General features: G+C 55.8%; 33 protein-coding genes and 1 riboswitch (1 of these 34 running past the window's edge). Of the genes, 19 read left to right on the top strand and 14 right to left on the bottom strand.

Translation table 11 applies throughout. The annotated features are described in order from the left end of the window. Positions 1 to 115: 115 nt before the first annotated feature. Both murI and btuB read right to left on the bottom strand, forming a co-directional pair. The gene (gene murI / locus PGR09_RS22885; protein WP_015703959.1) at positions 116 to 967 is read right to left on the bottom strand and encodes a glutamate racemase; all 852 of its coding nucleotides are present in this window, start codon (positions 965 to 967) and stop codon (positions 116 to 118) included. Further along, positions 912 to 2,759 carry a TonB-dependent vitamin B12 receptor BtuB gene (gene btuB / locus PGR09_RS22880; protein WP_063414030.1) on the bottom strand — a complete coding sequence of 616 codons (1,848 nt, stop codon included), beginning with the start codon at positions 2,757 to 2,759 and terminating at the stop codon, positions 912 to 914. Before btuB ends, murI begins: the two co-directional genes overlap by 56 nt. A 65-nt stretch (positions 2,760 to 2,824) precedes the next feature. Further along, a riboswitch (cobalamin riboswitch) is annotated at positions 2,825 to 3,012 on the bottom strand. 115 nt (positions 3,013 to 3,127) lie between these two features. On the opposite strand from btuB, the gene trmA reads away from it, so the two are divergent. Further along, the gene (trmA, locus tag PGR09_RS22875) at positions 3,128 to 4,228 is read left to right on the top strand and encodes a tRNA (uridine(54)-C5)-methyltransferase TrmA (protein ID WP_020077583.1); all 1,101 of its coding nucleotides are present in this window, start codon (positions 3,128 to 3,130) and stop codon (positions 4,226 to 4,228) included. Between the two features lie 52 nt (positions 4,229 to 4,280). On the opposite strand, the gene PGR09_RS22870 is transcribed toward trmA, so the two are convergent. Together PGR09_RS22870 and fabR are read right to left on the bottom strand one after the other, a co-directional pair. Further along, the gene (locus tag PGR09_RS22870; RefSeq protein WP_430916545.1) at positions 4,281 to 4,640 is read right to left on the bottom strand and encodes a YijD family membrane protein; all 360 of its coding nucleotides are present in this window, start codon (positions 4,638 to 4,640) and stop codon (positions 4,281 to 4,283) included. Positions 4,641 to 4,655: 15 nt separating this feature from the next. Beyond that, complete coding sequence (gene fabR / locus PGR09_RS22865) at positions 4,656 to 5,291, bottom strand: HTH-type transcriptional repressor FabR (RefSeq protein WP_015368907.1); 636 nt, start codon at positions 5,289 to 5,291, stop codon at positions 4,656 to 4,658. Between the two features lie 196 nt (positions 5,292 to 5,487). Here fabR and sthA point away from each other — a divergent pair, with 196 nt between their 5' ends. Further along, entirely contained in the window at positions 5,488 to 6,888 is a 1,401-nt protein-coding gene (gene sthA, locus PGR09_RS22860) for a Si-specific NAD(P)(+) transhydrogenase (RefSeq protein WP_015368908.1), read from the top strand. On the opposite strand, the gene oxyR is transcribed toward sthA, so the two are convergent. The 4 genes from oxyR to argC all read right to left on the bottom strand — a co-directional run bounded on the left by oxyR (position 6,871) and on the right by argC (position 11,305). Then, positions 6,871 to 7,788: a DNA-binding transcriptional regulator OxyR gene (oxyR, locus tag PGR09_RS22855; protein ID WP_047047259.1), complete on the bottom strand. Its 918-nt coding sequence runs from the start codon at positions 7,786 to 7,788 to the stop codon at positions 6,871 to 6,873. The two genes, sthA and oxyR, sit on opposite strands and share 18 nt — an antisense overlap. A 251-nt stretch (positions 7,789 to 8,039) precedes the next feature. Beyond that, complete coding sequence (gene argH / locus PGR09_RS22850) at positions 8,040 to 9,413, bottom strand: argininosuccinate lyase (protein ID WP_047066278.1); 1,374 nt, start codon at positions 9,411 to 9,413, stop codon at positions 8,040 to 8,042. A 101-nt stretch (positions 9,414 to 9,514) separates the two neighbouring features. Further along, positions 9,515 to 10,291, bottom strand: a complete 777-nt coding sequence (argB, locus tag PGR09_RS22845; protein ID WP_015368912.1) for an acetylglutamate kinase — start codon at positions 10,289 to 10,291, stop codon at positions 9,515 to 9,517. Positions 10,292 to 10,300: 9 nt separating this feature from the next. Continuing rightward, positions 10,301 to 11,305, bottom strand: a complete 1,005-nt coding sequence (argC, locus tag PGR09_RS22840) for an N-acetyl-gamma-glutamyl-phosphate reductase (RefSeq protein WP_430916544.1) — start codon at positions 11,303 to 11,305, stop codon at positions 10,301 to 10,303. Between the two features lie 113 nt (positions 11,306 to 11,418). Between argC and argE the strand changes: the two genes are divergently transcribed. After that, positions 11,419 to 12,570, top strand: a complete 1,152-nt coding sequence (argE, locus tag PGR09_RS22835; protein WP_015368914.1) for an acetylornithine deacetylase — start codon at positions 11,419 to 11,421, stop codon at positions 12,568 to 12,570. A 257-nt stretch (positions 12,571 to 12,827) separates the two neighbouring features. Continuing rightward, positions 12,828 to 15,479 carry a phosphoenolpyruvate carboxylase gene (gene ppc / locus PGR09_RS22830; protein WP_047047252.1) on the top strand — a complete coding sequence of 884 codons (2,652 nt, stop codon included), beginning with the start codon at positions 12,828 to 12,830 and terminating at the stop codon, positions 15,477 to 15,479. Between the two features lie 46 nt (positions 15,480 to 15,525). Here ppc and zinT read toward each other — a convergent pair whose 3' ends face one another. Continuing rightward, complete coding sequence (gene zinT, locus PGR09_RS22825; RefSeq protein ID WP_063414034.1) at positions 15,526 to 16,176, bottom strand: metal-binding protein ZinT; 651 nt, start codon at positions 16,174 to 16,176, stop codon at positions 15,526 to 15,528. A 24-nt stretch (positions 16,177 to 16,200) separates the two neighbouring features. Between zinT and PGR09_RS22820 the strand changes: the two genes are divergently transcribed. The 9 genes from PGR09_RS22820 to nagE all read left to right on the top strand — a co-directional run bounded on the left by PGR09_RS22820 (position 16,201) and on the right by nagE (position 27,776). After that, on the top strand, positions 16,201 to 17,181 hold the full coding sequence (locus tag PGR09_RS22820) for a helix-turn-helix domain-containing protein (protein WP_196796529.1): 981 nt from the start codon (positions 16,201 to 16,203) through the stop codon (positions 17,179 to 17,181). Between the two features lie 205 nt (positions 17,182 to 17,386). Beyond that, positions 17,387 to 18,049 (top strand): fructose-6-phosphate aldolase, encoded by a 663-nt coding sequence (fsa, locus tag PGR09_RS22815; protein ID WP_004203684.1) that lies wholly within the window; start codon positions 17,387 to 17,389, stop codon positions 18,047 to 18,049. Between the two features lie 54 nt (positions 18,050 to 18,103). After that, a complete protein-coding gene (gene gldA / locus PGR09_RS22810; protein ID WP_047047243.1) occupies positions 18,104 to 19,207 on the top strand; it encodes a bifunctional L-1,2-propanediol dehydrogenase/glycerol dehydrogenase in 1,104 nt (367 codons plus the stop codon). A gap of 138 nt (positions 19,208 to 19,345) precedes the next feature. Continuing rightward, on the top strand, positions 19,346 to 20,095 hold the full coding sequence (locus PGR09_RS22805; protein ID WP_430916543.1) for a DeoR/GlpR family DNA-binding transcription regulator: 750 nt from the start codon (positions 19,346 to 19,348) through the stop codon (positions 20,093 to 20,095). 158 nt (positions 20,096 to 20,253) lie between these two features. Beyond that, entirely contained in the window at positions 20,254 to 22,677 is a 2,424-nt protein-coding gene (locus PGR09_RS22800) for a glycyl radical protein (protein ID WP_430916541.1), read from the top strand. Positions 22,678 to 22,689: 12 nt separating this feature from the next. After that, positions 22,690 to 23,604, top strand: a complete 915-nt coding sequence (locus PGR09_RS22795; RefSeq protein ID WP_430916540.1) for a glycyl-radical enzyme activating protein — start codon at positions 22,690 to 22,692, stop codon at positions 23,602 to 23,604. A gap of 8 nt (positions 23,605 to 23,612) precedes the next feature. Beyond that, positions 23,613 to 24,350, top strand: coding sequence for a glucosamine-6-phosphate deaminase (gene nagB / locus PGR09_RS22790; protein WP_289578454.1), 738 nt, complete (start codon positions 23,613 to 23,615; stop codon positions 24,348 to 24,350). A 10-nt stretch (positions 24,351 to 24,360) separates the two neighbouring features. Next, positions 24,361 to 25,503 (top strand): N-acetylglucosamine-6-phosphate deacetylase, encoded by a 1,143-nt coding sequence (gene nagA / locus PGR09_RS22785; RefSeq protein ID WP_430916539.1) that lies wholly within the window; start codon positions 24,361 to 24,363, stop codon positions 25,501 to 25,503. Between the two features lie 260 nt (positions 25,504 to 25,763). Continuing rightward, the gene (gene nagE / locus PGR09_RS22780; RefSeq protein ID WP_430916538.1) at positions 25,764 to 27,776 is read left to right on the top strand and encodes an N-acetylglucosamine-specific PTS transporter subunit IIBC; all 2,013 of its coding nucleotides are present in this window, start codon (positions 25,764 to 25,766) and stop codon (positions 27,774 to 27,776) included. Positions 27,777 to 27,820: 44 nt separating this feature from the next. Here nagE and PGR09_RS22775 read toward each other — a convergent pair whose 3' ends face one another. Together PGR09_RS22775 and metF are read right to left on the bottom strand one after the other, a co-directional pair. Beyond that, positions 27,821 to 28,747 (bottom strand): DMT family transporter, encoded by a 927-nt coding sequence (locus PGR09_RS22775; protein ID WP_047047225.1) that lies wholly within the window; start codon positions 28,745 to 28,747, stop codon positions 27,821 to 27,823. A gap of 151 nt (positions 28,748 to 28,898) precedes the next feature. Next, entirely contained in the window at positions 28,899 to 29,786 is an 888-nt protein-coding gene (gene metF, locus PGR09_RS22770; RefSeq protein WP_015368922.1) for a methylenetetrahydrofolate reductase, read from the bottom strand. Between the two features lie 366 nt (positions 29,787 to 30,152). Here metF and PGR09_RS22765 point away from each other — a divergent pair, with 366 nt between their 5' ends. Together PGR09_RS22765 and malI are read left to right on the top strand one after the other, a co-directional pair. Then, positions 30,153 to 31,652 (top strand): PTS transporter subunit EIIC, encoded by a 1,500-nt coding sequence (locus PGR09_RS22765; protein ID WP_430916537.1) that lies wholly within the window; start codon positions 30,153 to 30,155, stop codon positions 31,650 to 31,652. A 91-nt stretch (positions 31,653 to 31,743) separates the two neighbouring features. Next, positions 31,744 to 32,760, top strand: a complete 1,017-nt coding sequence (gene malI / locus PGR09_RS22760; protein WP_213317843.1) for a Mal regulon transcriptional regulator MalI — start codon at positions 31,744 to 31,746, stop codon at positions 32,758 to 32,760. Between the two features lie 32 nt (positions 32,761 to 32,792). Here malI and PGR09_RS22755 read toward each other — a convergent pair whose 3' ends face one another. Beyond that, complete coding sequence (locus PGR09_RS22755) at positions 32,793 to 35,225, bottom strand: bifunctional aspartate kinase/homoserine dehydrogenase II (protein ID WP_045395300.1); 2,433 nt, start codon at positions 35,223 to 35,225, stop codon at positions 32,793 to 32,795. 2 nt (positions 35,226 to 35,227) lie between these two features. Beyond that, the gene (gene metB, locus PGR09_RS22750) at positions 35,228 to 36,388 is read right to left on the bottom strand and encodes a cystathionine gamma-synthase (protein WP_015368924.1); all 1,161 of its coding nucleotides are present in this window, start codon (positions 36,386 to 36,388) and stop codon (positions 35,228 to 35,230) included. A gap of 265 nt (positions 36,389 to 36,653) precedes the next feature. Here metB and metJ point away from each other — a divergent pair, with 265 nt between their 5' ends. Next, positions 36,654 to 36,971 carry a met regulon transcriptional regulator MetJ gene (gene metJ, locus PGR09_RS22745; RefSeq protein WP_004107547.1) on the top strand — a complete coding sequence of 106 codons (318 nt, stop codon included), beginning with the start codon at positions 36,654 to 36,656 and terminating at the stop codon, positions 36,969 to 36,971. A 99-nt stretch (positions 36,972 to 37,070) separates the two neighbouring features. Here the strand turns inward: metJ and rpmE are convergent, their stop codons facing one another. Further along, positions 37,071 to 37,283, bottom strand: a complete 213-nt coding sequence (rpmE, locus tag PGR09_RS22740; protein WP_015368925.1) for a 50S ribosomal protein L31 — start codon at positions 37,281 to 37,283, stop codon at positions 37,071 to 37,073. A 259-nt stretch (positions 37,284 to 37,542) separates the two neighbouring features. Here rpmE and priA point away from each other — a divergent pair, with 259 nt between their 5' ends. The 3 genes from priA to ftsN form a co-directional block, all read left to right on the top strand. Next, a complete protein-coding gene (gene priA / locus PGR09_RS22735; protein ID WP_063414048.1) occupies positions 37,543 to 39,738 on the top strand; it encodes a primosomal protein N' in 2,196 nt (731 codons plus the stop codon). 149 nt (positions 39,739 to 39,887) lie between these two features. Continuing rightward, entirely contained in the window at positions 39,888 to 40,916 is a 1,029-nt protein-coding gene (cytR, locus tag PGR09_RS22730) for a DNA-binding transcriptional regulator CytR (protein ID WP_430916536.1), read from the top strand. Positions 40,917 to 41,009: 93 nt separating this feature from the next. After that, positions 41,010 to 41,432, top strand: the beginning of a protein-coding gene (gene ftsN, locus PGR09_RS22725) for a cell division protein FtsN (RefSeq protein WP_072048011.1). The gene runs 546 nt beyond the window's last position; 423 of the gene's 969 nt are visible here — the first part of the coding sequence; its start codon is at positions 41,010 to 41,012; the stop codon falls past the right edge of the window.

Genomic DNA, 41,432 nt, shown 5'->3' with positions numbered 1-41,432 from the left:
GGCTTGCTTGCCGTTGTTCCGTGTCAGTGGAGGCGCATTATAGGGAGTTCTGAGACGTTGACAAGCCCTGTTTTCAAAAAACTTTTCAACCGTCTTTTTTTTGCGCAAAACGCCATTAAAGCGGTAGTTTTTCCAGCGTTTCAAAGCCGTAACGCTGTAAAACGGGTAAAAGCTGTTCAGTATCCGGGGTAATCGCCATGCAAAAAGCCTTATTGGCATCATTCGATTTGGCATCCGGCGCTTCATGCTCCAGCAGCCAGGCGGTGCGTCGAGCAATCGCCGCGCCGGAATCGATAAACCGCGTTCCTTCCGGCATAACCTGTTGCAGTTCTTCCGCCAGTAGTGGGAAGTGCGTACAACCTAATACGACCGTATCGGGCGGTTCCTGCATCCGTAACCACGGGCGCAGAATTCGACGCAGCTCTTCCAACGGTACCGCTTCGCCGTGCAGCTTCGCCTCTGCCAGTTCCACCAGTTCAGCGGAACCCAGCATTTCGATGCGGCATTCATTGGCAAAGCGGTCAATGAGTTCACGGGTATAAGGACGCTTGACGGTACCGCGCGTCGCCAGCAGGCCAACAATGCCGTTTGCCGTTAAGCGCGCGGCAGGCTTAATTGCCGGCACCACGCCGACCACCGGGAAAGCGAACTTTTCACGTAGGGCTGGCAGGGAAACGGTACTGGCGGTATTACAGGCGATGACCGCCAGCGCCAGAGGATAGCGTTGCTGAACGGCAGTCACGATCTCAACAACACGCTCAACGATAAACTCTTCGCTCTTCTCGCCATACGGGAAAGCAACGTTATCGAAAGCATAAATGTAATGTAGATCCGGCAGCAGCTGCCGAATCTCGTTATATACCGACAACCCACCGACGCCGGAATCAAACACCAGCACGGTGGGACGTGGATCAGAAGGTGTAGCTGCCAGACAAGGTGTATTCCCGTCCTGCAGTTTGGTAGCCATATACTGTCTCGTAATCTTTATCGAACAGGTTGGCTATTTTACCACGAACTGTGAGATGTGAGGTGACTGGATACGAAACTGCGAGATCCCACAAGCTTACGCCGCCCAACTTAACGCTCTCGGGCGCATAGGTTACCGGGTCGTAAGTGTTGTCATAACGGGTGCCAAGATAGTGATAGGTCACACCCCAGTCGAAATCATAAATCTGCCAGTCCAGCTGGTATTTCACCTGCTGTTTTGCCCGGCGCACCAGCAGCTCGTTGGTTTTCGCATCACGCGCATCGACATAGTCATAGCTGATGCTGTGCGCCAGCGGCCCGGTATCAAACGACGCCGTCGCTTCAATACCTTTAATACGCGCCTTGCCGACGTTGTAATATTTCATCAGCTGCGAGTCGTAGTCGATCAGATTGTCGATGTCGTTACGATATCCGGACAGGCGCCATGTCACCCCAGACGTCAGGCCTTCAAAGGCCCCTTCCCACTGCTTGCTCTCTTCCGGGTCGAGATTCTGATTACCATAGAAGCCGTAAAGCTGGCCGAGATTCGGCGCTTTGTAGGCGGTGCCATAAGAGGCGATAAAGCGGTAGCCGTCGATAAACTCCCACGCGGCGCTGCTCTGCCAGGTACCGTGCTGGCCAAACTGCGAGTTATCATCGCTACGCGCCGCCCCTTCCAGAGTGAAATCGCCCAACTTTTGCAAGCCGGTGATAAACAGGCCGGTATTACGGATTTCATAGCCATCGGTCACATAGTTCGTGCCAGGCTCGGTGGTTTGTTTCTGCCAGTCGATTCCGGCGCCCACGTTGCCGTGGCCAATATCGACCGTGTTCGCCCACTGCACGTTGTACTGTTTCACTTCATCCAGCGTCGCCGAGGTGTCATAGCGCCCCAGTCGCGGATCGTAATTGTAGTCCTTGCTGTGGCTATAGCTGGAAGTTAGCTGCGAGTGGAAGATATCCTGATTAAAACGCAGGCCGGCATCCCAGGTCTGGCTATACAGCTGGCGAGTGTCGACTAATACGCCGCCATAAGGAGAGCCATCATAGGCCGTCCGGTTGTCATAACCATATCCGCGCACAAAGCCGCTCCACTCATTGGAGAAGCTATGCTCCAGCGCCCCGTAGATCGTTTTGCTCATAAAGCCATCGCGATCCGGCTGGCGAACGCCGCCGGTATTGCCTTCAGCGACAACATCAAAGCCTTTGGTATAGGTATAGTCGCCCGCCAGGGTGACGCGGGTATGACCGCCGAAAGTCTGCTGCGTGCTGCCGCCGTAGTTCTGGTAGCCATTTGAACCCACGCCGGCATTGAGCGTGGTGCCGTCCTGGTCGCGAGTGGTAATAATGTTCACCACCCCGCCAATCGCGTCTGAGCCGTAGACCGCCGAGCGCGGGCCGCGAACGTATTCAATGCGCTGTACCAGAGCGATAGGGAACTGGCTTAAGTCGGAAGAGCCGCTGACGCCCGCCTGATTCAGACGTACGCCATCCACCAGGATTAAGACATGGCTGGAGTTGGTACCGCGTACGAAGAGAGAGCTCTGCTGCCCCATGCCGCCGTTTTGCGCGATGTCCACGCCCGGCAGGCGGCGCATCACATCGGTGAGAGAGGTTGACTGCCAGCGATCGATATCCTGCCGCGTCACCACGCTCACCGGCGCCAGCACGGTCTCGATAGGTTGCGCCACACGGTTTGCCGTCACCACTAACGTATTTGAATTGCTGTCCTGCGCCCAGCCGGAAAATGCCGTGACGGATAAAGCCGTCATCAGCGAAGCTTTTTTAATCATTGTAAAAGCATCCATAATATAGAGAGGATGCCGCCGGCTCTATCAGTAGCTCGCGATGATAGAAACCAAATGCGACGTATCCGGCAGGTCTTCGGGCTTGGAGGCGGTTTCAAGAAATAATGACTTCCCACGGCTAACCGCAGTGTCTGCACCGAGTGCGCTTATTTCTCGCCTTTCCTTACCGCTGCGCGTCAGCTCCAGATTCGCACTGGATTCCCTATTAACTCAGAGGACCGGTTGCAAGATGCTACAATTAGAAACATATAGATGTCCAGACTGCTATAACGATATTTCATCCGCAACCAGGGCTGGACATCCCCAATGCTTTCCCTACAATCCCCGCGTACTTATTTTATTCAGGATGCATCATGACCCCCGAACACCTCCCTACCGAGCAATACGAAGCGCAACTGGCAGAAAAAGTCGTCCGTTTGCAGAAAATGATGGCCCCTTTTGCCGCGCCGGTTCCGGAGGTATTTCGTTCGCCGGTCAGCCACTACCGGATGCGCGCTGAATTTCGCCTGTGGCACGACGGCGACGACCTCTATCACATCATCTTCGATCAGCAGACCAAGTCGCGTATTCGCGTCGATACCTTCCCGGCCGCCAGCGAGCTCATCAACCAGCTGATGCCGGCGATGCTCGACGGCGTGCGCCATAACCCGGTCCTGCGCCATAAGCTTTTCCAGATTGATTATCTGACGACCATGAGCAACCAGGCCATCGTCTCGCTGCTCTATCACAAGAAGCTCGACGACGAATGGCGCCAGCACGCGGAAGCGCTGCGCGATGCCCTGCGCGCGCAAAATCTCAACGTGCAGCTGATTGGCCGCGCCACTAAAACCAAAATCGAGCTCGATAGGGATTATGTCGATGAACGTCTACCGGTTGGCGGGCGCGAAATGATTTATCGTCAGGTAGAAAACAGCTTTACCCAGCCAAACGCGGCGATGAATATTCAGATGCTGGAGTGGGCGCTGGACGTCACCAAAGGCTCCACCGGCGATCTGCTGGAGCTCTACTGCGGCAATGGCAACTTCTCGCTGGCGCTGGCGCGTAACTTCGATCGCGTGCTGGCGACGGAAATCGCTAAACCGTCAGTCGCCTCCGCGCAATACAATATTGCCGCCAACCATATCGATAACGTGCAGATTATCCGCATGGCGGCAGAAGAGTTTACTCAGGCGATGAACGGCGTGCGAGAGTTTAACCGTCTACAGGGTATCGATCTGCAAAGCTATCAGTGCGAAACCATTTTTGTCGATCCGCCGCGCAGCGGGCTGGATAGCGAGACCGAAAAAATGGTTCAGGCCTATCCGCGAATTCTGTATATCTCCTGCAACCCGGAAACACTGTGCCAGAACCTGGAAACCCTCAGCCAGACGCACAATGTCACCCGCCTGGCGCTATTCGATCAGTTCCCGTATACCCACCATATGGAATGCGGCGTGCTGTTAACGAAGAAATAAACGCATAAAAAAACCCGGCGAACGCAACGTTGCCGGGTTATTGCCTGGCGGATTACTCCGCCGCGGTATCTTTGCGGTTGCGCATCTTGTAACCGATCCAGAACACTATCACGACGGACAGTACGGCCGGGAAGAAGTTAGAGCCGATATCCGGATATTCTGCGCGCACCACGGTGCTATACAGCAATACGCCGAGAATAAAACAGGCGGCGGAAAGCCCCGGCAGCCCGACCGGCATACTGCGGTTCTGATAGCGCTGGTGCAGGCAGTACACCGTCAGCAGCAGCGACAGAACCGGGAAGATGGAAAAGGGAACGATTGAGCTGAACAGCGCGGCGAAGGTGCCATTAATGGACAGACCCGCGATCAGCGCCAGCAGTAGCGTACCTTTATCTTGAACTGAGTGTTTCATTGCTCGTCCTTCACGTTATTCGGAATGATGTGACATTTTTTCTTGTTCACGGCGATACCAGTAATACGCGCCTTTTGAAATCATTCTGAGCTGCAGTACCAGCCGCTCTTCCAGCTGTCGGCGCTGTTCCGGACTGACGTCCAGCGCTTCCGCACCGGCGTTGAATACGATGGTGACCATAGCTTCAGCCTGCGCTTCGGTAAAGGCGCGCGGCATATGATTTTCGAGTTCTAAATAGTCGGCAAGTTCCGCGATGAAATGCTGGATCTCGCGCGCTACAGCGGCTCGAAACGCCGCGGATGTGCCAGAACGCTCACGCAACAGCAGGCGAAAGGCGTTCGGGTTGTTACCAATAAACTCCATAAAGGTAGAGACGGAGGTGCGGATCACGCTGCCGCCTTTGGCAATGCGCTGGCGCGCCTGGCGCATCAGCTGGCGCAGCATTAGCCCGCTTTCGTCTACCATCGTCAGGCCTAACTCATCGACATCGCGAAAATGACGATAAAAGGACGTCGGCGCGATCCCTGCTTCCCGCGCAACCTCGCGCAAGCTCAGGCTGGCAAAGCTTCGCTCAGCGCTAAGTTGGCTAAATGCCGCTTCCACCAGCGAGCGGCGGGTTTTTTCTTTTTGTTGTGCTCTTACGCCCATCACGATGTATGAATCCTTCCAATAGCCCTGTCGGCACTATACCAGAGATTAAAACTAATCGGTTTGTACTGGATTGTGAATGATTGTTTATGAGCCGTTTCTGCTTTTATGCCGCAAAAAAGCACAACGATAATTGGGTTAAAGCTCGCCAAATGTTATCATCGTGTTTATTTTGTGTATAAAACAGGTGAGTAATGCCATGTCACACTCTTGGGATTATGATGCAATAGTGATTGGTTCCGGTCCTGGCGGCGAAGGTGCCGCTATGGGACTGGTGAAACAGGGAGCTCGTGTTGCCGTTATCGAGCGCTACCATAACGTCGGCGGTGGTTGTACCCACTGGGGAACCATCCCGTCAAAAGCGCTTCGCCATGCCGTCAGCCGTATTATCGAGTTTAACCAAAACCCCCTCTACAGCGACCATTCCCGTCTTCTCCGTTCTTCCTTCGCCGACATCCTCAACCATGCCGACAGCGTCATTAACCAGCAAACCCATATGCGTCAGGGTTTCTATGAGCGCAACCACTGCGAAATTCTGCAGGGCAACGCCCACTTTGTTGATGAGCACACGCTGGCGCTGGAGTGTCACGATGGCACCGTAGAAACGGTCACCGCCGAGAAATTCGTTATCGCCTGCGGCTCGCGCCCGTATCATCCGGCCGATGTCGATTTCCACCACCCGCGTATTTACGACAGCGATTCCATTCTTAGCCTGCACCACGAACCGCGCCACGTGATCATTTACGGCGCCGGGGTGATCGGCTGCGAGTACGCGTCGATCTTCCGCGGTATGGAGGTTAAGGTCGATCTGATCAATACCCGCGATCGTCTACTGGCGTTCCTCGATCAGGAGATGTCCGATTCGCTCTCCTATCACTTCTGGAACAGCGGCGTGGTTATCCGCCATAACGAAGAGTACGAGAAAATCGAAGGCGTCGATGACGGCGTGATCATGCATCTGAAGTCTGGTAAGAAGCTGAAAGCTGACTGCCTGCTGTACGCCAACGGTCGTACCGGTAACACCGATACGCTGGCGCTGGAAAATATCGGTCTGCAAACCGACAGCCGCGGCCAGCTGAAAGTAAACAGCATGTATCAGACCGCCCTACCGCACATCTATGCCGTTGGTGACGTTATCGGTTATCCAAGCCTGGCGTCAGCGGCTTACGATCAGGGACGCATCGCCGCGCAGGCGCTGATCAAAGGCGAAGCCTCCGCGCATCTGATTGAAGATATCCCGACCGGGATCTACACCATTCCGGAAATCAGCTCAGTGGGTAAAACCGAGCAGCAGCTAACCGCGATGAAGGTGCCTTATGAGGTAGGTCGCGCACAGTTTAAACATCTGGCGCGGGCGCAAATCGTCGGTATGAGCGTAGGTACGCTGAAGATTCTGTTCCATCGCGAGACGAAAGAGATCCTCGGTATCCACTGTTTTGGCGAGCGCGCGGCCGAAATTATTCATATCGGCCAGGCGATTATGGAGCAGAAAGGTGGCGGTAACACCATTGAGTACTTCGTTAACACCACCTTTAACTACCCGACCATGGCCGAAGCCTATCGGGTAGCGGCGTTAAACGGCTTAAACCGCCTCTTTTAACGCCTTATCGAAGTGGCCATCCATAGTACTACGGATGGCCTCCGCCAGATGCTCATAGCGGCTACGCAGCGGCGAACCAGGACGATAAACCAGCCCGATGGTGCGTCTTGGTTCCGGCTTAATGCACGGAATATAGACCACGCCATCGCGTTTTCTCTCCTGCGGTACCGCCAGCGCCGGCAGCAGCGTAATACCACTTCCGGCGGCAACCATGTTGCGCAGCGTTTCAAGGCTGGTCGCCCGGAAGTGGGTATCTTCATCCGCCCCCGCTTCAAAGCAGAAGCCCATCGCCTGGTCGCGCAGACAGTGTCCGTCTTCCAACATCAGCAGCTTTTCACCGGCTAAATCCGACATCGGCACGCGATCGCGCTCCGCCCACGGATGGTCTTCGTAGATAGCCAGCATCATCGGCTCATCGAACAGCGGCACTTCGATAAAGGCTTCACTCTCTTTGACCAGCGCGAGGATCGCGCAGTCGAGCTTACCGCTATCGAGCTGCGCCAGCAGCTGATGGGTTTGCGCCTCATGCAGATACATTTCCAGCTTCGGGAAAGTCTGATGCAGCATCGGGATTATGTGCGGCAGCAAATATGGCCCCACCGTCGGGATCAGGCCGATATGCAGCGGCCCGGACATGGTTTCCCCTTGCTGGCTTGCCATCTCCTTGAGCACTTTTACTTCGCGTAGCACGGTACGCGCCTGATCCACCAGCAGCAAACCCGCCTGAGTGAACAGAACCTTACGGCTGGTGCGCTCCAGTAACATCACCCCAAGTTCATCTTCCAGCTTGCGAATTTGTCCGCTGAGCGTGGGCTGACTGACGTGGCAGGAATCTGCCGCACGTCGGAAGTGGCGATGTTCAGCCAGCGCTACCAGGTATTCAAGATCGCGAATATTCATTATTCATCCTCCATCGCCACGATAGTCCATGGCGATAGATAGAATAGCAACGAACGATTATCCCTATCAAGTTTTCTGTTCAATAATAACCACAGAAACGAGGAGAACATCTGAAAATCATTGAGTCGCCTCACAGTTTCCCTACCCGAACAACTAAAGCCAACGTGAACTTTTGCGGACCTTGTGTCCGCTTTTTTTTTGCGTAAAAAAGCCCGGGAGTTACCCAGGCTCATTCACTCACGCGCAATCTCTTACACCAGGCGCTGTCTGGCGTCGGCAATCGCCAGCGCCACCTGCTGCGGCGAGACGCCGCCTTTGGCCGCACGTTTATCAAGGCAGGACTGCAAGGACAGGATCGGGTAGACGTCATCGCCGATAACGCTGCTGAACTTTTGCAGGTCGCTTAACGGCAAATCTTCCAACGCTTTGCCCTGAGCAATCGCTTCAACCACCGCTTCACCGACGATATGGTGCGCTTCGCGGAACGGAACGCCTTTTGCCACCAGGTAATCCGCCAGCTCGGTAGCGTTGGCGTAGCCCTGCTGCGCCGCTTCCGCACAGCGCGGACGTTTCACCTGAATACCGTCCAGTACCAGCGCCGCCATGTGCAGGCAGTCGAGCCAGGTGTCCAGCGCATCGAACAGCCCTTCTTTGTCTTCCTGCATATCTTTGTTGTAGGCCAGCGGTAGCCCTTTCAGGGTCATCATCATGCCGGTCAGCGCGCCCTGCACGCGGCCGCATTTACCGCGGATCAGTTCCAGCGCATCCGGGTTTTTCTTCTGCGGCATCAGCGACGAACCGGAAGTAACGCGGTCAGACAGTTCAACAAAACCCGCTTCGCCGGTATTGAAGAAAATCAGATCTTCGGCAAAACGCGACAGGTGCACCATGCCGATTGAGGCATCGGAAAGCAGCTCCAGCACGTGATCGCGATCGGAGACGCTATCGAGGCTGTTACGGGTCGCTGATGCGAAACCCAACCAACCGGCCAGCTGCTCACGGTCGATTTCATAAGCGGTTCCCGCCAGCGCGCCGCAGCCCAGCGGGCTGACATCAAGGCGCTTGAGCGCATCCTGCAGGCGGCTTTCATCACGGGCCAGCATTTCAACGTAGGCCAGACACCAGTGCGCAAAAGTCACTGGTTGCGCGCGTTGCAAATGGGTATAACCCGGCATCACCGCATCCTGATTGTTGCCTGCAGTTTCCACCAGCGCGCTTTGCAGTTGGCGGGTCGCGGACAGCAGTTCGGTGACGGTCTCTTTGCACCACAGCTTGAGATCGGTGGCGACCTGGTCATTACGACTACGTCCGGTATGCAGTTTTTTGCCCAACTGGCCGACTTTATCGATCAGTTTTCCTTCGACCCAGCTATGGATATCTTCGGCATCGCTTTCAAGGATTTGCTGCGGGTTGGCGCGTACCTCTTCCAGCAGAACGTTCAGCGCCTCTTCCAGCTGCAGCTGCTCATCGGCGGTCAGTACGCCTACGGTTACCAGCGCTTTGGACCAGGCGACGGATCCCACGATATCCTGTTCCGCCAGACGATAGTCAAAGCGTAAAGAGTCGTTGAATTGTTTGAACCGCTGGTCTGCTGCCTGTGTAAAACGCCCGCCCCAAAGTGCCATAACATGCTTCCTTTATTCGTGAGTTCTGCCGGGCCGCGCTGCGCTTACCCGGCCTACGGTCTTGTTGCCCCGGCAAGCAACGCGCCGCCGGGCATTCAATCTTAAGCCAAAATACGCGTACCGATCGGCGTACCGTTAAATAATGCCGGCAGCTGCTCGGCATGACGCCAGGAGGCGATATCCACCGGGCGACCCAGCTCGCGCGCCGCGTCCAGCGCCGCGTTTACTTTCACAATCATACCGTCGGTAATGATGCCCTGTTCAATCAGTTGCTCGGCCCTGGAGGCGGTCATTTCCGCAATCCGCTGACCTTTGCCGTCGAGAATGCCGCTCACATCGGACAGCAGGATAAGATCCGCGCCCAGCGTCGCCGCCAGCGCCGTCGCCGCCTGATCGGCGTTGACGTTCATCAGCTGTCCTTCGTCGGTGACGCCAATCGAGCTCACGACAGGCAGGTAGCCGCCCGCCAGCAGCGTATTGATAAGCGTCGGCGAGCCTGCCTGCGCTTTACCAACGTGGCCCAGTTCTTCATCCAACTGAGTCACCTTCACGCTATCGCCATCGCCAAGGAACAGCCCTACCGAGGAAAGACCATGCTTTTTCGCCCATGCCAGCAGCGTTTTGTTGGCGGTTCCCGCCAGCGCGCCGGTAATGATGTCAATCTGATCGGCAGGCGTTACGCGCAGGCCATTTTTCTTTTTCACCGGCAGATTAAGCTGTTTCATCAGCTCATCCACCACGCAGCCGCCGCCGTGGACGATAACCAGCGGACGCTGGTGTGTTTCGCGGTAATGCACCAGCGCGGTAAACAGGCGCTCCAGCGCTTCTTCGCTATCCAACAACACGCCGCCAAGTTTGATAATCAATGGATTGTTCATCATCACACCTTAAATTAAAGACTGCGTCTCAGCGAAGCCGAAACGAATGTTAGCGCACTGCACGGCCTGCGCTGCCGCGCCTTTCAGCAGGTTATCTTCTGCGGCCACGACGATAATATGTTCATCCTGGACGGCAAAACCGATATCACAGAATGGCAGCCCAACCACATTTTTCAGCGCCGGTACGCCTTTATCGTATAAACGGACCAACGGCTTATTGGCATAGGCCTGCTGGAAGACCTCAGCAACATGCTCTTTACCGACGCCCGGCTTCAGACGGCAGGTAATGGTTTCCAGAATACCGCGTTTAAAATTGCCCAAGTGGGGAGTGAAGATCACCTCTGCGCCCAGATGGGTAGAAATTTCCGGATGATGGCGATGATTGAAAACGCCGTACGGCTGCAGGCTGACTTCGCAGAAGCTATTGCTCATCGCCGCCTTACGCCCGGCGCCGCTAACGCCGCTGGTGGCGTTGATCACCGGCCATTGCTTCAGCTCCAACACACCGGCATCGATCAGCGGTTTTAACGCCAGCTGCGCCGCTGTCGGGTAGCAGCCAGGCACCGCGATCAAATTCGCCTCTTTCAATGCTTCGACGTTCCACTCGGCCAGACCGTAGACCGCCTGTTTGAGCAGGTCCGGATGCTGATGCGTGAAACCGTAGTATTTTTCGTAGAACGCCCCATCGTTGACGCGAAACGCACCGGATAAATCGAACACCACGCAGCCCGCGGCCAAAAACTGCGGCGCCAGATCGTGGCTGACTTCATGCGCGGTGGCGAGGAACACCACATCCGCGCCGGCGCTAAATTCGCTGATATCGGACATCGCCTGCAGCGGCAGGTCGACAATACCTTTCAGTTGCGGATGTATATCGGAAATTAACTTTCCAGCATCATTGCTTTGCGCGGAGACGGTCAAAGCGGTTATGTTCATATGAGGGTGGCGATTTACATAGGCCACCAGCTCTGCGCCGGCATAGCCGCTAGCTCCCACGATCAGCGTATTTAGCATTGGAAGAGCATCTCCTTACATTCGATGGGTTTTATTGCGCTCAACGATATTGTATTTTTATTCACAAATACTGCATGAATATTGATACTATCATGACCAGAGGTGTGTCAACAATGAAAAACAATTTACCGCCCTTTATCGAGATTTACCGCGCATTGATCGCCACACCCTCCATCAGCGCGACCGAAGAAGCGCTGGATCAAAGCAATGAGTCTTTAATCAATTTACTCGGCGGCTGGTTCCGCGATCTGGGCTTTAACGTCGAGATCCAGCCAGTACCGGAGACGCGTAATAAATTCAATATGTTGGCCAGTACCGGCCACGGCGCTGGCGGCCTGCTGCTCGCCGGGCATACCGATACCGTGCCTTTCGACGATGGTCGCTGGACTCGCGACCCGTTTACGCTTACCGAGCACGACAACAAACTCTACGGCCTCGGCACGGCCGATATGAAAGGCTTCTTCGCGTTTATCCTCGATGCCCTGCGCGACGTTGACGTCAGTAAATTGAAAAAACCGCTGTATATTCTGGCCACCGCTGACGAAGAAACCAGCATGGCGGGCGCGCGCTATTTCGCTGAAACCACACAGCTGCGCCCGGACTGCGCCATCATCGGCGAGCCGACCTCGCTGCAGCCGGTGCGGGCGCATAAAGGCCACATTTCAACAGCGGTACGCGTACTGGGCCAGTCCGGCCACTCCAGCGACCCGGCGCGCGGCGTGAACGCTATCGAACTGATGCACGATGCGATTGGCCGCATCATGCAACTGCGCGATGACTTAAAAGAGCGTTACCACTACGCCGCCTTCACCGTGCCTTATCCGACGCTCAACCTGGGCGCCATTCACGGCGGCGATGCATCCAACCGCATCTGCGCCTGCTGCGAGCTGCACATGGATATTCGTCCATTGCCGGGTATGACGCTTAACGACCTGAACGGTCTGCTGGATGAAGCGCTGGCGCCGGTTAGCGAGCGCTGGCCAGGGCGTCTGACGGTCTCTGAGCTGCATCCGCCGATCCCAGGCTATGAATGCCCGCCGGACCACAAGCTGGTCGAAGTGGTTGAAAAACTGCTCGGCGCGCAGACCGAAGTGGTGAACTACTGCACCGAAGCGCCGTTTATCCAGACGCTGTGCCCTACGCTGGTGTTAGGACCGGGCTCCATCAACCAGGCCCACCAGCCGGATGAATATCTGGAGACGCGGTTTATTAAGCCAACGCGCGAGCTCATCACCCAGGTTGTCCATCACTTCTGCTGGCATTAATTGCCGCCGTTTTCCCGCCTTCACGCCCGGAGGCGGGAGAGTGACGATCGTCACACTTCCATAAGTAATGCTTATCCGCCGACCGCTGAGTTAACTTTCGCAAATTATCGCTATTTATTCGTTTGCTGAAGCGATTTCGCAGCAATTGACGCGGGGGTATTTACGTGGCTTTATAAAAGACGGGTTGCTTATCCACTGCTCAATTCACGGAGCGCCGGATATAACAAAATAAAATGAGATGGGGTGTCTGGGGTAACATGAACGAACAATATTCCGCTTTGCGTAGTAATGTCAGTATGCTCGGTAAGGTGCTGGGCGACACCATCAAGGATGCGTTAGGAGAAAACATTCTTGATCGAGTCGAAACTATCCGTAAGTTGTCCAAATCTTCTCGCGCGGGCAATGAAGCCAATCGCCAGGAGCTGCTCACCACGCTGCAAAACTTGTCCAACGACGAGCTGCTGCCGGTGGCGCGCGCCTTTAGCCAGTTTTTGAATCTGGCCAATACCGCTGAGCAATATCACAGCATTTCGCCCAACGGCGAAGCCGCCAGTAATCCGGAAGTTATTGCGCGTACCCTGAGAAAACTCAAAGACCAACCCAATCTCAACGAAGACACCATTAAAAAAGCGGTGGAATCCCTGTCGCTGGAGCTGGTGTTAACCGCTCACCCGACCGAGATCACCCGCCGGACGCTGATCCACAAAATGGTGGAAGTCAACAACTGCCTTAAGCAGTTGGATAACAAAGATATCGCCGACTATGAGCACAATCAGCTGATGCGCCGCCTGCGCCAGCTGATCGCCCAATCCTGGCATACCGATGAAATTCGTAAATACCGCCCTTCTCCGGTCGATGAAGCCAAATGGGGTTTCGCGGTAGTTGAAAACAGCCTGTGGGAAGGCGTGCCGAACTATCTGCGCGAGCTGAACGAACAGCTGGAAGCCAACCTCGGCTACCAGCTACCGGTTGATTTCGTCCCGGTGCGCTTCACCTCCTGGATGGGCGGCGACCGCGACGGCAACCCGAACGTCACCGCCGATATCACCCGCCACGTGCTGTTGCTCAGCCGCTGGAAAGCGACCGATCTGTTCCTGAAAGATATCCAGGTGCTTATCTCCGAGCTGTCGATGGTCGAATGCACCGACGAGCTCCGCGATTTGGCCGGCGCGGAAGGCGCGCAAGAGCCGTATCGTTATCTGATGAAAAAACTGCGTAGCCAACTGATGGAGACCCAGGCCTGGCTGGAAGCGCGTCTGAAAGGGCAAAAACTGCCGAAACCAGCGGGTCTTATCACGCAAAACGAACAGCTGTGGGAACCGCTGTACGCCTGCTATAAATCGCTGCAGGCCTGCGGCATGGGCATCATCGCCAACGGCGAACTGCTCGATACCCTGCGCCGGGTGAAATCTTTCGGCGTACCGCTGGTGCGTATCGATATCCGTCAGGAAAGCACCCGCCACACCGAAGCGCTGGGCGAAATGACCCGCTACCTCGGGATCGGCGATTATGAAAGCTGGTCGGAAGCCGACAAGCAGGCCTTCCTGATCCGTGAACTGAACTCCAAACGCCCGCTGCTGCCACGCCAGTGGGAACCAAGCGAAGAGACTCGCGAAGTCCTCGACACCTGCAAGGTGATCGCCGAAGCGCCGCGCGGCTCGATCGCCGCCTATGTTATCTCGATGGCCAAAACGCCGTCCGACGTGCTGGCGGTTCATCTGCTGCTGAAGGAAGCCGGTATCGGCTTTGCCCTGCCAGTCGCGCCGCTGTTTGAAACGCTCGACGACCTGAACAACGCCAACGACGTCATGACTCAGTTGCTGAATATTGACTGGTATCGCGGCTTTATTCAGGGCAAACAGATGGTCATGATCGGCTACTCCGACTCGGCCAAAGATGCCGGCGTGATGGCCGCCTCCTGGGCTCAGTATCAGGCCCAGGACGCGCTGATCAAAACCTGCGAAAAAGCCGGTATTGAACTGACGCTGTTCCACGGTCGCGGCGGCTCCATCGGTCGCGGCGGCGCTCCGGCCCATGCCGCGCTGCTCTCGCAGCCGCCGGGTAGCCTGAAAGGCGGCCTGCGCGTCACCGAACAGGGCGAGATGATCCGCTTTAAGTACGGCCTGCCGGAAGTGACCATCAGTAGCCTGTCGTTGTACACCAGCGCGATTCTGGAAGCCAACCTGCTGCCGCCGCCGGAACCAAAACCGCAGTGGCGCGAGATCATGGCCGAGCTTTCCGACGTCTCCTGTAAGATGTATCGCGGCTATGTGCGTGAGAACAAAGACTTCGTCCCTTATTTCCGCTCCGCGACCCCGGAACAGGAACTGGGCAAACTGCCGCTTGGCTCGCGCCCGGCAAAACGTCGCCCGACCGGCGGCGTCGAGTCACTGCGCGCTATCCCGTGGATCTTCGCCTGGACCCAGAACCGCCTGATGCTGCCGGCCTGGCTGGGCGCCGGTGCCGCGCTGCAGAAAGTAGTCGAGGGAGGCAAGCAGAGCGAGCTGGAAAGCATGTGCCGCGACTGGCCGTTCTTCTCAACCCGCCTGGGCATGCTGGAGATGGTCTATTCAAAAGCCGACCTGTGGCTGGCGGAGTACTACGATCAGCGGCTGGTGAAACCGGAACTGTGGAAACTCGGCGAAGAGCTGCGTCAGCTGTTAACCGCCGATATCAAAGTGGTGCTGGCCATCGCTAACGACTCCCACCTGATGGCCGACCTGCCGTGGATTGCCGAATCCATCCAGTTGCGTAACATCTATACCGACCCGCTGAACGTCCTGCAGGCCGAACTGCTGCACCGTTCGCGTCAGGCCGAAGAGGCTGGCGAGGAACCGGATGCGCGCGTTGAGCAAGCGCTAATGGTCACCATTGCCGGCGTCGCGGCTGGGATGCGTAATACCGGCTAATCATCGTTTCCCCCGGCCGCCCGGTCGGGGGAATTTTCCATTCATTTTAGTGATGCAACATCTCATCGACGATCTGCTCTTTATGCAGCGCATACGGATAATAGGTCGGCCAGTTATCCATCTCTTTCAGCAAGGCTTCCTGAGATTCATTCCCCATGAAAATATGGAAATGCTGCGATTTGCGCGGGCCAATAATATGGTCGCTGAACTGGACGAATTTCGGCGCTTTGCCATCGCCCTGTTGGCACTCAAACAGGTAGCGAACGCCCTTCTTGCCGGAGGCATATTGCAGGATTTTGTAGCCTGAGTAGCGGTATTTGCAGCTATTAACGGTCTTGCCGACGTGGAACTCTATCACGTCATCTTCGATGCCAATCTGCTCTACGTCGGTGGCATAGCCCTTCTTATAATAGGCGCGATACTCTTCCACGCTCTTGCCGCCGGGCTTTTTCGCTTTTTGTTCCAGAACCGGGTCAAGGTCGCCATTCAGCAGGTACGGATTGACTGACTGCCAGACGCCATCCCAATCGCTCAACGCGCGATCCTTCACATCTTTATCGGCAAAAATGCCTTCGCTGGCCCGGCGTTCCGTTTCAGTTAACGCCGGGCCATGATGATGGCTACCGTGGGCGAATGCCTGAACGCTGGCAAGCGCCATGCCGAAGCCAAACGCGAGCATGGGGATCTTTCGGGTCATTACTCTCTCCTGAGTTGAATATTGATTGCGACAAAATGTTACGATATAACATTTCACAACCGAGAAGCAATAACGACGAGTTCGTGCTTTTACCGCTGGAAAAATGTCCGGTATGATGAACCGCGTGACGTATTTGACGGGGCAATGATGGACAACAGCATCAATCAACTCATTGATTCATTGATAAAAAAAACGAATAACATTGCGGAGGTGCATTTTGCCGGCGCAATGCGACCGCCTGCTGAAGCCGTGATACAGCTCGATTTCCCCCGTCTGAATATCGTCATTGAGGGGCAGTTGCGCGATCTCGCCTTAGGGGAAAACGCCGCGCCGCTGCAGGCGCGCGACGTACTGTATATTGCCGGCGATGGCTGGAACTGGCCGCAGTGGCAGACGCCCTGTCTGCTCTTAAGCATCCTGTTTGGCAAACAGCAGTTGGAATTTACGCTGCAGCGCTGGAACGGAGAAGCGCTAACTCTTGTCCAGAAGATCCAGGTACCACGCCGCGGGCCGCGCGTGGGTTCATTCCTGCTACAGGCGCTAAATGAGATACACATGCAACCGCAGGAGCAGCAAACCGCCCGCTGTATCGTGATTAGTCTGCTCAGCCACTGTACCGATCTGCTGGGTAGCCAGGCGCAAACCTCATCGCGCAGCCAGGCGCTGTTCGAGGCGATCCGCCAGTATATCGATGTCCATTTCGCTGAGCCGCTGAGCCGGGAATCCGTAGCCCAGGAGTTTTATCTCTCTCCCAACTATCTCTCACATCTGTTTCAGAAGTGCGGTCCCATGGGCTTTAACGAATACCTCAATCATATCCGCCTCGAACAGGCGCGCATGCTGCTGAAGGGTCATGATATGAAAGTAAAAGATATCGCCCACGCCTGCGGCTTCGCCGACAGCAATTACTTCTGCCGCCTGTTCCGCAAGAATACTGAACGTTCTCCTTCCGAGTATCGCCGCCAGTACCATAGCCAACTGACGGAAAACCCCTCTGCGCCGTAAAACTAGATTTTTGTAAGTTACTGATTTCCACCTGCAGGCTATTTTAGCCTGGATGCACTACTGCGTGGACAAATGTGATCTAAATCACTCTTAATCGTAATGCGTACATTTATCCAGTTTTTGGCAAAATTGTCATCTGGCGAGCAGGCAAACGGAAGCCGTATCCTTACCTCAACATCATTGAATTACACATCGAGGAATGGTTATGGAACTCTATCTGGACACCGCGAACGTCGCTGAAGTTGAACGTCTGGCCCGTATTTATCCGCTGGCTGGCGTCACCACCAACCCGAGCATCATCGCCGCCGGCAAAACCCCGGTCTGGGACGTGCTGCCTCGCCTGCAAAAAGCCGTCGGCCCGGAAGGTATTCTGTTCGCGCAGACCATGAGTCGCGATGCGCAAGGTATGGTGGCAGAAGCCAAACGCCTGAGTAACGCCGTACCAGGAATCGTGGTTAAGATCCCGGTTACCGCCGAAGGTCTCGCCGCCATCAAACTACTGAAAAAAGAAGGCATCCCGACACTTGGCACCGCCGTCTATAGCGCTTCCCAGGGGCTGCTCGCGGCGCTGGCCGGCGCGAAATACGTCGCGCCGTACGTCAACCGCGTCGACGCCCAGGGCGGTGACGGCATTCGCATGGTGCAAGAACTGCAATCCCTGCTGGAAATGCACGCCCCGGAAAGCAAAGTCCTGGCCGCGAGCTTCAAAACCCCGCGTCAGGCGCTGGATTGCCTGTTAGCCGGCTGTGAAGCTATCACCCTCCCCTTAGACGTAGCGCAACAAATGCTCGGCACCCCTGCGGTAGAGTCAGCCATAGAGAAGTTTGAGCAGGACTGGAATAACGCATTTGGCACGTTGAACCTGTAATCCGATCGTCGGCCGCCAACAGGCGGCTTGCACGGTCATCGCGGAGGAATCGAAATGGATCGCATTATTCAATCACCCGGTAAATACATCCAGGGCGCTGGCGCCATCAAGCGCCTCGGCGAATATCTCAAACCGCTGGCTGAACGCTGGCTAATCATCGGCGACAAGTTCGTTCTCGGCTTCGCCGAAGAGCAGCTGCGTACCAGCCTGAGCGGCGCTGGTCTGGTGGCCGAAATCGCCCCGTTCGGCGGTGAATGTTCGCAAAATGAAATCAACCGCCTGCGCGATATCGCCAGCAGCGCCCAATGCCATGCAGTGCTCGGCATCGGCGGCGGCAAGACGCTGGATACCGCGAAAGCGCTGGCTCACTATATGCACCTGCCGGTGGTCGTGGCACCGACCATCGCCTCCACCGATGCGCCGTGCAGCGCGTTGTCTGTTATCTATACCGACGATGGCGAATTCGAAAGCTATCTGATGCTGCCGCATAACCCGAACATGGTGGTTGTCGATACGCAGATCGTCGCAGGCGCGCCAGCTCGCCTGCTGGCCGCCGGGATTGGCGATGCGCTGGCGACCTGGTTTGAAGCCCGCGCCTGCTCGCGCAGCGGCGCGACTACAATGGCGGGTGGTAAATGCACCCAGGCGGCGCTGGCGCTGGCGGAGCTATGCTACAACACGCTGGTTGAAGAAGGCGAAAAGGCGATGCTTGCCGCCGAGCAGCATGTAGTTACCCCAGCGCTCGAACGGGTGATCGAAGCCAACACCTACCTGAGCGGCGTCGGCTTTGAGAGCGGCGGGCTGGCGGCGGCGCACGCGATTCACAATGGCCTGACCGCCATCCCGGACGCCCATCACTTCTACCACGGCGAAAAGGTCGCATTTGGTACCCTGACGCAGCTGGTGCTGGAAAACGCGCCGGTGGAAGAAATTGAGACCGCTGCGGCGCTTTGTCACAGCGTCGGTCTGCCCATCACGCTGGCGCAGCTCGATATTAAAGGCGATATCCCGGCCAAAATGCGCACGGTCGCGGAAGCCGCCTGCGCCGAAGGCGAAACTATCCACAATATGCCGGGCGGCGCTAGCGCCGACCAGGTGTATGCCGCGCTGTTGGTGGCCGACCAATATGGACAGCGTTTCCTGCAAGAGTGGGAATAACCTTTCCCGTTACGCCCGGCGTCAGCCGGGTGTGTTCTTTTATGTTCCTTTGATCGCCGATTGCCAGCACACGGGATGTGTTTTATAGTGCGTTTTTCCTTTGGGCAAATCGTTGTTATGCAATCATCAGACAGAAGAATGAGCATTTACGCCATTCTGCAACAGGACAAAAAAGTCGTTGTAAACGAACTGGCCGAGAAGTTCGGCGTCACCAAAATGACTATCCGCCGGGATCTGTCATTCTTCGAAAAACAGGGAATCGTCAAAACGACCTATGGCGGCGCCTACCTGACCAGCGGCGCCAGCGTCGAGCCAAGTTTTCAGCTTAAATCCGTGCAGATGGTTGACGATAAACACCTGATTGGCCGTAAAGCGGCAGAGCTGGTTGAGGACGGCGACACTATCATCATTGACTGCGGGACCACGCTGCTGGCGCTAGCGCAATCTATTTTCGATAAAAAAATCATGGTGATCACTAACTCAGTACCGGTACTGAATCTGCTAAAAGGAAGAAAAAACATCAAGTTAATCGTCGCTCCGGGAGAATATGAAGATGATACCCAGGGGATGATCTCGTTCAGTACCGCGGAGTTTTTTAGCACCATTCATGCCGATAAGGTCTTTATCAGCACCCAGGGTATTAACCACCACGGCGAGCTAACGGTCCCTAAAATGACCGATGCCCACGTCAAGCGAGCGCTGCTGCGCGCCGGACGGCAAAAAATCCTCCTCGCCGATAAAAGTAAATTCGAGCAAACTTTCCTTGCCGGCCATGCCCGACTGGACGATTTTGACATCGTTATCAGTCAGGATGGCCTCCCAGCCGATATCCTCTCCCTGCTTACTGCGCAAAAAACCGAACTGTTGCTGGCCGACAGCGCAGCATAACTTCACGCCCGGCAACGGGCGTCTGTGCTTTTCCGTTTTTTCTAAATGTTCTTTTTAGATTTATTAATGATAAATAGAACACAAAAGATCATAAATGAATTGACAAAAGAACACCTCAAGCGTGGAATAGGGATACCCCCTCCAGAATTGAGGTCTTTATGAACGGATTACTGAGCTTCAAACCTACCAACGACGATTGCGACTTCGCGCGTATCGCTAAAAAACAGGATCAGATGTTCCATCGCGTGGCGACGCTATGCCCGGAACGAGCAGAGATCATCACCGAGTCGTTTAAACGCTCCGAAGGCCAGTCCATTGTGATTCGCCGGGCTTTGGCGTTAGCCGATATTCTGGAGAAAATGACCATCTATATCGAACCGGATATGCTGATTGTCGGCAACCAGGCGAGCGCCAATTTTGCCGCGCCGGTGTTCCCGGAATACTCCTTTAACTGGGTTATCGATGAACTGGACGAATTTGATAAGCGTTCCGGTGATAGCTTCCGCGTGTCCGAATCCACCAAAGCCCGCTTGCGTACCCTGCAGGATTACTGGCAAGGAAAAACCCATCAGGATGAAGTGCTTGCCAACCTACCGCAAATTAACCGTCTGGCGGAAAAACAGGGCGTGCTGCACCGCGGCGGCATCAGCATGTCCGGCGACGGCCATATCATTCCGAACCATGATTTCGTACTGGAAGTTGGCTATGGCGGTATGCGCGATATCGCCAAACAGCACCTGGAAAATGACGACAACCTGACCGACGAGCAAAAAGATTTCTATCAGGCGGTCATTATTACCATGGAGGCCGCGCTTAAATACTGCAAACGCTTCTCCGCGCTTGCTAAAACCGAAGCGGCAAGAGTGTCCGATGCTAAACGCCGCGACGAACTGCTGGCCATGAGCGACATGTTCGCCCATCTGATGGAAGGCAAAGCCCGTAGCTTCTATGAAGCCGTGGAAACCGTCTACCTTACCCATTTGCTGATGATGATTGAAAGCAACGGCCACTCTTTCTCCTTCGGCCGCTTCGACCAGTACGTCTGGCCGTATTACGAAGCCGATATCAAAGCCGGGAAAATCAGCAAAGAAAAGGCGCTGGAGATCCTGACCCACTTCTTCATCATGACCAACAGCCTGAACAAAGTACGCCCGTGGGGCCATACTCAGTTCAGCGGGGGCTATCCGCTCTATTCCAACCTGATGGTTGGCGGCATGAAGCCTGACGGCAGCGACGGTACCAACGATCTTTCCTATCTGTCGCTGGAAGCCATGGCGCTAACCGGCCTGCCGGAACCAAACCTCAGCGTTCGTTTCTCAAAAGATACCCCGCATTCGCTGATGCAGGATGCCGCAAAGCTCATTCGTAAAGGCTTCGGTATGCCGTCGATCTTCTGCGACGAAGTGGTTATCCCTGCCATGATGACGCTGGGCCTGACGGAAGAAGTCGCCCGCGAATATGCTTCAATGGGTTGCGTAGAAACCGCGATCCCAGGCCGCTGGGGGCACCGCGCCACCGGCATGACCTATGTGAATTTCGGCAAGATCCTTGAGCTGGTGATGAACAACGGCTGCGATCCGGCGACCGGCGTGCAGTTAGTGAAAATCAACGGTAAAGAAGGCCGCGAAATAAACTACCAGTCTTACGATGAAGTATGGGCGGCGTGGAACCAGCTGCTGGAGTTCTACTCCGATCTGGCGGTAGATTGCGATCTGGTCTGCGACCGGGCGCTGAAATACCACGATGCCGATGCCTTTGCCTCCGCCACGATTAACTGCTCACTGGAACGCGGTAAAACGTTGAAAAACGGCGGCGCGGAATATGACTTCGTGAGTTCCTCCAACATTGGCCCTTCCGTGGTCGGCGATAGCCTGGCGGCAGTGAAAAAACTGGTCTTCGACGATAAAGTCCTGACGCTTCAACAGCTACGTGACGCCATGGATAGCAACTTTGAAGGTCTGGAAGGCGCGCGCGTACGCAAACTGTGCCGCAATGCGCCGAAGTTTGGTAACGATATCGACTATGTCGACCATATCGTCGCCGATGTCTTCGAGTCCTATCTCAAACTGCTGCCAAAATACAAAACCGATCGCTATGGTAAGGGGCCAAAAGGCTGCGGTTATACCATGTCGACCTCTAATATTACTTCATACGTGCCGAATGGTTTTGACGTCGGCGCCACGCCGGATGGTCGCCTGGCGACGCTGCCGCTGAACGAAGGCGCCTCTCCGTGTCTCGGCGCGGATAAAGAAGGCCCGACGGCGGTCATTAACTCGGTTGCGAAACTGCCGAACCAGAAAATCGCCGGCGGCCAGCTGCTGAATATGAAGTTCACGCCAAGCGCGCTGGAAGGCGACGACAATCTGGAGAAATTTACCGCCTTTATGGAAGCCAGTCGTGAGAAAAACATCTTCCATAATCAGTTCAACATCATTGATTCCAATATTCTGCGCGCCGCAAAGGCGAATCCGCAGGATTACCCGAATCTGATGGTGCGCGTTGCCGGGTATTGCGCGCTGTTCTCAACGCTGATGCCGGAAGCGCAGGATGCGATTATCGCGCGCACCGAACTGAGCTGGTAAGAGAGAAACGCGATGAGAACTGGCCTGATTTCCCGAATTCAACGTTATTCCACCAAAGATGGCCCAGGAATACGCAGCACCGTCTTTATGCAGCAGTGCAACCTGCGCTGCCAGTGGTGCGCGAATCCGGAAACCATCGGGCCAGGCCATAACGTTTTCTGGTTTAAAGAACGCTGCCGCCAGTGCGGTACCTGCGTACAGGCGGCGAACAACCACGCCATTACCCTTGCTGAACCGGGCAATGGCGTCAATATAGACCGTAGAAATTGCAGCAATCTCCTGGATATGGTCGATCTCTGTCCCTACGACGGCTATGAAAAAATCGCTAAAGAGATGACCTCGCACCAGTTGGCGGAATTACTACTGCGCGACAAGACATTTTACGACTCAAGCACTGGCGGCGTGACCTTTTCCGGCGGCGAGCCGGCGCTGCAGGCGGAGTTCGTCAAAGAAACAGCGCAAATATTGAAAGCGCAGGGCGTACACGTATGTCTCGATACTGCAGGCAATATCCGCTGGGAAAAGCTGCGCCCGCTGATTGAAACGGTCGATCTGTTCTCTTACGACTTTAAAGCTTTCAACCCCGAGACTCATCTTGCCTGTACCGGCGTAGACAATCGGCGGATCCTCGATAATGCCAAAGCGATCGCCGCTATGGGCAAGCCGATCCTCGCGCGAATGGTGATCGTGCCGACGCGTAACGACGATCCTGAGGATATTCGCCAGCGTCTCGACTTTATTCGTAAACTCGGTCCGGCGGTTTTACAGGTTGATATTCTCGAATACCATATTTATGGCATCGGGAAATATCAAAAGCTTGGTATGCCCTATTTTCTACACAACATTCCGACATGCCAACGCGACGTAACAGAACAAATTAAACAATACGCTGAAGATATTGGATTAAAAGCCACCATTGGCGGTTAAGGATTAACATGTTGAACTTTATTATTACCGACACCTACGAAAAAATGAGCGCCCTGGCAGCACAACATATTGCCCAGGAGCTGAATAAAAAACCGGATTTAGTAATGGCCTTACCGACTGGCGGAACCCCCGTCGGCCTCCTGGCCGAAATGAGCCGAATGGCGAAAGATGGCGAAGCAGATTTCTCCTGCGCCCTCTCGTTTAATATCGACGAATATATCCCGCTGGCCAAAAACGATCCGCAAAGTTATTATTACTTCCTGCAACAGCACTTTTATCAGCATGCCAACATGGCTGAAGAAAATACCTTCGTACCGGATATTCTGGCGCCCGACCTGCAGGCCGAATGCGCTCGCTACGAACGCCTGATTCAAAGCCATGGCGATTTCGATATTACCGTTCTCGGCATCGGTCACGATGGTCATATTGGTTTCAATGAACCCCATGCTACCCATAGCCCGGTATGCCATATCATCGACCTTAACGAAGAGACCATTGCGGCGAACGCCCGCTTCTTCGCCAGCCAGGACGAAGTCCCCCGGCAGGCTATCACTTTGGGCATGGGCACCATCTTGCGCAGCAAAAAGATCGTGCTGATTGCCAACGGTAAATCAAAAGCGGAAATTATCAAGCAGTTGCACCAATGCACACGCATCGATCCGCAATTCCCCGCCTCCTTCTTACTGATGCATGCGGACGTCACCATCATATGCGACCGTGACGCGGCATCGCTTATCAGCGCTTAAAGGTGAGCATATGATAATCCAGAGTGAACGAGTGTGGCTTGCCGGGGGTTTTTACCCGGCGCAAATAACCATTGAAAATGGGCTTATCGGCGCGATCACACCCGGTCTTAGCCCCCGTGTGGATAAGAATTACGGGGCGCGGCGCATTATACCAGGCCTTATCGATAGCCATGCGCACGGCGCCTGGGATTACGATACCAACGAAAACGACCCACAGGGGCTACGCCGCTGGGCCTCCCGACTGCCGGAAGAAGGCGTCACCGCCTTTTGCCCGACTACCGTTACCGATGAAAACGCGACGCTACTGGCGGCGCTGGACAATATTTCCCGCGTCATGGACGAAGGATATAGCGGCGCGGAAATTCTGGGCATCCATCTCGAAGGCCCGTTCCTGAGCCAACTTTACCGCGGCGCGCAGCCGGAAAAACAGATTCGCCCTGCCGACGTCACCCAGTTTCAGGCTTTCGAAAAGGCGGCGCGCGACCACATTATCGCCATTACCCTTGCCCCGGAAGAAGACCATCAATTTGCGCTGACCCGCTACTGCGCGCAGAAAGGGATTGTGGTCAATATGGGCCATTCGGATGCTTCTTTCGAGCAGGCGCTGGCGGCGGTCGCCAACGGCGCTAAAAATGTCACCCATGTCTATAACGGCATGGCGAAATACGTCAATCGCGAGCCCGGCCTGCTTGGCGCCGCCCTGAATCTTGATGGCCTGTACGGCGAGGTGATTGCCGACGGTATCTTTGTCAGCCTGGTTTCCGCCGCCCACCTTTATCGCAGCAAAAATGATAATGACATCATCATGATAAGCGACTCGATGAAGGCGAAAGGTTGTCCTCCGGGGCGCTATATGTTCGGCGGAGAGCCAATGGTACTTGGCGATGATGGCGCAACCAGACGGGATAACGGCGTCCTGGTCGGCAGCACGCTACAGCTCAATCGCGGCTTATATAATATGGTCGAAAGAGCAATGGTGCCGTTTAGCGCGGCGTTAAAATCCTGCACCATTAATCCGGCACGGTTATTAGGTTTTGACAGTCGAAAAGGGAAATTACAGCGCGGATACGATGCCGATATTGTTGTCCTTGAAGATAATTATCAGGTGAATACAACCTATTGTCGCGGTACGGTAGCCTGGTCAATAAGTTAATTAATTCACCTCCGTATCATTTAACAATGGCGGTTATTGAAAAATAACCGCTGCTTTGTTATTTCTTCTATTTATTAATACCCCAAGTCCTTTTTAATATTTATTAAAATGCGACCTGGCTAACATTAAACACCTCCTGAAATCCCTTAAAAATAACCCACAATAAAAATAAGACTGCTTAATCTTAACTGCCCATCGTTATACAGGTCAGTCGCTTTATTACATGCGGCTTCAGGATTTATTATTTTAAGGGAATTCATATGAATATTTTGGGTTATCTACAAAAAGTCGGCCGGGCATTGATGGTGCCCGTCGCTACTTTACCTGCCGCCGCTATTTTAATGGGCATCGGTTACTGGATCGATCCCAACGGCTGGGGTAGTTCTAACGCGCTGGCCGCACTATGTATTCAGTCCGGTGCGGCCATTATCGATAATATGGGCGTCCTGTTTGCCGTCGGGGTAGCTTACGGCATGTCGAAAGATAAAGATGGCGCCGCCGCGCTGGCCGGGTTTGTCGGCTTTCTGGTATTAACCACGCTCTGTTCGCCGGCAGCTGTCGCCATGATCCAGCAGATCCCAATCGAGCAGGTGCCTGCGGCCTTTGCGAAGATTAAAAATCAGTTTATCGGCATCATGGTCGGCATTATTTCAGCGGAACTCTATAACCGCTTTAGCAGCACGGAGTTACCGAAAGCGCTCTCGTTCTTCAGCGGACGCCGACTGGTGCCGATCCTCACTTCATTCACCATGATTGTGGTGGCGTTTGTCCTGATGTTTATCTGGCCGGTGGTCTTTAGCGGGCTGGTCAGCTTCGGTGAACATATCCAAAAACTGGGCTCACTGGGTGCGGGTATCTATGCTTTTTTCAACCGCTTGCTCATCCCGGTCGGCCTGCATCACGCCCTGAACTCGGTATTCTGGTTCGACGTCGCCGGGATTAACGACATCCCGAATTTCCTTGGCGGCGCGCAGTCCATCGCCTCCGGTAAAGCGGTGGTTGGCATCACCGGTCGTTATCAGGCGGGCTTTTTCCCGGTCATGATGTTCGGCCTGCCGGGCGCGGCATTAGCGATGTACCAATGCGCCCGCGCGGAAAATAAAGCGAAGGTGATGGGTATTATGATGGCTGGCGCGTTCGCTGCCTTCTTCACCGGCATTACCGAACCGCTGGAATTTTCCTTCATGTTCGTGGCCCCGGCGCTATACGTCATCCACGCCTTTTTAACCGGTGTTTCCGTCTTCATCGCCGCCAGCATGCACTGGATTGCCGGATTCGGCTTCAGCGCCGGTCTGGTCGATATGGTACTGGCATCGCGCAACCCGCTGGCCACCCACTGGTATCTGCTCATTCCCATGGGGCTGGCGTACTTCGCGATTTATTATCTGGTCTTCCGCTTCACCATCACCCGCTTCAACCTGCTAACGCCGGGCCGCGAACTGGCCATTGCCGGCAGCGCCGCCGACGGCGAAGATGTGAACCTGAGCGCCGCCAAACAGCAGGATATCAGCGCGCTGGCGCGCCAGTACATTGCCGCTATCGGCGGTTCCGATAATCTCACCAATATCGACGCCTGCATCACCCGCCTGCGCCTTGGCGTTAAGGATGCGACACTGGTCGATGAAGCGCTGGCCCGCCGCCTGGGCGCCAGCGGGGTCATTCGCCTCAACGCCAGCAACGTGCAGATAATCGTTGGCTTCGTGGCGGAAAAAATCGCCACCGCCATGAAAACCGCGGGTCATGTCGATGCCGCGCAGGCGCTGCCCAATGCGGCCGTACCGGCCAACACGAGTCCACGCAAGGCAGCAAATGCATTGCGAGTTATCGAGCTCGTCGCCCCGGTGAGCGGCGAGCTGGTCGCGCTGGAGCAAGTCCCTGACGAAGCTTTCGCCAGCGGCGCCGTTGGCGGTGGTGTCGCCATCCTGCCGGCCAGCAACATTGTGGTTTCACCCGCGGCGGGTACTCTCATCAAGATTTTCAACACCGATCATGCCTTCTGTCTTGAGACCGAAGACGGCGCTGAGATCGTGGTGCATATGGGGATTGATACCGTTGCGCTGGCGGGTCAGGGCTTTACCCGCCTGGCGGAAGAAGGCGCTACCGTTGTCGCAGGTCAGCCGATTCTCGAAATGGATCTCGTGTACCTCGAAGCTAACGTGCGTTCGATGGTTAGCCCGGTGCTCTGCAGCAATATAGAGGAGTTCGCGCAGCTGGAAATCAAAGCGCACGATCAGGTGAAAGCGGGTGAACCGCTGTACAACATTAAGGGATAAGATTGATCGACGGTGTGGCCGCGCCATGCGGCCACATGTGACGATTATTTTGCCGCCGTCGCCGGCCGATCAACGTGTTGCCCATGAGCGTGGCGCTTTTTAAGGCTGATAATCGCCAGCGCCGCGACAATCAGCACAATGCCGCCGCCTTCCACCAGCCCCGGATTTTCACCCAGCAGCCACCAGGAAAACAGCACGCCGCAGACCGGCACCGCCAGCGTACTCAGGCCGGCGACGCTGGCAGGCAGGTTACGCAGGACATACAGCCACAGACTCCAGGCCACCGCCGTGGCCAGAATCGCGCTATAGCCCAATGCCCAGAAAACCCCAGGCTGCCAGTCAATACTGCGCTGCGGCACCAGCCACGCCACCACGCTCATCACCAGCGCGGCATACAGCATCTGCCAGGCGGTTAACGACAGTAAATCGAGGCGCGGATAGCGGCGATACATGCGTTTGGCGACAATCGCGCTCGCCCCCCAACTGATACCGGAGAGGATCGCCAGCAGCGCGCTTTTCATCGAGGAGAAATCCAACTGCCACGGCTGCAGCACCAGCAGTAGACCACACGCCGCCAGGACGATAGCGGCATACTGCAGCCGCCGCATGCGCTCGCCTAAAAACAGCGCCGCCATGATCACCACCCAGAACGGCATGGTGTAGCTGAGAATAGCGACTTTACCGGCGCCGCCGCTCATCAGCGCCCACTGCGCCAGGCCGACCATGCCGCAGGTTTGCAGCAGCGCAATCGCCAGGGTATAGCCAAACGGCGTCGGCCGCATGCCGCGCCCGCGCAGCGCCAGCACCGCCATCAGTACAATCGCGCCGAAGATACAGCGCAGCGCGGTAAAATCGAAGGCGCCGATATAGAGCGTTACCTGTTTCATCGCAATCCAGCTGTAGCTCCAGATAAGCGTCAGCAGGACGAGGCCGCAACCGGCCAGGAGATTGCTGTTCCTTGCAACCGTCATAACTTCTCCACCGTCATGATTTTTGCGGGCACTATACTCGCTTTGGCGGAAGGTTGCTTAAAGGCAGAGCGCACTTTTCGTGCTAAAAAAGGGGGCGGTGAATTGCAGTTCACCGCCCCGATAAGGATGAAACAAGAGGTAAAGCAGGTGATTACGCCGGACGCACGCCCAGGGTATGACAGATGGCGTAGCTCATTTCGGCGCGATTCAGGGTATAGAAGTGGAAATCTTTTACCCCTTCCCGGCTTAAAATTTTCACCATGTCCATGGCGATATTCGCCCCTACTAGCTGGCGCGTTTCGGCATCGTTATCCAGCCCTTCGAACATTTTCGACATCCAGGTTGGGATACGCACGTTCGTCATATCGGCAAATTTCTTCGCCTGTTTAAAGTTGGAGACCGGCAGAATGCCCGGAATGATTTCCACGTCGATACCGGCGGAGACGCAGCGGTCGCGAAAACGCAGGTAGCTTTCGACATCAAAAAAGAACTGAGTGATCGCGCGATTAGCGCCCGCTTCTACTTTACGTTTCAGGTTCAATAAGTCGGCCTGCGCGCTTTTGGCTTCCGGATGCACTTCCGGATAGGCGGCGACGGAGATGTCAAAATCACCGACGTCTTTTAGCAGCGTCACCAGGTCGGCGGCGTACATCTCCGGCTTGCCGCTACCCGGCGGCAGGTCACCGCGCAGCGCGACGATATGGCGGATACCGTTGTTCCAGTAATCCTGGGCAATCGCGCGCAGTTCATCGCGGCTGGCGTCGATACAGGTCAGGTGCGGCGCCGCTTCCAGACCGGTGCGGTCTTTAATGCCTTTGATAATGCTATGAGTGCGGTCGCGCTCGCCGGAGTTCGCCCCGTAGGTGACGGAAACAAACTTCGGCTTCAGGCTGCTTAAGCGATCGATGGATTTCCACAGGGTTTGCTCCATTTCACTGGTACGCGGCGGAAAGAATTCAAAGGACACATTAATCTGGCCCTGGACTTCCGCCAGGCTCTGATTCAGGGCTTCCCGCTGATTGGCGTGAAAAAAGCTCATACCTTACCTCATCAATCGCATTATATTTATCAGTCGTGTTGCGAACTTCTATACGTTTAGACGTCCAGATGTAAAAATGACGGAAAAGCGTGCGGGCGTCAATAGAAAAATCTGCGTAAACAGTGAGGAATTTTCAGTCAAAGTGAAAAAAGTTCATCTCGCGTCAGGCCAGGCGCGCCCTGGCGTTGTTTTCAGATTTTGTCCGCAGCGTAATTTGAAGTAGTTCAAAAAATCGCACATCTCCCCCCCTGGCATAACGATTACTATTGCAGCAACGTCAACCTTGATCCACAGTGAGTAGAACGTTCTACTAGAACGTTCTACTTAACACGTTTTCGCCAATAATATCTATTCGGGGTAATCAGCATGAGTCTGTGGTCAGGGTTCATAAAATCATTATCAAAACTGTCGATGATCGGCCGCGCCTTGATGCTGCCGATTTCGCTCCTCCCGGCCGCCGGCCTGTTATTGGCCTTCGGGGATAAATTCCATTTACCGCTGATGATGAATGCCGGCGGTATTATTTTCGATAACCTGCCGATGCTCTTCGCTATCGGCTCCGCGGTCGGCCTCGCGTCGGAATCCGGCATCGCCGCGCTATCGGCAGCGGTCTCGGTCTTCGTCACCAACATTACCATCGGTACCGTACTCGGCATTACGCCGGAAATGGCCGCTCAGGGCGGCAAATACGCGATGGTGGTCGGCATCCCGACGTTGCAGATGGGGGTTTTCGGCGGGCTTATCTGCGGGATACTCTCCGCCTGGTGCTACAACCGCTTTCACACGCTGCAATTGCCGGAATTCCTCGGTTTCTTTTCCGGTAAGCGTTTTGTGGCGATCGCCACCGCCTTCCTGTCGTTTATCCTCGGCCTGTTGCTACCTTACGTCTGGCAGCATATCCAGGCCGGTATTGATTCCTTGTCGATGGTGATTAACGGCGATAACCAGGCCGCCTCCACCTTCATTTTCGGCCTCGTTGAACGCGCGCTAATCCCGCTTGGCCTGCACCACATCTGGTACCCTTCCTTCTGGTACTCCTTCGGCGATTACACCACTCAGGCGGGCCAGATGATCCACGGCGACCAGACCATCTGGTTTAAAATGCTGGAAGAAGGGGTGAAATCTTTTAGCACCGATAGCTATCAAAACGCGGGCAAATTTATGCAGGGTGAATTCCCGCTGATGTTGTTCGCTCTGCCGGCCGCCTGTCTGGCGATGTATCACGAAGCGCACACTAAAAATAAAAAAATCGCGGCCGGTATTCTGTTCTCCGCCGCGCTGACCTGCTTCCTGACCGGCATCACCGAACCCGTCGAATTCACCTTTATCTTCGTGGCGCCGATTCTGTACGTCTTTAACGCCATTATGGCGGGGCTCTCGTACATGACCATGTACCTGCTGCACGCGCATATTGCCAAGTCGTTCTCCGCCGGACTTATCGACTATATCTCCTTCGGTATTCTGCCTTCCATGAACGGCTATCAGACAAACTTCCTCAGCGCGGTGATTGTTGGCGTGCCGATGGCGCTGATTTATTATTTCACCTTCCGTTTCGTGATCCGCCGCTTCGATGTAAAAACGCCGGGACGTACCGATATCACCGTAACGGCCAATGATAAAACCGACGCCGAACTGGCAACTGAAATTGTCAGCTTACTCGGCGGTTCACAGAATATTGACTCGGTGGGCGCCTGCATCACCCGTCTGCGTCTGGAGGTTGCCGAACGCGAGGCGGTAGATAAAGACGGCCTCAACAGTATCGGCGCGCGCGGCGTAGTCTTCGTCGGTGATAACGGTATCCAGATAATTTTTGGCGCCAGGGCGCAATTTATCGCTCAAACCATGTCGGGGATGATTGGCAAATAACCAGAAGATGTTATGGTGTGGAAGATCGCTTGTCTCAGAGAAGCGATCTTCTGCTATCTGACTGTCATACAACAGTTTTCATGGAGCGATTTTGAAGAAAGTCAGCATTATAGATGTGGCGAAACTGGCCGGCGTTTCCGTTTCTACGGTCTCGCTGGTATTACGTCAGAAGGGAAAAATTTCCGACGCCACCATCGAAAAAGTCAATGCTGCCATCCAGGAGCTCGGCTATGTGCATAACGTCGCCGCCGCCAACCTTCGCGCCAACACCACCAATCTAATCGGCCTGATTCTTCGCGACTTCAACGACAGTTTTTCCATCAAAGTGATGGCCAACATCGTGCAGGAACTGGAGAAACAGGGCTATATGGTATTTCTCGGCCAGCCGCTTAACGATAGCGACTATCTGGATCGCTGCCTGCTGTCGTTTAAACAACAGGGCGTCGCCGGCGTGATTTATCTTGATGCCGATACCACCCGCGATACGCTGCCTGCAGCGCTGCTGCAATGTCCCCTGCCTCTGGTGACGGTCTCGCAAACGCCGTTAACCGGCAACCGCGATCAGGTGGTCCGCGATAATCGTCAGGCCGCCAGCATCGCCGCGCGTTATCTGATAGAGCGTGGTCATCGCTATATTGCCTACATCGGCGGTCAGGAAGACGATCTTATTCGTCAGCAGCGGTTGCTCGGCTTTTACAGCACGCTGGAGAAAAACGGCATGACGGTACGCGAAGAGTTTGCGCCCGCCTGTCACGACAATACCCAAGCCGCCAGTATCGCCACTCGTCAGTTACTGGAAAAGAATAATGCCATTACCGCGCTGCTCTGCCATTCACCGGATGCGATGATTGGCTGCCTCAATGGTATTCATCAGGTAGGACGAACGGTGGGAAAAGACGTCTTTCTTACCCAACAAGTGGCGCTGGTGGGCTTCGAAGATATGATGCATGTGAATTTGACTTCGCCATCTTTTACCTATGTCTCTTCCGCCAGCGAAGAGACCGGCCGTCAGGCCGCCGCGTTAATTATCCGCAAGATCAAAGAACCGGCTCTCCCTACCCAGCGTATTACCCTTTCCGGACAACTGGTGACGCGGGAGTCAGCATAATGAAGGCCGGCCCAGCGGGCCGGCCTGACAGATTACAGCAGCTGCGCCAGACGATTGATATCTGACTGAATGGCCCCGGCGGTAACATCGCGGCCTGCGCCTGGCCCACGAATCACCATTGGGTTATCGCGGTACCAGCGACTCTCGATGGCAAAGACGTTATCACACGGCAAAAGCGCCGCCAGCGGATGTTCCTGACGCACTGCTTCTACTCCGACGCGCGCTTTACCGTTGGCATCAAAACGCGCCACGTAACGCAACACCAGCCCCATTTCACGGGCGGCTTCAAGGCGCTGCAGCATCTGTTCATTCAGCTCTTCGCCGTTCTCAAAGAAGTGGTCAACCGAGCCCTCTTCGCAATGCGCCGGAACCAGCGATTCCACGCGCACCTGATCCGGCTCGATATTGTAACCAGCTTCGCGCGCCAGGATCACCAGCTTGCGCATCACGTCTTTACCCGACAGGTCAACGCGCGGGTCTGGTTCGGTCAGCCCTTGCTGCCAGGCCTGATCCACCAGTTCGGTAAATGGCACCGTGCCGTCAAACTGCAGGAACAGCCAGGAGAGCGTACCGGAGAAGATACCGCTCAGCCCCAGGATGGTATCGCCGCTGTCGATAAGATCGCGCACAGTATGGTTAACCGGCAAGCCTGCGCCGACGGTGGCGTTATACAACCAGTGGCGGCCGGTCTTTTCAAAGGCGTCGTGGATTTGGCGATATTTATCGCTGCTGCTGGCGCCCGCCAGCTTATTGGCGCTGATCACGTGGAAACCGTGGCTGGCGAAATCCAGATACTGATCGGCCAGCTGTTCGCTGGCGGTCACGTCCAGCACCACTAAATCATCATAAGGGTGCGCGCGCATCCACAGGAATAGCGACTCTTCATCCTGCTCGACCGCTTCATCTTCAAAGAATGCCAATGCGCGGCTGGCATCCAGACCTTCATAGTTCAGCAGGCTACGGCGGCTATCCACCACACCGGCCAGCAGGAACTCAAAGCCAGTGCGGGCGGAAAGCGTGCTCTGCTCGCGCGCGAACAACTCCAGCCAGCGGGAGCCGATATTGCCTTTGCCGAACAGCACCAGACCGATGCGTTTTTCAGCGCGGAACACGGAGTGATGCAGTCCCTGAATCAGGCTCTCGGTTGGGCCGGCGCGCAGCACCGCCACCAGGCTGATGCCCTCTTCCGATTGCCAGGTAAACTCTACCGGCTGCCCTTTCAATTGCTGCCAGAAACGGTGGCAATGCAGCGGATTGCGGGTCACGCCCGCGCCGACCATCGCCACCAGCGCCAGCTTCTGACGCAGACGCAGCTCGCCCGGCAGACCCGCCTCGTCCAGCAGCTTCAGCGCGCTGTCGGCCACTTCAGAGGTGTAGCAGAACTGCAGCAGCTTACGGTCGGCATGCACGCCCACCGCCAGCGGGCGCAGCTGCGCGCGTTTGAAAATCTGATCCAGCTCTTTATGCGCCAGTTTGAAATCCTGACCGGCCGGCACCTGGAATTCAATCAGGCAGACGTCGTCGTGACTGGTGACGATACGCGCGCCGGTGCCGGATGCCAGCACGCGCTCAATGCGCGTCGAACCCTGGTCCGGAGTGTAGCTACAGCGCAGCTGTAAATCGATATCGCTACCAGAAACCGGCTGTAGCGTACGCGCGTGCAGCACCGGCGCCGCCAGGCGAGCCAGCTCGCTGGCTTCATCAAGACGCAGCAGCGGCAGCAGGCACGCATCTTTCACTTTACGCGGGTCGGCGCTATAAACCCCGGCCACGTCGCTCCAGATGGTGACGCGGGAAACACCGGCCAACGCGCCGATTTGGGTGGCGGAGTAGTCGGAACCGTTACGGCCCAGCAGTACGGTTTCCCCGGCATTGTTACGGGCGATAAAGCCGGTCACCACCAGCCGTTTGTTGGGGTGCTGCGCCATCAACTGTTGTAACAGCGGGTAGGATAAGCCTTCATCAACCTGCGGCTGCGCGGCGCGTTCCGCGCGCAGGAAAGCGCGCGCGTCCAGCCAGGCGGCTTCAACGCCAAGGTGGTTTAGTACCGCCGCCATCAGGCGCGCGGACCACACTTCGCCGTGGCCGACGACTTCGGCATATACCGCATCGGTGACGCCGCTATCCAGCAGGCCCGCCAGACGCTCAAGATCGTGAATAAACGTCGCGATCAGCGCGTCGGCGGCGTCCGCCGGCAGCAGGCCGGCGATCAGGTCCATTTGATAGCGACGCAGCGCTTGTTGCACCTGATGCGCAGAAAGACGATCGGTCTGGCTTAGCTGCAGCCAGCTAATCAGCTGGTTGGTGGTGCTACCGGCGGCAGAGACGACCATCATATCGCCTGCCTGCGCGTAGTCGGTCATGATCCCGGCGACGCGCAGGTAACATTTCGCATCCGCTAAACTACTCCCACCAAATTTGTGCAGCTGACGACCCTTCGCCCCTGCCTGCGCAATCACACTCATCTTTATTCCTCGTTTGCTGCCCGGAAGCCATTTTCCAGGTCGGCAATTAAATCTTCACCATCTTCAATACCGGTCGAAATACGCAGGAGCGTTTCCGAGATCCCTGCCGCCGCACGCGCTTCCGGCGCCATGCCCGCATGCGTCATCGTCGCCGCATGGGAAATCAGGCTCTCAACGCCCCCCAACGATTCCGCCAGCGTAAATAGCGATAAACCGCTCAAGAAGCGACGCAGCGTCTGCTCATCGCCATCGAGCTCGAAGCTTAGCATCGCCCCAAAACCTTTTTGCTGACGCGCCGCAATCTCATGCCCCTGGTTTTCCGGCAGGGACGGATGATACAGCTTTTTCACCAGCGGCTGGGTTTTCAGATAGTCGACTATCGCCTGCGCGTTGCGCTGCGCCACTTCCATTCGTGGAGAAAGGGTACGCAAACCACGCAATAACAGATAGCTATCAAACGCCCCGCCGGTGACGCCGATATTATTCGCCCACCATGCCAGTTCGGTGACAGTCTCAGGATCTTTGGCAATCACCACCCCGGCGACCACGTCAGAGTGGCCGTTGAGATATTTGGTGCACGAATGCAACACCAGATCGGCGCCCAGCGCCAGCGGATTTTGCAACGCTGGGCTGAGAAAGGTGTTATCCACCACGCTCACCGCGCCGGCTTCACGCGCCAGCCCGCAGATTTTCGCAATATCGACCACCCGCAGCAATGGGTTGCTCGGGCTTTCGACCAGCACCAGCTTCGGTTGTTCCGCTAACGCTTCGCGTAATGCCTGTTCATCGCTTTGATCGACAAAGCGCACGCGATAGCAGCCGCGTTTCGCCAGGCTGTCAAACAGACGATAGCTGCCGCCATAACAGTCGTGCGGCGCCACCAGCAGATCGCCCGGCTTCAGGAACACAGTGGTCACCAGCAGAATAGCCGACATTCCGGTATTGGTCAGTACCGCGCCGGCGCCGCCTTCCAGTTCCGCCAGCGCGCGCTGTACGACATCGCGAGTCGGGTTGCCGCGTCGGGAATAATCGTGGGCGCGGGGTTCATTGAAACCGGTGAAATTATAGGTGCTGGAGAGATGGATCGGCGGGACAACGCAACCGTACTGTTCGTCGTCATTTAAACCGCTACGCACTGCAATGGTGGCCTGTTTACGCGTCATGTTGGACAGTTCCTGGGCTGTTCGGTGAGAAGTCAGGCCTCAGAGTAATCATTGTCACAATAGACGTCAATACATCTGGACATCTAAACTTCTTTGCGTATAGATTGAGCAAAAGACAAATAGCCGTTAAAATTATATGCATTAGCGCACGTCGGCGGCGGCTTATCTCATGTCAGAAAGCACGCTCATACGGTAAACTACGCGCAATTATGGCCGGGCGTAATGTTCTGGCCCTTAACTAATAAACAGAGGATTAAGGTATCTCATGGCTGAATGGAGCGGCGAATATATCAGCCCATACGCTGAGCACGGTAAGAAGAGTGAGCAAGTAAAAAAAATTACGGTTTCCATTCCTCTGAAGGTGTTAAAGATCCTCACCGATGAACGCACGCGTCGTCAGGTGAACAACCTGCGTCACGCCACGAATAGCGAACTGCTGTGCGAGGCGTTCCTGCATGCCTTTACCGGTCAACCGTTACCTAACGATGAAGACCTGCGTAAAGAGCGCAGCGATGAAATCCCGGAAGCGGCGAAAGAGATTATGCGTGAACTGGGCATCGACCCGGATACGTGGGAATACTAAGACATAAAAAAAGCGGAAGATATCTTCCGCTTTTTTATTCCTCGCGTTGCCAGACGAAGGATACAAAAAAGCCGCCCTGAGGCGGCTCTTTCTGGCAACTTACTTGCTGCCCGGGATGCTGAAGCGCTTGTTGAAGCGGTCAACACGGCCACCGGTAGCAACATCACGCTGTTTGCCGGTGTAGAACGGGTGGCATTTACCGCACACGTCGAGGTTCAGGTCGTGACCAACGGTGGAACGGATTTTCATGACATTACCGCAAGAACAGGTAGCAGTAATTTCGTCGTAATTTGGGTGAATACCTTTTTTCATGGGAGAACCTCAGTTAAGGCCGCGTCGCTCTTCCAGCCCTAACGCCAGACACCACGCGATATTAATAATTTCCCGACGACCTTCGCACAGCTGGCGCATACCGGCTTAACGAATTTCCCGGGTTTTGGGAGTTTGATGCGGCATAAAGCGCACCAAAGGCGGCGAATCATACAGAATTTGACCAGCAGATGCAAACTTATCCGCGCCGCCTTCGGTAATGTGTATACTAACCCGCCAGATTTCAAGTCAGGAAGATTCCATGTCCGTCGCTCATGTCGCCCTGCCCGTTCCGCTGCCCCGCACCTTTGACTATTTGTTGCCTGAAGGCATCCCGGTCAAGGCGGGCTGTCGCGTACGCGTGCCGTTCGGCAAACAGGAGCGGATCGGTATCGTGGTGTCGGTCAGCGAGCGTAGCGAACTCCCGCTTGCCGAACTCAAACCGGTCGCCGAAGCGCTGGATAGCGAACCGGTATTCTCCTCTACCGTCTGGCGCATGCTGCTATGGGCCGCGGATTACTATCATCATCCCATCGGCGATGTGCTGTTCCACGCGCTGCCGATTATGCTGCGCCAGGGCAAACCGGCCAGCGCCGCGCCAATGTGGTACTGGTTTGCGACGGAACAGGGACAAGCGCTGGATATCAATAGCCTTAAACGCTCGCCGAAGCAGCAGCAGGCGCTGGCGGCGCTGCGCCAGGGCAAAATCTGGCGCTATCAGGTCGCAGAGCTTGAATTCAATGACGCGGCGCTACAGGCGCTGCGCGGCAAAGGGCTGGCGGAATTGGCCAGCGAATCCCCAGCCATTAGCGATTGGCGGACCAGCTTCGCTGTGCCCGGCGAACGGCTGCGTCTGAATACCGAGCAGGCGACCGCCGTCGGGGCAATTCATAGCGCCTCGGACCGTTTTTCCGCCTGGCTGCTGGCGGGTATTACCGGCTCAGGGAAAACGGAAGTCTATCTTAGCGTACTGGAGAACGTGCTGGCGCAGGGTCGACAGGCGCTGGTGATGGTACCGGAAATCGGCCTGACGCCGCAGACCATCGCCCGCTTCCGCCAGCGTTTTAACGCCCCGGTGGAGGTGCTGCATTCGGGTCTGAACGACAGCGAGCGCCTCGCATCATGGCTAAAGGCGAAAAATGGCGAAGCGGCGATCGTTATCGGTACCCGCTCGTCGCTGTTTACGCCGTTTAAAGACCTCGGCGTTATTGTCATCGACGAAGAACACGATAGCTCCTATAAACAGCAGGAAGGCTGGCGTTATCACGCCCGCGACCTGGCGGTATGGCGCGCCCACAGCGAACAGATCCCGATTATCCTCGGCTCGGCGACCCCGGCGCTGGAGACGCTCTACAACGTACGCCAGCGCAAGTACCGTGAGTTAAAGCTGACCAAACGCGCGGGCAACGCCCGCCCGGCGCAGCAGCACGTGCTCGATTTAAAAGGCCAACAGCTACAGGCGGGGCTTTCGCCTGCGCTGATTAATCGCATGCGCCAGCATCTGCAGGCCGACAATCAGGTGATCCTGTTTTTGAACCGCCGCGGTTTCGCCCCGGCGCTGCTGTGCCACGACTGCGGCTGGATAGCGGAGTGCCCGCGCTGCGATAGTTACTACACCCTGCATCAGGCGCAACACCATCTGCGCTGCCACCACTGCGACAGCCAGCGCCCCATTCCGCGCCAATGTCCTTCCTGCGGGTCGACGCACCTGGTGCCAGTCGGTCTGGGGACCGAACAGCTGGAGCAAGCGCTGGCGCCGATGTTTCCTGATGTACCAATCTCACGCATCGACCGCGATACCACCAGCCGTAAAGGGGCGCTGGAGCAATATCTTGCCGACGTCCATCGCGGCGGCGCGCGCATTCTGATTGGTACCCAAATGCTGGCTAAGGGACATCATTTCCCGGACGTCACCCTGGTGTCGCTGCTGGATGTCGATGGCGCGCTGTTTTCCGCCGACTTCCGCTCGGCGGAGCGTTTTGCCCAGCTCTATACCCAGGTCTCCGGCCGCGCCGGACGCGCGGGCAAACAAGGTGAAGTGATCCTGCAAACCCACCATCCGGAACACCCGCTGCTGCAGACCCTGCTCTATAAAGGCTACGATGCGTTTGCCGAGCAGGCGCTGGCGGAGCGGCAAACCATGCAGCTACCGCCGTGGACCAGCCACGTTCTGATCCGCGCCGAAGACCATAATAACCAGCAGGCGCCGCTGTTTTTACAGCAGCTACGTAACCTGCTGCAGGCCAGCCCGCTGGCTGATGATAAACTGTGGGTACTCGGCCCGGTTCCCGCGCTGGCGCCGAAGCGCGGCGGGCGCTGGCGCTGGCAAATTCTACTCCAGCACCCTTCCCGCATACGTCTACAGCATATCGTCAGCGGTACGCTGGCGTTGATAAACACCCTGCCGGAAGCGCGTAAAGTGAAGTGGGTACTGGATGTCGATCCTATTGAAGGCTAACGCTTCTCTTGCGAGGCGGATCGAAAAATTCAACAACCGTCACGTTTTTCATGAAAATTCTGTAACTCTCAGGCTGTACTATCTGTTAAAAATGTTGCTGATGTCAGCACGCAAGGGATGTGTCTGCGCAGTCAGCGAGGAGAAACCAGGTGAAGCCCAAAAAACAAATGGTTGCCGCCACCATGAAAGACGTCGCCCTGAAGGCAAACGTTTCAACGGCAACCGTATCCCGTGCGCTAATGAATCCCGACAAAGTGTCGCAGGCAACCCGTAGTCGGGTGGAGCAGGCGGCGCAGGAAGTCGGCTATTTACCGCAGTCGCTCGGGCGTAACATGAAACGCAATGAGTCGCGGACGATCCTTGTGATCGTGCCGGATATTTGCGATCCCTTCTTCAGTGAGGTGATTCGCGGTATTGAAGTGACTGCCGCCGACGAAGGCTATCTGGTGCTGATCGGCGATTGCGCCCATCAGAATCAGAAAGAAAAAACCTTTATTGATCTCATTATCACCAAACAAATTGACGGTATGGTGCTGCTGAGTTCGCGCCTGCCGTTCGACGCCAGCGTCGAAGAGCAGCGTAATTTGCCGCCGATGGTCATGTCGAACGAGTTTGCGCCGGAGCTGGAGCTCCCTACTGTGCATATCGATAACCTGACCGCCGCGTTTAATGCCGTTAATTATCTCCACGAACTGGGGCATCAACGTATCGGCTGTATCGCCGGGCCGGAGGATATGCCGCTGTGCCATTACCGGCTGCAGGGATATGTTCAGGCGCTGCGCCGCAGCGGTATCACCGTCGATCCGCACTACATCGCCCGCGGCAACTTTACCTTTGAAGCCGGGGCCAACGCGATGGAGCAACTGCTGGCGCAGCCGGTGCCGCCGACCGCGGTATTTTGCCATAGCGACGTTATGGCGCTGGGCGCATTGTCGCTGGCCAAACGTCGCGGCCTGAGGGTGCCGGAAGATTTATCGATTGTTGGGTTTGATAACATCGCGTTGTCTGAATTTTGCGATCCGCCGTTAACCACCGTTTCACAGCCGCGTTTTGATATCGGCCGTGAAGGAATGCTGCTTTTACTCGAGCAAATGCAGGGCCGTAACGTCAACAGCGGCTCGCGTCTGCTCGATTGCGAACTGATCGTTCGCGGCAGTACGCAAAAAATCAGACGATAACCATCAGGCTTTCGGGCCTGCTCTTCTGGTCAAAGGCCCGCCGCTTAAGTAACATGGCGGGCTGACGAACGAATATAAGACAGCGAAACGATAGTGGCACAACGAGATTATGTACGCCGCAGCCAACCGGCTCCTTCGCGGCGCAAAAAGAGCAGCCCCCGAAGCTCAAGGAACAAGCAAAGTAGCCTTCCGGCGATTTCACCGACTATGGTTGCGATCGCGGCGGCCGTGCTGGTGGCCTTTATCGGTGGTCTGTATTTCATTACCCATCACAAGAAAGAAGAAGCGGAAGCGCTGCAAAACCGCCAGGCGGCAGGCAACGGTCTTCCGCCGAAGCCGGAAGAGCGCTGGCGCTATATTAAAGAGCTGGAAAGCCGCCAGCCGGGCGTTCGCGCGCCTACCGAGCCGACCGCCGGCGGCGAAGTGATGAAACCCGAGCAGCTAACCGACGAGCAGCGCCAACTGTTGGCGCAGATGCAGGCGGATATGCGTCAGCAGCCCACGCAGCTGACCGAA

Origin of the sequence: Klebsiella sp. 141251 (assembly GCF_050600725.1) — a bacterium.
Lineage (GTDB): Bacteria > Pseudomonadota > Gammaproteobacteria > Enterobacterales > Enterobacteriaceae > Klebsiella > Klebsiella aerogenes.
The sequence above is the reverse complement of the archived record's forward strand: the minus strand, read 5'-3'. Positions and strand labels throughout refer to the sequence as shown.

Bases quoted from the DNA above. Each gene is read 5' to 3' on its own strand.
- zinT (WP_063414034.1), bottom strand. From the start codon at position 16,176: ATGACCCGAAAGATCCCCATGCTCGCGTTTGGCTTCGGCATGGCGCTT.
- murI (WP_015703959.1), bottom strand. From the start codon at position 967: ATGGCTACCAAACTGCAGGACGGGAATACACCTTGTCTGGCAGCTACA.
- nagA (WP_430916539.1), top strand. From the start codon at position 24,361: ATGATAATCCAGAGTGAACGAGTGTGGCTTGCCGGGGGTTTTTACCCG.
- PGR09_RS22755 (WP_045395300.1), bottom strand. From the start codon at position 35,225: ATGAGTGTGATTGCGCAGGCAGGGGCGAAGGGTCGTCAGCTGCACAAA.
- ppc (WP_047047252.1), top strand. From the start codon at position 12,828: ATGAACGAACAATATTCCGCTTTGCGTAGTAATGTCAGTATGCTCGGT.
- PGR09_RS22765 (WP_430916537.1), top strand. From the start codon at position 30,153: ATGAGTCTGTGGTCAGGGTTCATAAAATCATTATCAAAACTGTCGATG.
- PGR09_RS22795 (WP_430916540.1), top strand. From the start codon at position 22,690: ATGAGAACTGGCCTGATTTCCCGAATTCAACGTTATTCCACCAAAGAT.
- metJ (WP_004107547.1), top strand. From the start codon at position 36,654: ATGGCTGAATGGAGCGGCGAATATATCAGCCCATACGCTGAGCACGGT.
- PGR09_RS22805 (WP_430916543.1), top strand. From the start codon at position 19,346: ATGAGCATTTACGCCATTCTGCAACAGGACAAAAAAGTCGTTGTAAAC.
- argB (WP_015368912.1), bottom strand. From the start codon at position 10,291: ATGAACAATCCATTGATTATCAAACTTGGCGGCGTGTTGTTGGATAGC.
- PGR09_RS22870 (WP_430916545.1), bottom strand. From the start codon at position 4,640: ATGAAACACTCAGTTCAAGATAAAGGTACGCTACTGCTGGCGCTGATC.
- trmA (WP_020077583.1), top strand. From the start codon at position 3,128: ATGACCCCCGAACACCTCCCTACCGAGCAATACGAAGCGCAACTGGCA.
- argC (WP_430916544.1), bottom strand. From the start codon at position 11,305: ATGCTAAATACGCTGATCGTGGGAGCTAGCGGCTATGCCGGCGCAGAG.
- argE (WP_015368914.1), top strand. From the start codon at position 11,419: ATGAAAAACAATTTACCGCCCTTTATCGAGATTTACCGCGCATTGATC.
- metF (WP_015368922.1), bottom strand. From the start codon at position 29,786: ATGAGCTTTTTTCACGCCAATCAGCGGGAAGCCCTGAATCAGAGCCTG.
- gldA (WP_047047243.1), top strand. From the start codon at position 18,104: ATGGATCGCATTATTCAATCACCCGGTAAATACATCCAGGGCGCTGGC.
- sthA (WP_015368908.1), top strand. From the start codon at position 5,488: ATGTCACACTCTTGGGATTATGATGCAATAGTGATTGGTTCCGGTCCT.
- fsa (WP_004203684.1), top strand. From the start codon at position 17,387: ATGGAACTCTATCTGGACACCGCGAACGTCGCTGAAGTTGAACGTCTG.
- priA (WP_063414048.1), top strand. From the start codon at position 37,543: ATGTCCGTCGCTCATGTCGCCCTGCCCGTTCCGCTGCCCCGCACCTTT.
- PGR09_RS22775 (WP_047047225.1), bottom strand. From the start codon at position 28,747: ATGACGGTTGCAAGGAACAGCAATCTCCTGGCCGGTTGCGGCCTCGTC.
- argH (WP_047066278.1), bottom strand. From the start codon at position 9,413: ATGGCACTTTGGGGCGGGCGTTTTACACAGGCAGCAGACCAGCGGTTC.
- oxyR (WP_047047259.1), bottom strand. From the start codon at position 7,788: ATGAATATTCGCGATCTTGAATACCTGGTAGCGCTGGCTGAACATCGC.
- PGR09_RS22800 (WP_430916541.1), top strand. From the start codon at position 20,254: ATGAACGGATTACTGAGCTTCAAACCTACCAACGACGATTGCGACTTC.
- rpmE (WP_015368925.1), bottom strand. From the start codon at position 37,283: ATGAAAAAAGGTATTCACCCAAATTACGACGAAATTACTGCTACCTGT.
- metB (WP_015368924.1), bottom strand. From the start codon at position 36,388: ATGACGCGTAAACAGGCCACCATTGCAGTGCGTAGCGGTTTAAATGAC.
- btuB (WP_063414030.1), bottom strand. From the start codon at position 2,759: ATGATTAAAAAAGCTTCGCTGATGACGGCTTTATCCGTCACGGCATTT.
- nagE (WP_430916538.1), top strand. From the start codon at position 25,764: ATGAATATTTTGGGTTATCTACAAAAAGTCGGCCGGGCATTGATGGTG.
- nagB (WP_289578454.1), top strand. From the start codon at position 23,613: ATGTTGAACTTTATTATTACCGACACCTACGAAAAAATGAGCGCCCTG.